At 62.6% G+C, this 56,751-nt stretch carries 55 protein-coding genes (1 of these 55 only partly in view); 24 read left to right on the plus strand and 31 right to left on the minus strand.

Annotated features, from left to right (window positions below):
• Positions 1 to 93: 93 nt before the first annotated feature.
• From BM269_RS21695 to BM269_RS21705, 4 genes are all read right to left on the minus strand, one after another.
• Positions 94 to 543 carry a hypothetical protein gene (locus BM269_RS21695; RefSeq protein ID WP_090441993.1) on the minus strand — a complete coding sequence of 150 codons (450 nt, stop codon included), beginning with the start codon at positions 541 to 543 and terminating at the stop codon, positions 94 to 96.
• Positions 544 to 557: 14 nt separating this feature from the next.
• A complete protein-coding gene (locus BM269_RS21700) occupies positions 558 to 1,373 on the minus strand; it encodes an APH(3')-I family aminoglycoside O-phosphotransferase (RefSeq protein ID WP_090441999.1) in 816 nt (271 codons plus the stop codon).
• A gap of 19 nt (positions 1,374 to 1,392) precedes the next feature.
• On the minus strand, positions 1,393 to 1,926 hold the full coding sequence (locus BM269_RS29165; RefSeq protein ID WP_139232820.1) for a hypothetical protein: 534 nt from the start codon (positions 1,924 to 1,926) through the stop codon (positions 1,393 to 1,395).
• Between the two features lie 63 nt (positions 1,927 to 1,989).
• Positions 1,990 to 3,183: a CaiB/BaiF CoA transferase family protein gene (locus BM269_RS21705; RefSeq protein ID WP_090442002.1), complete on the minus strand. Its 1,194-nt coding sequence runs from the start codon at positions 3,181 to 3,183 to the stop codon at positions 1,990 to 1,992.
• Between the two features lie 68 nt (positions 3,184 to 3,251).
• Here BM269_RS21705 and BM269_RS21710 point away from each other — a divergent pair, with 68 nt between their 5' ends.
• Positions 3,252 to 3,599 carry a GFA family protein gene (locus BM269_RS21710; protein WP_090442005.1) on the plus strand — a complete coding sequence of 116 codons (348 nt, stop codon included), beginning with the start codon at positions 3,252 to 3,254 and terminating at the stop codon, positions 3,597 to 3,599.
• 9 nt (positions 3,600 to 3,608) lie between these two features.
• Positions 3,609 to 3,974: a DUF4870 family protein gene (locus BM269_RS21715; RefSeq protein WP_090442008.1), complete on the plus strand. Its 366-nt coding sequence runs from the start codon at positions 3,609 to 3,611 to the stop codon at positions 3,972 to 3,974.
• Here BM269_RS21715 and BM269_RS21720 read toward each other — a convergent pair.
• The 5 genes from BM269_RS21720 to phaC form a co-directional block, all read right to left on the minus strand.
• Positions 3,969 to 5,342: a cytochrome B6 gene (locus BM269_RS21720; RefSeq protein WP_090442011.1), complete on the minus strand. Its 1,374-nt coding sequence runs from the start codon at positions 5,340 to 5,342 to the stop codon at positions 3,969 to 3,971. The two genes, BM269_RS21715 and BM269_RS21720, sit on opposite strands and share 6 nt — an antisense overlap.
• Positions 5,343 to 5,445: 103 nt before the next feature.
• A complete protein-coding gene (locus BM269_RS21725) occupies positions 5,446 to 6,609 on the minus strand; it encodes a cystathionine beta-lyase (RefSeq protein ID WP_090442013.1) in 1,164 nt (387 codons plus the stop codon).
• Positions 6,610 to 6,677: 68 nt separating this feature from the next.
• Entirely contained in the window at positions 6,678 to 8,069 is a 1,392-nt protein-coding gene (rimO, locus tag BM269_RS21730; protein ID WP_090442016.1) for a 30S ribosomal protein S12 methylthiotransferase RimO, read from the minus strand.
• A 131-nt stretch (positions 8,070 to 8,200) separates the two neighbouring features.
• On the minus strand, positions 8,201 to 8,755 hold the full coding sequence (gene phaR / locus BM269_RS21735) for a polyhydroxyalkanoate synthesis repressor PhaR (RefSeq protein WP_090442019.1): 555 nt from the start codon (positions 8,753 to 8,755) through the stop codon (positions 8,201 to 8,203).
• Between the two features lie 97 nt (positions 8,756 to 8,852).
• Positions 8,853 to 10,574: a class I poly(R)-hydroxyalkanoic acid synthase gene (gene phaC / locus BM269_RS21740; RefSeq protein WP_090442022.1), complete on the minus strand. Its 1,722-nt coding sequence runs from the start codon at positions 10,572 to 10,574 to the stop codon at positions 8,853 to 8,855.
• A 36-nt stretch (positions 10,575 to 10,610) separates the two neighbouring features.
• On the opposite strand from phaC, the gene BM269_RS21745 reads away from it, so the two are divergent.
• On the plus strand, positions 10,611 to 10,811 hold the full coding sequence (locus BM269_RS21745; RefSeq protein ID WP_090442024.1) for a hypothetical protein: 201 nt from the start codon (positions 10,611 to 10,613) through the stop codon (positions 10,809 to 10,811).
• Here the strand turns inward: BM269_RS21745 and pgeF are convergent.
• On the minus strand, positions 10,801 to 11,643 hold the full coding sequence (gene pgeF / locus BM269_RS21750; RefSeq protein WP_090442027.1) for a peptidoglycan editing factor PgeF: 843 nt from the start codon (positions 11,641 to 11,643) through the stop codon (positions 10,801 to 10,803). The genes BM269_RS21745 and pgeF overlap by 11 nt on opposite strands.
• Positions 11,644 to 12,726 (minus strand): RluA family pseudouridine synthase, encoded by a 1,083-nt coding sequence (locus BM269_RS21755; protein ID WP_090442030.1) that lies wholly within the window; start codon positions 12,724 to 12,726, stop codon positions 11,644 to 11,646.
• Positions 12,727 to 12,809: 83 nt separating this feature from the next.
• On the opposite strand from BM269_RS21755, the gene BM269_RS21760 reads away from it, so the two are divergent.
• Complete coding sequence (locus BM269_RS21760; protein WP_090442033.1) at positions 12,810 to 13,607, plus strand: outer membrane protein assembly factor BamD; 798 nt, start codon at positions 12,810 to 12,812, stop codon at positions 13,605 to 13,607.
• 39 nt (positions 13,608 to 13,646) lie between these two features.
• Here the strand turns inward: BM269_RS21760 and yaaA are convergent, their stop codons facing one another.
• Positions 13,647 to 14,405: a peroxide stress protein YaaA gene (yaaA, locus tag BM269_RS21765; protein WP_090442035.1), complete on the minus strand. Its 759-nt coding sequence runs from the start codon at positions 14,403 to 14,405 to the stop codon at positions 13,647 to 13,649.
• A gap of 32 nt (positions 14,406 to 14,437) precedes the next feature.
• Here yaaA and BM269_RS21770 point away from each other — a divergent pair, with 32 nt between their 5' ends.
• The 4 genes from BM269_RS21770 (at position 14,438) to BM269_RS21785 (ending at position 17,752) form a co-directional block, all read left to right on the plus strand.
• Positions 14,438 to 14,887: a putative toxin-antitoxin system toxin component, PIN family gene (locus BM269_RS21770; RefSeq protein WP_090442038.1), complete on the plus strand. Its 450-nt coding sequence runs from the start codon at positions 14,438 to 14,440 to the stop codon at positions 14,885 to 14,887.
• 80 nt (positions 14,888 to 14,967) lie between these two features.
• Complete coding sequence (locus BM269_RS21775) at positions 14,968 to 16,122, plus strand: pyridoxal phosphate-dependent aminotransferase (protein WP_090442041.1); 1,155 nt, start codon at positions 14,968 to 14,970, stop codon at positions 16,120 to 16,122.
• Positions 16,123 to 16,140: 18 nt separating this feature from the next.
• The gene (locus BM269_RS21780) at positions 16,141 to 17,130 is read left to right on the plus strand and encodes an HD-GYP domain-containing protein (protein WP_090442043.1); all 990 of its coding nucleotides are present in this window, start codon (positions 16,141 to 16,143) and stop codon (positions 17,128 to 17,130) included.
• 61 nt (positions 17,131 to 17,191) lie between these two features.
• A complete protein-coding gene (locus tag BM269_RS21785) occupies positions 17,192 to 17,752 on the plus strand; it encodes a dihydrofolate reductase family protein (RefSeq protein ID WP_090442046.1) in 561 nt (186 codons plus the stop codon).
• A gap of 10 nt (positions 17,753 to 17,762) precedes the next feature.
• Here BM269_RS21785 and BM269_RS21790 read toward each other — a convergent pair whose 3' ends face one another.
• The 16 genes from BM269_RS21790 to BM269_RS21865 form a co-directional block, all read right to left on the minus strand.
• Positions 17,763 to 18,830: a tetratricopeptide repeat protein gene (locus BM269_RS21790; protein WP_090442049.1), complete on the minus strand. Its 1,068-nt coding sequence runs from the start codon at positions 18,828 to 18,830 to the stop codon at positions 17,763 to 17,765.
• Positions 18,827 to 19,726: an ExeA family protein gene (locus BM269_RS21795; protein WP_090442052.1), complete on the minus strand. Its 900-nt coding sequence runs from the start codon at positions 19,724 to 19,726 to the stop codon at positions 18,827 to 18,829. The genes BM269_RS21790 and BM269_RS21795 overlap by 4 nt, the downstream gene beginning before the upstream one ends.
• A 1-nt stretch (position 19,727) precedes the next feature.
• A complete protein-coding gene (gene mshL / locus BM269_RS21800) occupies positions 19,728 to 21,515 on the minus strand; it encodes a pilus (MSHA type) biogenesis protein MshL (protein ID WP_090442056.1) in 1,788 nt (595 codons plus the stop codon).
• A complete protein-coding gene (locus BM269_RS21805) occupies positions 21,512 to 21,847 on the minus strand; it encodes an MSHA biogenesis protein MshK (RefSeq protein WP_229204739.1) in 336 nt (111 codons plus the stop codon). The genes mshL (BM269_RS21800) and BM269_RS21805 overlap by 4 nt, the downstream gene beginning before the upstream one ends.
• Before the next feature lie 14 nt (positions 21,848 to 21,861).
• Positions 21,862 to 22,569, minus strand: a complete 708-nt coding sequence (locus BM269_RS21810; protein ID WP_090442059.1) for a type II secretion system protein M — start codon at positions 22,567 to 22,569, stop codon at positions 21,862 to 21,864.
• A complete protein-coding gene (locus BM269_RS21815; RefSeq protein ID WP_090442062.1) occupies positions 22,566 to 23,282 on the minus strand; it encodes a hypothetical protein in 717 nt (238 codons plus the stop codon). Before BM269_RS21815 ends, BM269_RS21810 begins: the two co-directional genes overlap by 4 nt.
• The gene (gene pilM / locus BM269_RS21820; protein ID WP_090442065.1) at positions 23,279 to 24,220 is read right to left on the minus strand and encodes a type IV pilus biogenesis protein PilM; all 942 of its coding nucleotides are present in this window, start codon (positions 24,218 to 24,220) and stop codon (positions 23,279 to 23,281) included. Before pilM ends, BM269_RS21815 begins: the two co-directional genes overlap by 4 nt.
• Positions 24,221 to 24,308: 88 nt before the next feature.
• Positions 24,309 to 27,452, minus strand: coding sequence for a DUF6701 domain-containing protein (locus tag BM269_RS21825; protein ID WP_090442067.1), 3,144 nt, complete (start codon positions 27,450 to 27,452; stop codon positions 24,309 to 24,311).
• On the minus strand, positions 27,442 to 27,891 hold the full coding sequence (locus BM269_RS21830) for a hypothetical protein (protein ID WP_090442069.1): 450 nt from the start codon (positions 27,889 to 27,891) through the stop codon (positions 27,442 to 27,444). The genes BM269_RS21825 and BM269_RS21830 overlap by 11 nt, the downstream gene beginning before the upstream one ends.
• Positions 27,888 to 28,703, minus strand: a complete 816-nt coding sequence (locus BM269_RS29510; RefSeq protein ID WP_090442072.1) for a type II secretion system protein — start codon at positions 28,701 to 28,703, stop codon at positions 27,888 to 27,890. Before BM269_RS29510 ends, BM269_RS21830 begins: the two co-directional genes overlap by 4 nt.
• The gene (locus BM269_RS21840) at positions 28,700 to 29,284 is read right to left on the minus strand and encodes a prepilin-type N-terminal cleavage/methylation domain-containing protein (protein WP_090442075.1); all 585 of its coding nucleotides are present in this window, start codon (positions 29,282 to 29,284) and stop codon (positions 28,700 to 28,702) included. The genes BM269_RS29510 and BM269_RS21840 overlap by 4 nt, the downstream gene beginning before the upstream one ends.
• On the minus strand, positions 29,274 to 29,807 hold the full coding sequence (locus tag BM269_RS21845) for a prepilin-type N-terminal cleavage/methylation domain-containing protein (RefSeq protein WP_090442079.1): 534 nt from the start codon (positions 29,805 to 29,807) through the stop codon (positions 29,274 to 29,276). The genes BM269_RS21840 and BM269_RS21845 overlap by 11 nt, the downstream gene beginning before the upstream one ends.
• A gap of 24 nt (positions 29,808 to 29,831) precedes the next feature.
• Complete coding sequence (locus tag BM269_RS30065) at positions 29,832 to 30,350, minus strand: type II secretion system protein (protein WP_304443173.1); 519 nt, start codon at positions 30,348 to 30,350, stop codon at positions 29,832 to 29,834.
• Between the two features lie 45 nt (positions 30,351 to 30,395).
• Positions 30,396 to 30,860 (minus strand): hypothetical protein, encoded by a 465-nt coding sequence (locus tag BM269_RS21855; protein WP_139232822.1) that lies wholly within the window; start codon positions 30,858 to 30,860, stop codon positions 30,396 to 30,398.
• A gap of 23 nt (positions 30,861 to 30,883) precedes the next feature.
• Positions 30,884 to 32,119, minus strand: coding sequence for a type II secretion system F family protein (locus tag BM269_RS21860; protein WP_090442090.1), 1,236 nt, complete (start codon positions 32,117 to 32,119; stop codon positions 30,884 to 30,886).
• Position 32,120: 1 nt separating this feature from the next.
• On the minus strand, positions 32,121 to 33,827 hold the full coding sequence (locus BM269_RS21865) for a GspE/PulE family protein (protein WP_090442093.1): 1,707 nt from the start codon (positions 33,825 to 33,827) through the stop codon (positions 32,121 to 32,123).
• A 178-nt stretch (positions 33,828 to 34,005) separates the two neighbouring features.
• Between BM269_RS21865 and BM269_RS21870 the strand changes: the two genes are divergently transcribed.
• The 16 genes from BM269_RS21870 to BM269_RS21950 are packed head-to-tail and all read left to right on the plus strand — an operon-like array spanning position 34,006 to position 54,341.
• Positions 34,006 to 34,890 (plus strand): ExeA family protein, encoded by an 885-nt coding sequence (locus BM269_RS21870; RefSeq protein WP_090442420.1) that lies wholly within the window; start codon positions 34,006 to 34,008, stop codon positions 34,888 to 34,890.
• Positions 34,887 to 36,713 (plus strand): pilus (MSHA type) biogenesis protein MshL, encoded by a 1,827-nt coding sequence (gene mshL, locus BM269_RS21875; protein WP_090442096.1) that lies wholly within the window; start codon positions 34,887 to 34,889, stop codon positions 36,711 to 36,713. The genes BM269_RS21870 and mshL (BM269_RS21875) overlap by 4 nt, the downstream gene beginning before the upstream one ends.
• Positions 36,710 to 38,314, plus strand: coding sequence for a tetratricopeptide repeat protein (locus BM269_RS29515; protein ID WP_170860451.1), 1,605 nt, complete (start codon positions 36,710 to 36,712; stop codon positions 38,312 to 38,314). Before mshL (BM269_RS21875) ends, BM269_RS29515 begins: the two co-directional genes overlap by 4 nt.
• Positions 38,315 to 38,320: 6 nt before the next feature.
• Positions 38,321 to 40,015, plus strand: a complete 1,695-nt coding sequence (locus BM269_RS21890) for a GspE/PulE family protein (RefSeq protein WP_090442101.1) — start codon at positions 38,321 to 38,323, stop codon at positions 40,013 to 40,015.
• 1 nt (position 40,016) lies between these two features.
• The gene (locus BM269_RS21895) at positions 40,017 to 41,213 is read left to right on the plus strand and encodes a type II secretion system F family protein (RefSeq protein WP_090442104.1); all 1,197 of its coding nucleotides are present in this window, start codon (positions 40,017 to 40,019) and stop codon (positions 41,211 to 41,213) included.
• 3 nt (positions 41,214 to 41,216) lie between these two features.
• Positions 41,217 to 42,764, plus strand: a complete 1,548-nt coding sequence (locus tag BM269_RS21900; RefSeq protein WP_090442107.1) for a hypothetical protein — start codon at positions 41,217 to 41,219, stop codon at positions 42,762 to 42,764.
• Positions 42,761 to 43,387, plus strand: coding sequence for a hypothetical protein (locus BM269_RS21905; RefSeq protein ID WP_139232824.1), 627 nt, complete (start codon positions 42,761 to 42,763; stop codon positions 43,385 to 43,387). The genes BM269_RS21900 and BM269_RS21905 overlap by 4 nt, the downstream gene beginning before the upstream one ends.
• A gap of 8 nt (positions 43,388 to 43,395) precedes the next feature.
• Entirely contained in the window at positions 43,396 to 43,941 is a 546-nt protein-coding gene (locus BM269_RS29520) for a hypothetical protein (protein ID WP_170860452.1), read from the plus strand.
• Positions 43,925 to 44,605, plus strand: a complete 681-nt coding sequence (locus BM269_RS21915; protein ID WP_090442119.1) for a hypothetical protein — start codon at positions 43,925 to 43,927, stop codon at positions 44,603 to 44,605. The genes BM269_RS29520 and BM269_RS21915 overlap by 17 nt, the downstream gene beginning before the upstream one ends.
• Positions 44,602 to 45,303: a type II secretion system protein gene (locus BM269_RS21920; RefSeq protein ID WP_090442122.1), complete on the plus strand. Its 702-nt coding sequence runs from the start codon at positions 44,602 to 44,604 to the stop codon at positions 45,301 to 45,303. The genes BM269_RS21915 and BM269_RS21920 overlap by 4 nt, the downstream gene beginning before the upstream one ends.
• A gap of 22 nt (positions 45,304 to 45,325) precedes the next feature.
• Complete coding sequence (locus tag BM269_RS21925; RefSeq protein WP_229204740.1) at positions 45,326 to 45,874, plus strand: prepilin-type N-terminal cleavage/methylation domain-containing protein; 549 nt, start codon at positions 45,326 to 45,328, stop codon at positions 45,872 to 45,874.
• A gap of 6 nt (positions 45,875 to 45,880) precedes the next feature.
• Positions 45,881 to 46,606 carry a histidine phosphatase family protein gene (locus BM269_RS21930; protein ID WP_229204741.1) on the plus strand — a complete coding sequence of 242 codons (726 nt, stop codon included), beginning with the start codon at positions 45,881 to 45,883 and terminating at the stop codon, positions 46,604 to 46,606.
• Between the two features lie 24 nt (positions 46,607 to 46,630).
• The gene (locus BM269_RS21935; RefSeq protein WP_090442128.1) at positions 46,631 to 47,701 is read left to right on the plus strand and encodes a phosphotransferase; all 1,071 of its coding nucleotides are present in this window, start codon (positions 46,631 to 46,633) and stop codon (positions 47,699 to 47,701) included.
• Positions 47,702 to 47,710: 9 nt separating this feature from the next.
• The gene (locus tag BM269_RS21940) at positions 47,711 to 48,943 is read left to right on the plus strand and encodes an acyl-CoA dehydrogenase family protein (protein WP_090442131.1); all 1,233 of its coding nucleotides are present in this window, start codon (positions 47,711 to 47,713) and stop codon (positions 48,941 to 48,943) included.
• Between the two features lie 41 nt (positions 48,944 to 48,984).
• Positions 48,985 to 53,415: a PAS domain-containing protein gene (locus tag BM269_RS21945; RefSeq protein ID WP_090442135.1), complete on the plus strand. Its 4,431-nt coding sequence runs from the start codon at positions 48,985 to 48,987 to the stop codon at positions 53,413 to 53,415.
• On the plus strand, positions 53,412 to 54,341 hold the full coding sequence (locus BM269_RS21950) for a diguanylate cyclase domain-containing protein (protein WP_090442138.1): 930 nt from the start codon (positions 53,412 to 53,414) through the stop codon (positions 54,339 to 54,341). The genes BM269_RS21945 and BM269_RS21950 overlap by 4 nt, the downstream gene beginning before the upstream one ends.
• On the opposite strand, the gene BM269_RS21955 is transcribed toward BM269_RS21950, so the two are convergent.
• The 3 genes in view from BM269_RS21955 to BM269_RS21965 are tightly spaced (at most 10 nt apart) and all read right to left on the minus strand, a layout consistent with a single transcriptional unit that may run on beyond the window.
• Complete coding sequence (locus tag BM269_RS21955; protein WP_170860456.1) at positions 54,332 to 54,790, minus strand: MaoC family dehydratase; 459 nt, start codon at positions 54,788 to 54,790, stop codon at positions 54,332 to 54,334. The genes BM269_RS21950 and BM269_RS21955 overlap by 10 nt on opposite strands.
• Positions 54,790 to 55,950, minus strand: a complete 1,161-nt coding sequence (locus BM269_RS21960; RefSeq protein WP_090442146.1) for an acyl-CoA dehydrogenase family protein — start codon at positions 55,948 to 55,950, stop codon at positions 54,790 to 54,792. Before BM269_RS21960 ends, BM269_RS21955 begins: the two co-directional genes overlap by 1 nt.
• Before the next feature lie 10 nt (positions 55,951 to 55,960).
• Positions 55,961 to 56,751, minus strand: partial view of an acyl-CoA dehydrogenase family protein gene (locus BM269_RS21965; protein ID WP_090442149.1) — the 3' portion only. 400 nt of this gene lie beyond the right edge of the window; only the last 791 of its 1,191 coding nucleotides appear in the window; its start codon lies beyond the right edge, outside the window; its stop codon occupies positions 55,961 to 55,963.

A 56,751-nucleotide genomic window follows, 5' to 3' on the forward strand; every position in this document is an offset into this window, starting at 1 on the left:
TTTTTGGCTTTTTAGTGGTCATTACGTCGGTCATGGACAATCCCTTTCGGTATTATTTCATGACCCCGGATTCACACTAAAATTCTGACAGGCTCAAGCGCTGCGATGGACAAGAACGTCCTTGCCTTCCACACGAATAAAGCAAGCGCTGAAAGGGACCGTCTCTTCGTAATAGTCGCCGCCATCGAGATGCATTGTTGTCGCACCGGACGACGTGTCGACGACAAGCCCCTCTCGCCCCTTGTCAACGACGATGGCGCAATGACTTCCACTTACGTTCGAGTGCAAGCGCCACGCGGGCGCTCCAAAATAACCGTGCCCTTCCTCACTTGACAACGCGGGCAGTTCGACCGAGCAAAGACTCGTAATCATCCCGTCATCCAAGTTCACGCCACATAGTTCTCCATCAGACTTCAATACCAGCAAATGGCCGTAGCTCGCCTGAACAGCGCAAACGTCCACGATCCTGGCGCCAGGCATTTCCAACGAGTGCATTGGGCACTCGCGATTATCAGTTGTGAGCAAACCGCTTGCGTTGATCATTTTCCCTCATTCGTTTAGAACAGTTCATCCAACATCAAATGGAACTGCAGCTTTCTTCGGTCCAGGTCATGGACGCCGTACTGCGCAAGGAATCGCTCCTGAAGTGATGCACCGAACTCGCCGAGGCAATTCCAGGCAATCGCAAGGTCCTGGTAGCGATCCGCGATGCCGACTCTCCCCGCATCGATACAGCCCGCAACTTGCCCATCGAGGATAAGAACGTTATCCAGCGAATAATCGCCATGGGAGACCACCGCATCCGACGCCAGCGGCAGTAGCTCTTGCATCGCCGCCCAAACCTGTTCGGCGGTCCAACCTTGGCGATCCTCGTCAAAGTCGTCTTCGTCCACCAGATTTGCATCGATGCGCGCTCGTGCACGAAGCAGGCGACGGTCATGATTGCTGTTGAAAGGGCAATCACTGACTGGGATCGCGTGTATCCGGCGCAGGAACGTTGCGATGGCGTCCACGACAACGGTACGACGGTCGGGACACTCCTCCATAATCCGGTACGCGGTTTGCCCAGCCACCTCCGTCATCAACAACCAAGCCTCACTGGACGTACGGACGAAATGCACAACCATCGGCATAGGCACATGTCTTCCCAGCCAACGCAGCCTTGCCATTTCATCGCTGACGTCGTCGGCGCATATACCTTCGCCATACTTCAAGAACAAATTGGGAGCCCCTGCTTTCCCATGAAGCCGGTAGACCGCACCTCCCGATTGGCCAACAGTATTACGAACCCATTCATACCCGGCCAACTCGGCCGCAATGGCTGGAGGAAGACGGAATGTGCCGCAAGGCTCATCGGATTCTAATTTGAGCATTCGTTCAACCTACGCGGTGTTATGGCACTGGCGGAGATTTAAGCCCAGCCAAAACTTCTGGTGAGCAACGTGAACTGAGGTCTACCGCAACATGTCGGAGAGCTCGACCCTTGTCGCCATCGACTAACGCCTTTACTTCGATCAGTTGGCCGGTACGCAGATTAATCAGTAATTCAACGCCAGGATTGGCCCATCGATTGGCGGAATATCCGGGTTCAAAGAAGCTGAGATTCAAGTAATACGGCAGAATGGATTCGTCGTGGTACCAGGAACCAGTCACCTGCACCTCTTTCATTTCCCTGGATCGTAGTAGGCTCGTAATGCATGCCGGCACCTCGATCCGCTTGTCCCCTAGTGCCAAAACCAAGGAGCTAATTGGCTGCGACGCACGTAGGGGTGCTGAAAATCCGACCTGCAAATTGGCCGGGCCAAATTCCAGCGGAACATCGGGCATCGCACCGCCTGGGCCGATCGGAAGAATGCGGTCTGCGTGGGCGATCGCATTGCTACTTGCGAGGATACCGACAAGTACCCACATAAAAGCTGGCTTCATAGATTTTGACTGTTGGCCTATATCGGCTCAAACGCTGGGTTTCGCAACCTTACGCCGAAGGGATTAGGCTACCACGCCGCGCTCACGCAGCGCGGTGATCGCGGCCGCAGGCACACCCAATGCCAACAACACGCTGTCGGTGTGCTGGCCCAACGTCGGCCCTTGCCAGCGTACTTCACCCGGCGTTTCCGACAGCTTGGGCACGATGCCCGGCATCTTCACATGTACGCCATCTGGCAGCTCCGTATCCAGCAGCATGCCGCGCGCCTGGTAATGCGGGTCGGCGACGATGTCCTTGACCGAATAGATCCGGCCCGCAGGAACTTCGGCGCGCTCCAGCACTGCCAGCACTTCGTCGATGGTATGCGCCGAAGTCCAGCCTGCGATCGCAGCATCGATCAGCTTTTCCTGCGCCGCACGGCCGTCATTTTGCGCGAACTGCGGGTCTTCCGCCATGTCGGCGCGGCCGATCGCATGCATCAGGCGCTTGTATATGGGATTGCTGTTGCCGGCGATGACCACGTACGAGCCGTCGCGCGTCGGATAGGTGTTGGAAGGTGCGATGCCCGGCAGTGCGCCGCCACTGCGTTCGCGTACGTGACCCAGCAAGTCGTACTCCGGCACCAGCGATTCCATCAGGTTGAATACGCTCTCGACCAGCGACACGTCAACCACCTGGCCATCGCCATTCCCCATTTTCACGCGCAGCACCGACATCAGTGCGCCCATCACGGCATGCAGCGAGGCCAGCGAATCGCCAAGGCTCACCCCAACCCGGGCCGGCACACCGCCGGCTTCGCCCGTGGTGTAGCGGATACCGCCCATCGCCTCGCCAATCGCACCGAAGCCCGGACGGTCTTTGTAAGGGCCAGTCTGGCCGTAGCCCGAAATGCGCACCATCGTCAGTTTGGGGTTTAGCGCATGCAGCACATCCCAGCCCAGTCCCAGCTTCTCCAGCGCGCCCGGCTTCATGTTCTCGATCAGCACATCGGCGTCGGCACACAACTGCTTGACCAGTGCAATCCCCTCAGGCGCTTTCAGGTTGATGGAGATGGACTTCTTGTTACGCGACTGCAGGTACCACCATAGCGAAGTCCCCTTGTGGAGCTTACGCCATTTGCGGATTGGATCGCCCTCGCCCGGCGCTTCGATCTTGATCACCTCCGCCCCGAATTCCGCCATCAACCGCGCCGCGAACGGTGCCGCGATCAGCGTGCCGATTTCGATAACTTTAATTCCCTGCAACGGACCCGCCATTTTGCCCACTCCTCTTGCAATTACATTATCATTAGCGCCAAGCCAATCATTCTAACCGGAGGCGAAAAATGCTGTACAAGGGAAGCTGCCATTGCGGCAATGTGAAGTTTGAAGCAGAAGGCAATATCGAAGGCCTGGTAGCCTGCAACTGCTCCATCTGCCAGCGCAAAGGCGCTTTGATGTGGTTCATTCCGCGCAGCAGCCTGACACTGCTGACGCCAGAAGAAGACCAGGCTAGCTACGTTTTCAACAAGCACGTGATCAAGCACCGCTTCTGCCCGAAGTGCGGCATCCACACCTACGGCGAGGGCACCGACCCGAAAGGCAATGCCATGGCAGCCGTGAACGCGCGAGTGCTGGAAGACATTGAGTTGGACAGCTACCCTGTCCAGCATTACGACGGACGCAAACTGTAAGGAGCCGATATGGCACAAGAACTCGTATTCGACAACCAGACCCGCTCGGCCAAAGACTGGGCTTTCTGGCTTTACCTCGGCCACGGCCTGAGCGTGTTTTTCACGCTCGGCGCCGCATCCTTCATTCCACTGATCCTGAACTACATCAAACGCGACGACAGCGCCGGCACCTTCGTCCACAGCCACCACGGCTGGATGATCCGCTCGTTCTGGTGGTACCTGGTATGGATCGCCGTCGGCTGGATGCTGTTCATTACCATTTTCGGTATTCCGCTTGCTTGGCTGGTCTGGGTCGGAGCATGGTTGTGGAAAATCTACCGCCTGATTCGCGGAATTACAGCGCTCAACAACAACGCCCCGGTCGGCAACTCATAAAGTGCGCAGGAAGGCCACCAGTTCGGCCTTCTCTGTCGCCGACAGCCTCGTCTCGAGGATCAGGTTGAAGAATTCCACGGTGTCCTCGAGCGTCAGCAGCCGCCCATCATGCAGATAGGGCGGCGATTCCTTGATGCCCCTTAACGGGAAAGTCTTGATCGGGCCATCGCCCACCATCATTGCGCCCTTCGCTTGGTGTGGCTTGAAGAAGCGCTCCGTGCGCAGGTTGTGCATCATGTTGTCGCTGTAGTGCGGCGGCGTGTGGCACGTTGCGCATTGAGCCTTGCCGAAGAAGAGCGCCTGGCCGCGCAATTCCTGCTCATTGGCTTTGCGCGGATCGAGCTTTCCGGTGACGCCGAGTTTGGGTGCCGGCGGGAAGTCCAGTATGTTCTGGAACTCGCCCATGAAGTGCACCTGGCTGCCGCGCTCCAGCACATTCACCCCCTTCTTGGTTGCGATGACAGGGTCGCCATCAAAGTAAGCCGCCCGCTGTTCGAACTCAGTGAAATCCTCCACCGACTTCAGCGCACGCTGCGACCCGAACAGCCGCTGCAGGTTCACGCCCCGCAGCGAAGGCGTATCAATACGATGACGGAATTCCTGCGGCCGCGCATCGCCTGCGAGGTGGGTTGAGGCATTGGTGTGGCCGTTCGCATGGCAGTCGAAGCAGGTCACGCCACGGCTTGGACGTTCCGAGCGACGGTCCTCGGTCTGATTGAATTGCTGCTGCGGGAAAGGTGTCAGCAACAGCCGCAAGCCCTCCAGCTGCTTCGGATTGAGGATGCCGTTGAACATCTGGTGGAAGTTATCGATGGTCAGCAGCTTGCCCTTTGATACGTCGCCCAGGTCCGGGCGCGTGGTCAGGAAGATCGGCGCCGGGAATTCCGGCAGCAGGTGGTCGGGGAAGTCGAAGGCGAGGTCGAAGCGGTTAAGGTCGCGCTGTTCCTGCTTCTTGATTTCGTCGATGTGGAATTGCGGGAACAACATGCCGCCTTCCGGATGATTCGGATGCGGCAGCGGCAGGAAGCCTTGGGGATACAGGCCTTTTTCGCGGATTTCGTCCGGGTTCATTGCACCCAGCTTGTCCCAGCTCGTCCCGCGCGGCAGCTTGACCCGCACGCCCTCCTGCACTGGCTTGCCGCGGAACATGGCCACGCCATTCGCCGGCCGGTTCGCCAGGTCATACCGGCTTTCCAGGAAGGCTGCCTGCTCGCGCATCAGTCCCGCCCGCGCTGCCTTCATGCGCTCGAAGGTGGTCTGGAAGTCTTCCTTTGCCACAACGGGCATATAGCTTGTCGGCGGCGCCGCGGAAATCAAACAAGTAGCGCCGCACAGCACGGCGCCTGCTGCAATCCTTAGAATTTGCATGACGGTCTCCCCTGCTGAACGTCCGTCCAATGTAAGCAAGTAGAGGGGATCGATCAATACGCGCACGCCATAGTATTGATCAATCGCTTGGATAGCTAACTAGCTACATGGTTGCCAAGGCGCGTTCGATGTCGGCGATCAGGTCGTCGGGATCTTCGAGGCCGATGTTGAAACGGACCAACGTGCCCTTCTCTTTCCAGTTCCTGCGCATGGCTTGCATTCGGTATGGAATGCACAAGCTGTGCGCGCCGCCCCAGCTATATCCGATGCCAAACAGCTTGAGCGAGTCGACGAAGCGGTCGGTTTGCTCTTCGGTGAATTTCTCGTCGAACAGCACAGAGAACAGGCCGCCGGCGCCGGTGAAATCACGCTTCCAGTTGTCGTGCCCAGGACAATCTTCGAATGCGGGGTGCAGGATTTTGCGGATTTCCGGACGAGCCTTCAGCCACGCCGCCACCTTGCGGGCGGCAGCATCGTGCGTTTCAAAACGGATCTTAAGCGTGGGCAGGTTGCGCAGCACGAGGTAGGTGTCATCGGCGCTCACCCCCATGCCAAGACGCATGTGGGCCATGCTGAGGCGCTCGTGCAGCAAGGGATCGCGCGTGACCAGGGCGCCCATCAGCACGTCGGAGCCGCCGGACTGGTATTTGGTCAGCGCCTGCATCACGATGTCGACACCGAGGTCGAAGCCGCGCAGGGCCAGGCCGGCAGACCAGGTGTTGTCGAGGGCGACCAGCACGCCTTTCTGTTTTGCGGCGTCGCAGATTGCGCGCAGGTCGGGGACTTCCATCGACACTGAGCCTGGCGCCTCGGTCCAGATCAGTTTTGTGTTGGGCTGGATCAGTCCTGCGATGCCGGCGCCGATCATCGGATCGTACAGGCGCGCGGTGATGCCGAAATCGGCGGTCAGCCACTTGCCGAGATCGCGATTGGGACTGTAGACGTTATCGGGCAGCAGCACGTCGTCGCCGGATTTCAGCAGCGCGAAATCGCACATGGCGATAGCAGCGAGGCCGCTGGGAGCCAGCAGGCAATGGCTGCCGCCCTCGATTTCGGCCAGGCGGGCTTCGAGCGTGAAGGTGGTGGGGGTGCCGTGCAGGCCGTAGGTGTAGGCGTTCTTTTCTTTCCAGTCGCCAGAGCGCATGGCGGCGACGTTCTTGAACAGGACGGTGGACGCGTGGTGAATCGCGCTGGGAAAGGCGGCAAAACCTTCGGGCGGCACGTAGTCCGTGTGGATGATCTGGGTTTGCAGGTGCTTTTTGGTCATGGCACCTATTCTATCTAAAACCGGTGGATCGGGGTCTGGCCCTGCGGGTCGGACCCCGGCTTACCGTTTTACTGCGCTTCGCCCCACAAATCGTGCGCATCGGCAGTGGTAATCTCAACGTCGTAGAACTGCCCCACGGCCAGCTTTTTCTTCGGATCGAACGGGCGCTTGACGTGAACCACACCATCAATCTCCGGCGCATCCGCAGCCGAGCGGCCGATCGCGCCGCTTGGCGTCAGCTCGTCGATCAGCACCTTCACGGTGGTGCCGATCTTCGCCTTCAGGCGATTACGCGAAATCTCTTCCTGCAGCAGCATCACACGGCCGCGACGCTCTTCGCGCACTTCTTCCGGCACCGGATTGGCCAGTTCGTTGGCAGTCGCACCTTCCACCGGCGAATAGGCGAAGCAACCCAGGCGGTCGATCTGTGCTTCCTTCAGGAAGTCCAGCAGGTATTCGAACTCCGCTTCGGTCTCACCTGGGAAGCCGGCGATAAAGGTCGAACGGATCGTCAGGTTCGGATTCATTTCGCGCCATTTCAGGATGCGCTCCAGGTTCTTCTCACCGGAGGCCGGGCGCTTCATGCGCTTCAGCACGTCCGGGTGGGCGTGCTGCATCGGAATGTCCAGGTAAGGCAGGACATGGCCGTCACCCATCATCGGGATGATTTCATCCACGTGCGGGTAAGGATAAACATAATGCAGGCGCACCCAAGCGCCATACTGCTTGGCCAACTCGCCCAGGGCCTGGGTCAGCTGGGTCATATGGGTCTTCACCGGACGGCCGTTCCAGAAACCGGAACGGAACTTCACGTCCACGCCGTAAGCGGAAGTATCCTGCGAGATCACCAGCAGTTCCTTCACGCCGGCCTTGAACAGGTTCTCGGCTTCGAGCATCAGTTCCGCGATCGGGCGCGACACCAGGTCGCCGCGCATCGAAGGAATGATGCAGAACGAGCAGCGGTGATTGCAGCCTTCGGAAATCTTCAGGTAAGCGTAGTGCTTAGGGGTCAGCTTGATGCCCTGCGGCGGCAGCAGGTCGATGAACGGCTCGTGCGGCTTGGGCAGGTGGGTGTGCACCTGGGCCATCACTTCCCCCACGGCGTGCGGGCCGGTTACGGCCAACACTTTCGGGTGCACCTTCTGGATGATGTCGTCGCCGTCTTTATCTTTCTTGGCGCCCAGGCAGCCGGTCACAATCACCTTGCCGTTTTCCGCCAACGCTTCGCCGATGGCATCCAGCGATTCCTGCACTGCAGCATCGATGAAGCCGCAGGTATTCACGATCACCAGGTCGGCGCCGTCGTAGGACTTGGCGGTCTCGTAGCCTTCAGCGCGGAGCTGGGTCAGGATCTGTTCGGAGTCGACCAGCGCTTTCGGGCAGCCGAGGGAAACAAAACCTACTTTTGGGGCTGGAGTGCCGTCGGTGGGAGTGAGGCGAATGATTTGCTTGGATTGCATGGCAGAGAGCTGATGATTCAGGGCAATCCACCATTATAGCAAAAATGGGGCCGGAAAAAATGGGGACGTACCCCATTTTCCGCAATGCGGAAAAATGGGGTACGTCCCCATTTTTTTCGCCCCTGTTTTTCTTACTTTTTATCGGCCGGAGGTGGCGCGAACGGGAAGGTGCCGAAGATATTCTTGCTCTGGTTCTGCATTTGCTCCTGCATTTGCACAAACAGGCTCTTCGACTGGTCGATGTAGTTATTCATCATGCCTTGCATGATAGGCGCTTGCACATTCATGAACTGGGTCCACATTTCGGGGCTAAAAGACTTGCCGTCGAACGTGGCGGCCCCTTGCGTGAATTTACGCTGGATATCGGTAAATGCCTGGATATTCTTTTCCAGGTAAGAACCCATCATGCCCTGCATTGCATGACCGTAGAAACGGATGATTTGTGCCAGTACGTCGGTAGAGAACATCGGTACGCCACTCGCTTCCTCTTCCAGGATGATCTGGAGCAGGATGCTGCGAGTCAGGTCTTCATTTGTCTTGGCGTCAACGACAGTGAACTCCTCGGCGTCGAGCACGAGTTGTTTCACGTCCGTCAGGGTAATGTAGGAACTGGTCTGGGTATCGTAAAGACGGCGATTGGGGTATTTCTTAATCAAACGTTCAGTACTTTTCTTTGCACTACTCATCGCTGTGTCCCGTTGATATTATTTGCAACCCCATTATAGGGCGAAAAAAAAGCTTTTGGCACGACAATATTGCATTGCAACTTAACGTTACCAAAAATCAATCGGCCTTAGCCTTAACATAACGTCCAGGTGCTGCTTCGATCGGTTCGTATTTGGCGTTGCCCAGCTTACTGCGCGCCTTCACATCCTTGCCGCCATGGCTTGCCAGGAATTCCGACCATTCGCTCCACCAGCTACCCGGATGCTCGGCGGCACCGCTGAACCACTCGTCATGCGAGGCCGGACGGGCGTCATTGGTCCAGTAGCTGCGCTTTTTCTTGGCGGCGGGGTTGATCACGCCGGCGATATGGCCGGAGGCGCCCAGGATGAACTTGTTCAGTTCGGGGTGCTTGTTGTTCAGTAGCTTGGTCGATTGGTAAGCCGAATTCCACGGCACGATATGGTCTTCGCGCGAAGCATAGATGAAGGCTGGCGCGTGGATCTTCGACAAATCGATTTTTTCTCCCGCCACGGTCAGCTTGCCCGGCACTTTCAGGCTGTTTTCCAGGTAAGTGTTGCGCAGGTACCAGCAGAACATCGGGCCTGGCAGGTTGGTCGAATCGGAATTCCAGTACAGCAGGTCGAATGGCGGCGGCTCGTTGCCCTTCAGGTAGTTCGACTGCACGTAATTCCACACCAGGTCGTTCGGGCGCAGGCTGGAGAACGTGCTGGCCAGGTCGCGGCCCGGCATCAGGCCGCCGGATTTCAGCGTCTGCTCGCGCAACTGCACCTGCGGCTCGTCGACAAACACGTTCAGCACGCCGGTATCGCTGAAGTCCAGGAAGGTGGTCAGCAGCGTGATGCCGGCCGCCGGCTGCTCGCCGCGCGCGGCCAGCACGGCCAAGGCGGTCGACAGCAAGGTGCCGCCAACGCAGAAGCCCAGCACATTCAGCTTGTCCTGCCTGGTGATTTCGCGGGCGATGTTGATCGCGGTGATCGTGCCCTTTTCGATGTAATCGTCCCAGGTGGTGCCGGCCAGCGACTGGTCCGGATTGCGCCAGGAGACCAGGAACACGGTGTTGCCCTGCTCCACCGCATAACGCACCAGCGAGTTCTCAGGCTGCAGGTCAAGGATGTAGTACTTGTTGATGCAGGGCGGCACCATCAGCAGGGGGCGCTCGCGCACGGTCTTGGTCAACGGCGTGTACTGGATCAACTGGAACAGCTCGTTCTCGTACACCACCTGGCCTTCGGTGGTGGCCAGGTTGCGGCCCACTTCGAATGCCTTCTCATCGGACAGGGAAATATGGCCCTTCTGGATATCGCCCAGCAGGTTGGCCAGTCCCTTGGTCAGGCTTTCGCCCTTGGTTTCGATCAGCTTCTGGTGCGCTTCCGGGTTCGTAGCCAGGAAGTTGGCCGGCGACATGGCATCGACCACCTGTTGCACCGCAAAGCGGATTTTCTGTTTCTGGTGAGGGCTGGCGTCAACGGCTTCCGCCATTTGCATGAGGAATTTGCTGTTTAGCAGGTATGATGCCGCATTGAACGCGGACACCGGATTGGCCTGCCAGGCTTCGGACGAAAAGCGGCGGTCCTTCAGGGACGGCGCTTTGCCCGTGGTCAGGAATTCCTGCCACAGCGCACCGAACTCGCCCATGTATTCGTTTCGCATCTGCTCCATCGCCTCCGGGCGAACGGTAGCACCTGCATCGCGCAGCAGTGCGGCGCCTGGGACAGCATCCATTTCCGGCATCATCTTGAACCAGGATTGCCATTGGTTGGGATCGCTGATTTGCGCCATCCATGCGTTTGCGAAGGCTTGCGGGTCGGGCATGTTCATTTTCTAAGTCCGTTAAAAATACAATTTGGAAGAAAAATGTTGATTGTTGCTATTGCCTGGCTCTACGTCACAATCCTGATGGCGTTCACGGAACCAACTGTGGTCGCCGGCATTATGACCTTCCTGCTGTATGGCCTGTTGCCATTAGGAATACTATTTTATCTAACAGGCGGCAAACGCCGCAAACGCAAACGGGCAGCCGAAGCCGCCCGTCGTAATGATCCACCTACTCCTTGATCCAGATCAAACTCGCCTGCCTTCCGGTGACCTTATCCCTGCGGTAGGAATAGAAGCGGCTGGCGTCGGTGACCGTACATAAGTCACCGCCGGCCACGTCGCTCACACCGACCCGGCGCAGCGCCAGGCGCGCCAGCGCGTAAATGTCCGCCAGGTATTTGCCGGGCTTTCCGGGCCGGGCAACGAAGGTTGCGCGCACTGCCGTTTCGCCAGCCTCACCCTCGCCCGCAGCAACCGCGCCGGCCAGGAAGGCCGCCAAGACATCTTCGCCAACTTCGAATTCCTGCGGGCCGATCGCCGGACCAAGCCAGGCGATGATTTCGCCGCCACCCTCGCTGGTGCCGGCCTCGGCGCGCATGCCGTCGACTGTCGCCTCCAGTATGCCCCCGGCCAGGCTGCGCCAGCCCGCGTGGGCCGCGCCGACCACGCTGCCGGCGCGATTCGTCAGCAGGACTGGCAGGCAATCCGCCGTCTGGATGGCACACACGGCACCCGGCATGGCTGCAAAGCTGGCATCCGCTTCCGGCACTTCGCCCCGTCCAAGCCGGTCGGCGCGCACTACCGCCGTACCGTGGACTTGCGACAGCCAGGCCGGCTCGGTCGGCAAGCGCCCGCGCAGGATGGCGCGGTTGAATGCCACATTCGAAGGATCGTCGCCAACGTGCACGCCGAGGTTCAGGCCGCCGCCAGCCGTAGCGATGGCCTGCGGGCCCGGCCCGTAAGGCTCCGGGCTCACGCCGCCGCGCCGCGTGGTGCAGACAAAACCGATATTGGCCGGCGCGCCGGGCCAGTCAGGCACCAGCCATTGCGCCCCTTGGAAAGATTGCTGCATTTATTCGTCGTCGAATTCGTCGTCGTAGATATCGTAGTCTTCGTACTCGCCATGCTCGGCTGCAGCGGCGGTCAGGACCGATTCATCAGGCTCCTCGATGCCGGCCCGCTCCATCAGTTCCTTGAAGTCATCGGCCAGCGGCACTACCCACTCCATTGGCTCGCTGCTCATCGGGTGAACCAGGCCGAGGCGGCGCGCCTGCAGCGCCTGGCGCGGGAATACGCTGGCCATATGCTGCTTGCCGTAGACCTGGTCGCCGATCAGCGAAAAACCCAGGTGCGCCATGTGCACGCGGATCTGGTGCGTGCGGCCGGTCTCCAGGCGGCACTGCACCAGCGATACCGGACGACCATCCAGCACACCTTCCGCCAGGCGCTGGTAATGGGTAATCGCCGGCTTGGAGCCCATGCTGGTCGACACCGCCATCTTCACACGGTCCTTCTGGTCGCGGCCCATGGATGCGTCGATCGTGCCGCTCATGCGCGGGGTACCCCACACGATGCACCAATAGACGCGCTTCACGGTACGGGCTTGCAGCTGGCGTACCAGGTCGGTCTGGGTCGGCAGGTCCTTGCCTACCACCATCAGGCCGCTGGTGTCCTTGTCCAGGCGATGGACGATGCCGGCGCGCGGCACGCCGCCCAGTTGCGGCCAGCGGTGCAACAGGCCATTCAGCATGGTGCCGGACCAGTTGCCGGCGCCCGGATGCACGACCAGGCCGGCCGGCTTGTTAATGACCAACAGGTTATCGTCCTCGAACACGATATCGAGCGGCACGTCTTCCGGGGTGAACGCCACGTCTTCCGGCGCCGGCTGCGGGATTACCAGGATTTTTTCATCGCCATACACGGTGGCGCGGACCTTGGCCGGCTTGCCATCGACCGTCACATGGCCTTCTTCGATCCAGGATTGCAGGCGGCCGCGCGAAAACTGTGGCACCAGGCGGGCCACCACTTTGTCCAGGCGCTCGCCGCAGTCGGATTTGCTCAGTTCGAGCTCGATCGGCGCGAGGGGATCGGCCAGGGTATCACCTTCAAAATCGGCGTCAAAATCGTTATCAGGCACTTGTTCTGCCGAATTCATCTCAGGTTTCAATATCACAGCATTCCCATCGGCTATAATCAGCCAAGTTTAGTATTTTGGTTAACGATTCCTTGCACATCAACATGCAAAAAAAATTATCAGTAGTTGCAGCAACAGTCGTACTGTTTAGTTTGTCAGCTTGTGGCCTGTTACCAGAACGCGCGGACGAGACTCGAGGCTGGTCCGCAACGAAATTATACTCGGAGGCCAAGGATGAACAGGCTAGCGGCAACTATGAACGTGCCGTCCAGCTCTTCGAACGCCTCGAATCGAGCTACCCGTTCGGCACTTATGCGCAACAGGCGCAGATGGAAATCGCCTATTCCCACTACAAGGCCCAAGACCAGGCCCAGGCCTTGGCTGCCGTGGAGCGCTTCATCAAGCTGCATCCGAACCATCAAAGCGTTGACTATATGTACTACCTGCGCGGCCTGGTGAACTTCAACGACTCGATCGGCCTGCTGAACTTCCTGTACGAGCAAGACCCGGCGGAACGTGACCCGAAAGCCACCCGCGAAGCTTTTGCCGCCTTCAAGGCTTTGGTCGAAAAGTTTCCTGAAAGCAAATATACGCCGGACGCGATCGATCGCATGAAGTACCTGATCAATGCAATGGCGAAGTATGAAGTCTATGTGGCGCGTTATTACTACCGCCGCGGGGCCTACCTGGCAGCGGTCAACCGCGCCCAGGGCGTGCTGACCGATTACGCGGATTCGCCATCCATCGAGGAAGCGCTGGCGATCATGTACCGCGGCTACGACAAGATGGGTAACCCGACGCTGCGCGACGATACCAAGCGCGTCTTCGTGAAAAACTTCCCTGACAGCAAGATGCTGGAAGACGACGGCATCAAGAAGAAGGCCTGGTACAACGTCTGGTGATGAAGCGAGCGCCTGCCCCACTGGGCGGGCGCTTCAGCATCAGGCTGCGATCTTGCGGCGGAACACCCAGGTAGTGTCATTCGAGGCGTCGGCTTCGAATTTGTAGCCATCCATATCGAACTTCTTCAGCTTGCCCGGCTCGGTGATGTTATGCACCGCCGCATAACGCGCCAGCATGCCGCGCGCCCGTTTGGCGAAGAAGGAAATGATCTTGTATTTGCCGCCCTTCCAGTCCTCGAAGACTGGCGTGATCACCGGCATATCCAGTTTCTTCGGCTTGACCGACTTGAAATACTCGTCCGAAGCCAGGTTGACCAGCACCGGCGAGCCTTCCTTGTTCAGCGCCTCGGTAATCATGTCGCCCCAGAATTCGTAAAGGTTCTTGCCGCGCGGGTTCTGCAGGCGGGTGCCCATTTCCAGGCGGTGCGGGTGGATCAGGTCCAGCGGCTTCAGCATCCCGTACAGGCCGGACAGGATGCGGATGCGCGACTGCGTGTAATCGAGCTGCTTGGCCGACATGGAGCGCGCATCGAGGCCGTCATAGACGTCGCCGTTGAAGGTCATGACAGCCTGCCGCGCCTCGCTGGTGTCCTTGGTCCAGGTGGCGTAGCGCGCCACGTTCAGGGTCGACAAGGCATCGGACAGGTCCATCAGTTCGCCCAATTGATTCGGCGAGAAGTCGCGCAGGCGCTCGATCAACTGCTCCGAATGATCAAGGAACGCAGGCTGCGTTGCGAGTTTGGTGGTTGACGGGGTTTCCAGGTCAAGACTTTTTGCAGGCGACAGCACAATCAGCATAAGATTCAAAATTCAAAACGAAAAACCTCGACATGATACCCGTTCCACCGCATATTTCACCTAAGCGCATCGTCATCGACACCAATGTATGCCTCGACCTGTTCGTTTTCCAGGACCCGCGCTGGGCATCCCTGCTGGTGGCGATTGAAAGCGGCGCGGTCGAAGCGATCACGCGTGCCGACTGCCGGGCCGAATACCTGTTCGTCCTGAACTACCCTCACCTGCCGCTCGATGAACACACGCGCCCTGCCAGCGCAGCTCGATTCGACCGGTACATCAAGGTGGTGCAGCCGCCGGAATCGGGCGCGCGGCTACCGGTGTGCACCGACCGCGACGACCAAAAGTTCCTGGAACTGGCGCGCGACGCGCAGGCCGACATCCTGATCACCAAGGACAAGGCCCTGCTCAAGCTGGCCAAGCGCCTCGCGAAAGCCGGCATGTTCAAAGTCATGCAGCCGGAAAAATGGAGCCTGGAGGCTTGACTTTCTGGTTTTACCCTCGGGGCAACACTTGTTTTATTCGGCTGCGCTAGAATGGAAAAAATGTCCATTTCGTAAGCACGATGAAACAACTGACCTCCCGCCTGCCGCACATCGGCACCACCATTTTCTCGCGCATGTCGGCCCTGGCCGGGCAGCATGGCGCGGTCAACCTGGGCCAGGGCTTCCCTGATTTTGCCTGCGATCCGAAGCTGGTCGACATGGTCACCGTCGCCATGCGCGAAGGTTATAACCAATATCCCACCGGCGTCGGCGCGCTCGAACTGCGCCAGGCTATCGCCGACAAGATCGACCGCATTTACGGCCACCGTTACGACGTCAACACCGAGATCACCGTCACGCCCGGCGCAACGGAGGCGCTGACCACCGCCATCCTGTGCAGCGTGCACCCCGGCGATGAAGTGATCGTGATCGAACCGGCTTACGACAGCTACCTGCCCGCCATCGAACTGGCTGGCGGCGTGCCGGTCCTGGTGCAGATGGAAGTGTCGCCGCACGGCGGATTCAGCGTGCCATGGGCGCGCGTGGAAGCAGCCGTTTCGCCGCGCACGCGCATGATCATCATCAATACGCCGCACAATCCGACCGGCAGCGTGCTGCGCGCGGCCGATATGGAGGCGCTGCGCCAGATCGTGCGCGACACCAACATCCTGATCCTGTCCGACGAAGTCTACGAACACATGGTCTACGACGGCCATCGGCATGAATCGATGTGCCGCTATCCGGACCTAGCCGAGCGCTCCTTTGTGGTATCCAGCTTCGGCAAGACCTATCACGTAACAGGTTGGAAAGTCGGCTACGTCGCCGCACCGGCAATGATGTCGCTCGAGTTCCGCAAGGTCCACCAGTACAACGTGTTCTCGGTGAACACGCCTATGCAGCATGGCATCGCCAGCTATATGGCCGATCCCGCGCCATACGTCGGGCTGCCGGCTTTTTACCAGCGCAAGCGGGACCTGTTCCGCAAAGGCCTGGAGGGCAGCCGTTTTGAATTGCTGCCGGCCGACGGAACCTATTTCCAGTGCGTGCGCTATGACCGCATCTCCTCCCATCCGGAGGCGGATTTTGCGGAATGGCTGACCAGCGAAATCAAGGTAGCCGCCATTCCCGTCTCGGCTTTCTATCGCGACGGCAAAGATTCCGGCATCGTGCGCTTCTGCTTTGCAAAAAAAGACGAGACGCTGGGGCTCGCACTGGAGCGACTGGCGCGCGTATAACAACATCGGGGACAGATCATGAACCAGTACCTCAACAGCCTGCAGGACCTCGGCATGGAAGGCGGATCGCGGTTCGAGCCGCCGCCGTCCGTGCTGCATGAACTCAACCTGGCTAACAAGCGCCTGGAAAAGCTGCTGGGAGACTTGCGCAACGAGCGCAATGCCGACGCCGATTTGCGCAACATCGCGCGCGAAGTGGTGCGCGCGGTCGAACTCAATCCCGATATCGCCCTGGCCTGCCTGTTCCTCAACCAGATCGCCGGCACCTATGCGGTGCGTCACTGCATCGAGACGGCCATCGTGGTGGTGCTGGTGGCGCGCGGCATGGGGAGGGCTGCCGACGAAGTGGTTTCACTGACGGCAGCGGCGCTGACCATGAACGTCGGCATGCTGCGCCACCACGACAACTTCCAGAGCAAGCCCGGTTCGCTGAACAGCGAAGAAATGGCGATCGTGCGGCGCCATCCGGAACACAGTGCGGAATTGCTGAAGTATGCGGGCGTCGAAGACGACGAATGGATCTCCTGTGTGTTGATGCACCACGAGAACGACGACGGCTCCGGGTACCCGGCCGGCATGACCCGCGAACAGATCACCCACAACGCACGCTTGCTAAGCCTGGCCGATCGCTATTGTGCACGTGTCTCGGCACGCAACTACCGCTGCTCGATGCTGCCGGATGAGGCGCTCGAAAAGCTGTTGCACGATCCATTGCATCCCGCCGATCCGGCGCTGCAGGAACAATTCCACCGCCAGGTCGGCAAGTACCCGCCCGGGGTGCTGGTGCGCCTGGCGAACGGCGAGCTCGGTGTCGTGATCGGGCGCGACTGCGGCGACGGCGTGCTTGAAGTGCACTGCATGCGCGACGCGGCGGGCAAGACCTTGGCAACCTCGGTGCAGCGCCGCACCGACCAGGCCGAATGCGCCATCCTCGAAGCCCTCAGCGAAGACCAGGCGGAGCTGCGCTTCAGCATGAAGCAGATCTGGGGCGCCCAGGCCGCGCTTTAGTTTCCCGGCGACGCAGCCCATAGCTGCCAATGCCGGCCCGCCGTTATTCGTGGAGACACGCATGGGACTTCTAACCTTCAGCATCAACGTCACCCTGGACGGCTGCGTCGACCACCAGGAGGGAATTGCCGACGACGAAACGCATGCCTTCTTCACCCGCCTCATGGACGAAGCCGGGGCAATGCTGTGGGGCCGCGTTACCTACGAGATGATGGAGAGCTATTGGCCGACAGTCGCCCGCGGCGAAGTCGAGGCAGCGCCGATGATGCGCGAATGGGCGATCAAGCTGGAGAGCAAGCCGAAGTACGTCGTGTCGTCGACGCGAACGGACTTCCCGTGGACCAATAGCCACCACATCGCTGCCGACCTGCGCTCGGGCATACAACGACTCAAGGACGCGACCCCGGCCGGCGTGCTGCTCGGTAGCGGCAAGCTCGCGACCGGGCTGGATCGCCTGGATCTGATCGACGAGTACAAATTCCTCGTTCACCCCAGGATCGCCGGTCACGGCCCCACCTTGTACCAAGGTGGGCTGCCCGCCACACGACGGCTCGATCTGATCTCGGCCAAGCCGCTTGGCAACGGCACGGTCGCCATGCACTACCGGCGCGCGCGCAGCTAGTTCACTACCTCTAATTCAACTGCTGCAGCCGGCGCTCGACGAAAGCTTGCAGCTCCGGCGCCAGGCGGCCGGTTTCGAGGGCACGCTGGAAGGCCGCTTTCGCTTCGGCATTGCGCTGCTCCGCCTGCAACGCAATCCCCAGCCCCATCCACCATACGCCATTGGCGGGCTGGAGCTGCACTGCCGCGCGGTAATGCTCTGCTGCCTCGCGATGCCGGTTGATCCGCTCCAGCACACCAGCCATCATGGCGCGATAGTCCGCGTTCGATTGAGCGTATGGCAAACTGCGCTCCAGGGTGCCGATTGCATCGCTGCCGGATTCCAGCTGCAGCCTGGCCAATAGCATGGCCATCTGGCTTTGCTCGGGATTGCTTGCTAATGCGCGCTGCAAATGAGCCATTGCATTGCGTTGACGCCCATTTTCCAACAACACGGCAATCAGGGTTTCCCGCGCCGCCAGGTAACGCGGATCGATCTCCAAGGCGTGCTCAAGGTCGGCAATTGCCTCGGTCACCCGCGCCTCCATGAGCTTTTGCTGCGCACGCTGGAACAACGCAGTCGCGGATGCCTGCGCTCCGGGCTCGCGCGAAGCTGGCGACACGGTGCCGCCAGCCGCCAAGGCCGGCCGCGCAGCCGGCTGCATCCTGGGGCTCGAAGGGGATGCGGACGAACGCGCTCGTGCTGGGCGCCGCGCTTCGGCCGATGTGGCCACCGGCGCAACGCTTTCGACCTTGGGGGGGGCAACCGCAGGGACATTTTCAGGCGCCGGCGGCGGCAATCCGTCAACCATTTGCTCGGGCGGCGTGGCTTGCGGCTTCTCCACGGCAGGCGCCTGATTCACAATAGCCTGCGGCCGCACGGGCTTGTCTGCGGTCCGCAGCGCGCTCCAATACCGCCAGCCGGCAAACAGCGCGGCCACCGTCAGCAGCACTGCGCCAAACACGACCAGGATCAGGACCAGGCTGCGATGGCGCGTGCCTTCCTGCGAAACCGCCTGCACCGAACTGGAGAGCCCCGACGTTTGCGGCGTTCCGCCCCGTGCATCCAGGTCTTGCAGCATTTTGTTAATCAGGCTCATAGAATCGACCGGTAAGACAACAATGTGCCCGTAGCGACAAACGCCGCCAGGAGCAGCCCCGTCGCCAGCCAGGGCCAGCGGTGATGCCGCTCCACGGCGGTGTCGCGAACGGCCAACTTCACATGGCGCGTGTCGATCCTTTGCCGTCCTTCGCCATAGGCGGCCAGCATCGATTTATGCGCAATGATGTTGATCAGGCGCGGAACGCCCTTGCTGGCGGCGAACAAGCCACGCACTGCGCCTTTGCTGAACAGGCGCGCGCCGGCAAAGCCGGCCACCCGCAGGCGGTGCGCAAGGTAGTATTCCAGATCGTCGCGCGACAAGCCGCCAAGGTCATGCTGGAAGGTGATCCGCTGCGCCAGCTGGCGTACCGACTTCGCTTGCAGATGTTCATTGAGCTCCGGCTGGCCAAACAGCACGATTTGCAAGAGCTTGCGTTTCTCCGTCTCCAGGTTGGTGAGCAGCCGCAGCGCTTCCAGGCTCTCGCCTGGAATGGTCTGCGCTTCATCCACGCACAGGACGACCCGCCTGCCCTGGCTTGCCAGCTCCATCAGGCGCGCCATCAGGGATTTCAGCAACTGGTGCTGGTCGACATCGCGTTCGAACGCCACCTCAAGCTCGTCCGCCAATGCCAGCAGCAGCGATCGTGGCTCCAGCATCGGATTGGGCAGGTAGGCCGTCACGAAATCTTCGCCCAGCGTTTTCATGAACTGACGGCACAACAGCGTCTTTCCCGTTCCCACTTCGCCGGTAATCTTGATGAATCCTTCGCCGCCGCGCGCAGCCACCAGCAGGGTATTCAGCGCCTCCTGCGAATGCGGGCTGCTGAAGAAATAGCTGGTGTCCGGCGTGATGCCGAACGGCGCTTCCCGCAAGCCGAAGTGGCTCTCGTACATATCAGCGGCGCCCCGTGGTTTTGCTTGGGTCCAGGTCCTCGATGCGGCGCTTGCTCTCCATCAGGTCCTGGCTCCAGTCGCTGGCGGTTTCAACGATGGTCGGTTTGATCAGCACCACCAGCTCGCGTTTTTGGATCGTGTCGGCGGTGCTGCGAAATAGTCCGCCCAGGACGGGAATGCGCCCGGCGACCGGTATCTGCGAGCGATCGGCACTGGTCGATTGGCGCATCAGGCCACCGATGGCGACCACGCTGCCGTTCTCTCCCCGCACCATGCTGTCCATTTCGGAGGTGGCCGAAGCGGCCAGCGGCAGGTTCAGGCTGCCCGCATTCCCCAGGTTGATATTCTTGTTAACAGTCGACACCTGGCTCACGGACGGGTGCACGTGCAGGATGATATTGCCCTTCTCATCGATCTGCGGCGTCACGTCCAGCACCACGCCAGAGAAGAACGGCTGCAGCGTCACGTTCGGCGAGACGGTACCGTTTCCCGTCGCGTTGGTATTGGTCGTAGTACTGACGCCGGTAACGAAGAACTCATCGGTACCGATCTTCAGCACGGCTTTCTGGTTGTTGAGCGTTGCAATCCGCGGGCTGGACAGCACGTGCACCGTGCCCTGCGATTCAAGGAAGGAAATCAAGGCCGCAAAATTCGAGCTCTGGAACGCCAGGCCGAACAGGGAACCTGGAGCGCCGGTGGCGGCGGCCAGTGCGCTGCCCGGCGTGGCCAGCAGGCCGTTTGGTTGCCCCATCAGCGAGGTAACGCCGTTGATACGCGGTGCCAGCGCCGTGCCGGGTCCGACCATCCCGGCTGAAATACGCGATCCGAAAGCGGCCCAGTTGATGCCCGACTGCGCTTTTTCGCTCAACTCCACTTCAAGGATCTTTGCCTCCAGGATGACCTGGCGCGCGACGGCCAATTGCGTGGCCTTCAGGTAGCGGTCGACATTCCTCAAGTCTTCCGGCATGCCGCGAATCACCACCAGCCCGGACTGCGGGCTGACCACCACCGTGCGCCCGTCCTTGCCGCTGCCGACAATCGCTTCCAGCGACAGCTTCAGTTCCGCCCAGAAGTCCGATTCGGAGCGTGTGGTCACGTTGGCCGCTTCGTCCAGCACGTTGGCGTTGGGAGAATTCGGATCGCCGCTATTGTTGTTGCGGTTCTGGCGGTTGTTGTTATTGTTGTTATCGGCGCCATTGTTGTTGCCGCCGCTATTGTTTGCAACGTTCTGCACCGAGGTCGACGTCACGCGCAGGTTCGACGATCCGCGCCGCGCCGCGGTCAGGTAATTCACCTGGAACATCCTGCTTTGCATGGTCAGCGGCCTGATCGAGATCCGCGTACCTTCGACGCGATAATCGTAGCCGTACATCTCGCGCACCGCTTCCAGCGCCTCGGGAATGGTGACGTCCTTCAGGTTGGCCGTGATGTTTCCGCCCACTTCCGGATGCACCAGCATGTTGTAGCGCGTGCCCGCGACCAGCGAATGGAAAAACTGCTGGGCCGGCACGTCGTTAAAGGCGACATTGAAGCGCTCCTCCAGCACCGGCCGCGCCTTCGGCAGTTGCGCCGCCAATTGTTCGGCCGAGGGCAGCAAGGCGTCGGACACCGGGCCAGGGACCGCTGCGCCGGCCGCGGCCTGTGCGGCCGACTTCATTTCGCTGCTGATGGTGTTGTAAGTGTCGCGCATTGGCGTCTGGGTGCATGCCGCCAGCAATGCCAGCACGCCGCTTCCAGCCATGAGCCGGCATCTGCGCGGGGCTTTCGAGAGGATCGTGTTCTTTGTCATGGCTGTTGCGCCTTTTCGTGTCCCGATGATACCAATTTAAGCACCTGCTTTCGTTTGCCGCGTTGCAGGACCACAGCGCTCTCGCGTACCTCCACCAGGATTGCCCCATCCACCTTGCCCCCCAGCGGCACGATCGCACCGTCGATGACCGCCAGCCTGCGCCCCCCCGGCCGCCTGGCCAGCAACACCGACTGCAACTGCGGGCCGGTTGCCGCCGGTACCGCAGGTAGCGCTTTATCGGCCGGTGGCAGCAGCACTTCCGGCGGTGGGCGCGTAGGATCCGGCAGCGCTTGCTGCGCCATCGCCGTCTGCCAGGCCAACATGGCCAACATGGCCAACCTGCTCCTCATAACTGCACCCATGTATCGTCAAGACTCAGCGTATAGACTGTCAGCGTCAAATTCGCCTCGGGATGTTTGATCACGTTTAAACGTGCGCTGCCCCAGATCATGCGTGGCGAGACTTTCTCCAGCGCTTCCATGTAGCCCAGCAAATCGGCGTAGCTGCCCTGGACCACCAGTTCGACACCATGGCGGTACATGAGTGCCGCCGCCGGACGAACGGGCTGGGCTGCCGCAGCCGGCGTGGGGCCCGCCGTGCTGGTTCCCAGCGCCTCGAACTGCCCATCATGCAAGCCGCTCACCGGCAGCGTTTTCAAGGCAAGGACTTTCAGCCCCGGCCGTGCGGCCAGGATTTGCTGCAGCAGCGGCACGATCCGCTGCGGCTGCACCAATCCCTGCCTGCGGTTCAACAAGTCCTCGCTGGTGCTGCGGATCTGCTCCTGGACCGTCGCCAGGCGCCGCTGCAGCGCGGCATTGGGGTCGGATTCGAAGGCTTTCAACGCCGACTCGATACTCTTGTCCACCGCATCAAGCTGGGCCTGCTGCTGTGCGATGACGCCACGCAGAGACTGGCGCTCGGCCAGCATCGGGCCGAACTGCCCGAACCAGGCAATGGCAGCCAGCGTAACTATGGCCCCGGCGAACAGGGCCATGCGCTGCCGCAAGGGCATGGCATCGACACGCTGCTCCAGTTTCAGCAAGGCCGCTTTCATGGCTGCCCCCCGGAAGGCCCAGCTGGGGCAGCTGCGCTGCTGCGCAGGCGAAACTCCAGGAAACGCGTCTCCGGCAAGGGCGGCGACTGGACAGCTCCGCTGGTTCCCGGCGCCGTCGTCAGCGGCAAGGATGGTGGAACTACCGCCTCAACCGGCGCCGGCTGGGCCGCAGGCGCCATGTCCAGCGCCTGGAACGATTTGCCGCGCAACACCGGCTCACTGCCCAGCCGGGACAGGTAGGCCGGAACCAGTGCTGCCTGCAGCACGCGTCCATGCAGGCTGACCTCGCGTTTTTCACCCTGCACCGCAACTTCGGTCAGCCACAAGCCGCTGACACTTTGGCGCGCGAATGCCCGGAAATAATCCGCGAAGCCTTGCGCGCCCTCGCCTTCCGCCTGGCGCAGCATCTGCGTTGCCTGCTGTAGCGACTTCAGCCGCGCATCCTTGGCCTCCAGCTGCCCTTTCAGGGCGGGATCGGCGGCGCGCGGCGCAAACTGCACGCTGACCTCGGCGAGGCGGGCCTGGTGCTCTTGCAACATGCTTGCCTGGCGTGCGGACTGGCTACGCAATGGCACCAACTGCCACTGTGCAAAGACCACCATGGCAATCACCCCCACCAGCATCAAGGCCAAGGCCAGTGCCATGCCGCGCGCGCCAAAGCTGTGGCGCTGCCGCATGAAGATTGGATTGAACAGGTTGATCTGCTGGCTCATGGGCCGCCCACCTCCTGGCGCAAGGCGGCCCCGACGGCGAAGAAATAATGCGCCTGTTGCGCACAGTCGAGCAATTCGGGCACGCCCGTCAGGTCAATCACGTCGGCCAGGTTGCATTGGACGACCGGCATGTACATATTCGACGCCAGGTAGTTCAACAGCGACTCGCTGCACCCGGGTGCCAGGACCATCCTGGCGATGGACACAAAGCTGAACTGACGTTCGAAATGGTCGAGTGAACGCTGCACTTCAAGCATCATGCGGTCCAGCGCCGCGTGCCGCCGGTCCGGGTCGGCGTCCTCGATCTGCTCAGGCGTCAAGTCGATACGGCGCGCCAGGTACAGCTCGCCCATATAGGTGACCGTCAGCAGCCCGCCCTGCGGGCCAAGCGACAGCATGGCCAGGCCGCGTCCATCCTGCTCCATCAAGGCGGAAACATTGCGCTGGGCTGTTTCGGGAATATCGATCACTTCCAGCGTGATGCCCGCACCGAAAAACAATTCCTGGCGCTCGCGGATCACACTGTTGCGGGCCGCGACCACAAAGATGCTCGGCGTGCGGCCGCTTGAGCGTTCCACCGGAATCGCCATGACATCGAACGTCGCGTCGTCCACATGGAAATCCAGCATGTCCTTCATGCGCCAGCGCACGGCGGTCTTCAATTCATCCTGCGGCACGTTGGGCGCTTCGACCGTCAACAATTGATATTCATTGGGCGACAGCAGCGTACTGCAACGGAAGCGCGCGGCCTGGCGCGCCTTGGCGGTACGCGCCAGGGCGTCCGGCGTGCCGCTTGCGGGCGCGGCCTCGCCGCACGCAAGCAAGACCGGGGTGCCCGCGCCCTGCCGGCGCATCGTCGCCAGGGCCATGCCCTCGGCTGTCGGCGCAAACACCAGCCAGGCGTCTTTTTCTTTTTTCGCTTTCGAGAAAAATTGCATGGGCGCCCTGTCTTCAAACTTTTGGATGAAGAAACAATCGTAATTCTTTGATTAATCTGTTATATCTTGCCATTGTTCGGATGCACTGTCAGTACAATTCCCTGAGGTAAGTGACGGGGGTGTTGCGATAAATGCCAAAAGTCGCCCTGCCTACCGTACTCGGCAACCACTCCGGCGCCAGCAAAGGGTCCAGGTAATAATCCGTGGTGCCGTTATTGCCTGCACCGGGTGCCTTCAGCAAGAAACGCACGAGTCCCATATTGATCGACCGCAGGGTGGTCGCCGTGGCGCCGAGGGCTGTCTTGCAGGCGCCGCCCGCCAGCAGGTTCTTCTTGCAATTCGTGAAGCGCAGCAGGCCCGGGTTGACCACATCGGCCATCGCATCGCCGGCACTGGTGGCCCAGCGCGTGCCGTTCCAATATTGGGCCAGCGCGTTGACCGGCAGGTATTGCAATTCGGAGCCGAAGACATTGGGCAGGAACAGGCGCGCATTGGCCACGACCACTTTCCCCTCGACCAGTTCGCGCGCCGCATTGTAGCCATATAATGAATTGACGCCATCGGCGTCGGTCGCCCTCACGTGTATCAGCGACGGCGCCTGGCGCCCGGAGTTCGCCGGACCGTTGATCGAATAGGGATTCGCCAGCTTATAGTCCAGGGCCAGCGCCAGTGTGCCGTCGTCGTTGTCGAAATCGAGGTCGCCGCTATCCTTCACCATGGCGGCTTTCTTGTCGCGCCGCAGCGCATTGTCCGGCGTGGCGGCGCCGAAAGTGAGCGCCGGGCAAACACCGCCGCTGGGCGGCGCCAATACCTGGTTGCCGGCGCCGCACAGGTAAACTGCCTTGGAAAAAGCACCGCGGTAATTCTTGAGCAGGTTGCCGTCGACATCATGGGCGCTTACGGTAGTGGCAAACGGCAGACCGGAATACACCATGCCACTGCTGCCCGAGCAAGGCACGTCCGCCGGGCAAGGCAGGATCGGCCCCAGCGAATCCGAAGCTTCCAGCACGGTATTGAAATGATCGGGCACAAAGCGGCCGATATTGGTGGTCGCCGGGTCGATGCCGCCACTGCCGAGATAGTCGTTGCCAGCCAGCGTCGCCTTCACGGTGATGATGCCGACTTCGGGATAATTGAAGGTGCCGGATGAGCGCCCCAGCGAAAATGGATTCAGGCTGCCTTCCAGTTCCGGCCGCGCCACCATGTCGGCAAAGCTCAGGCCATCGCTTGGATTCGGATTGAAGTAGACGCTGCGCGGCGAAATCTCATTACCAAAATTCTGGGCGAAGTATTTGGTTCCGCTGGTTTTGTCACGCGTCCGCACGCCCACGCGCAAGGTAAACGGTTCGCCGGCGGCGGCGAATTTCGCGCCGGCGGCCGTGGTGGCACCGGGGTTATCGGTCCGGGTTCCGTCGGCGGCGGTCTTGAAGACTTCCATCTCCAGCATATAAGGCCGCATGACCACCGGCCCGCTGGCGCCGGTCTTGCCGCTCGAGTCCTGCATGAACAGCTTGATGCGGCCGACATCGAAATAATTGAAGGTCAGCGGGCTGCTGATACTGGCCTGGTTGGCATCGACCGCCAGGACGCGGTATGCCGACCATTGCGTCCCGCTTGGCGTGGCGCTGTTTTCGGCGCATTTGGGCAGCAGCGAAGCCCGGTCCGGGAAGGAAGCAAACTCCGCCGACGCCTTGGCGGGATTCTGGCAGGACATGCCGAAGCGCATGGTGACGATGGTCGGCAAGGTCGTGCTCTGCGCGGTGGGGACACCCGATGCATTGACCAGGGTGACGAACACCGGTATGTCGTCGCCCGCGACCACGCTCTTCCAGTCGATGAACAGGCATTGGCCCGCACTGCCGAAGGCCACGCCTTTCGTGCATTTCGACTGGGTGAACACATAAGGCGCCACCTCCACCGCCGCCGTGTCGGTGGCGCTGTTGTTGGACATCTGGTTGTCGAACTCGCTGCCGCTGACGGTCACCGTGTTGCTCAGGGAATTGGTGACCGTATTGACCATGACCGTCAACTGCAGTGGCGGCGCGCTGGCCCCGACGTCCAGCGGCGTGTTGTAGTTGCATGTGACCTTCTGGCCCGCTTGCGCGCAAGTCCAGCCATCGCCACCGGCATACACCAGGCTGACCTGCGACGGCAGGTTGTCAACCACCTGCACCGTCCCCGGCTCGGCCGCAGGCCCGTAGTTGGTGACGTTGACCGTGTACACCATGGTCTGGCCAAGCGTCGGCGCCTGGTCGCGGGAGATCGTGATGCCAAGGTCGGTGACCGGCGTATTCGGCACTGCAATGACTTCAGCGCTGAGCAAGACCAGATCCTGTTCCGAGCGGTACACCGTGGTCGCGCTGGTTTGACCGGACTGGATGATGGGGCTGCTGACGGTGTAGGAATCATAGTCGATCCCATACGATGCCGAGTCGGTGCCTGCGATGGTACTGACCGAGTTGAACTGGTTGCCTGGCGGATTGACCGTGTTCGACATCGAATAGCCGTTAAACGTCAGGAACTCCCCGTTCGAGGTACTACTCAGCGTGGCGTCGCCTTCCCAGGTGATATGCGCCACGCGCCCGGTCTGGGTCGTCAGGGGCGGAATCTTGAAATTAGACAGCGACAATGAAACGCTGCTGTACTGGATGTACTGGAAGCCTTCGTAAATATTCAGGACCCGGAACGTTTCGCTTGGCAGCGAATACACCACAACCATCGCCCAACCGCCCACGACGGCCTGTACATCGCACCACTTGGCGGCGTTGTTGATGGTCAGGCCCGAAAACGTGTATTTCCCGTTGCGCTTCGCAGTCACCTCAGCCGTTATATCGTAGGCGCCGCTGAAAAAATCATAGCCTACGGTAGCGCTCTTGTACTGGCGCGAAGATGGTGCGCTGACCGTCTTGCCTTCGAACGCCACCGAGTAGTCGGTAGTACTTCCCGATGCGGCCCAATACAACTGGGCACTCAGGATTTTGGCGCTGGCCGGAATGCCGCTGATGGTGGCATCGGTCGTTTCGTTGGCAGCATAAATCGTGCAAGGATTGGTGGTGTTGGATGCCTTGCGCAGCGTGCGCTGGGCGCCGACGAAATTGACGTTGCCGGCGTAACTCTTGAACAGCGAAATCGTGGTGTCGGCCCGAACCGGGCCGGCCTGTCCGAGGCAGAGGACCGCAAGCAGCAAGAGTCGGCAAAGGCGCATCACGGAATTCACCTTGTCAGTCTCCAAAGTCGACCTGCATTATGCGCTGCACGTAATCCGCACTATTGTTCGCATTCGGGCAAGCGCCCGCCGCCGGCTGGTTGCACGCGACCACGCGCATGCGATAGCGCTTGAGCGCCCCGAGCACAGTCGTGGTGCACGTCACCGTGACAGTATACGGGCTGAGGGTGGTGTTGGCCGGCATCGCAAAGTTCGACGTCGACGAAGCCCCGCTGGCTGCCGGGCACAGCGCGTTGCTGCGCAACTGGCGGTGCATGCCCCATTCGATACCGGAGCGCGCCGCCAGATAGGCCCTGGTGCCCTGCACGTCCAGCGCGAAGCCAGCCTGCTGGGTCGAAGTGACGGTGACGATTGCGACCGCCAGGAAAGCCAGCACGACGACCAGGAAAATGGCCGCCACCAGGCTGACGCCGCGCTCGCGCGAATATGTGCGGATGGCCTTCATATCGGATTGTCCACATGAACCTGGTGGAACAGCTGCACCGATTCGGCCGCTGCGTCCGGCCGCGTCAAGGTCAGGCTGATGCCGAGCAGTCCGGAGCGGGTGTTGGCGATGCTGGCTTCGTAGCTGAAACGGCAGGCCGTCACATTACTGGCCAGTACCGCAACGCTTGGCGTGATGGACGGCGCCGCATAGTTCCACTGGCGGAGCAGTTGCCGGTTCGGCAGGTCGCATACGAAACTGACAGGCCCGGAGACCACCTGGAAGCGGCGCGCCGGCGAACTCAGGACCGCCGCCGTCGTCCCGGTGCTGGCGAAAGGGTTGCTGGCCAGTGTGACGGTATTGCCCGCCACCGCTGTCACCAGCGCGATATTGTCGCCCGCGTAGGCGTCCGCCCGGTCGATGCCGGGGCCGAGGTTGTAGACCACAATGGAGTCGGCGCCGGGCACGATGGCGGGCGACGGCATTTGTCCGACCACGGTGAAAGTCCGGTCCGTGCTGTCGGTAAAACTCAGGTAGCCGTTCCCTTCGTCGTCCTCTTCCGCAAGATACCGCCCGCCGGATTTGGTCAGAAAGAATTCAACGGTAGACCCGCCGCCGCCGACCCTGACGCTGTTTGGCAGGGCGCGCCGCACCTCGCGCGCCACACGCCGGACGGCGATGTCGGCGCTATCGCTCAGCTCGGCGCGCGCCGCGCTATCGACATAGGCTTGCACCGGCGCGCGCAGGAACACGGCAACCATGCCGGTGACAACGCCGGTCAGGACAATCACAACGATCATCTCGACCAGCGTGAAGCCGCCATCGCGTCTCATTGCGCCACCTGCGGTGCGTGGCGGGTGCGGTAGGCATCGAGTTCGACAAAGTCGCCGGCCTGGGCGCCATGCGTCACGCGCACCGTCAGCCGCAGCACTTCCTGGGTGGCGACGGCGGCAGTAGAAGGAATGCCGTTCAACGGTTCGGCCCGCAACGTGAGCGTCGCGGCATAACCGCTCACGCCCAGCTGGTTGCCGGCCGCGTCCACCAGCTTGCCGGCGGCATTATTGAAGGCCGCGTACGAAACACCGAGGTTTGGCGCGTAGTCATTGATATTGTCATAGGGGCGTGCGTTGCCTGCTTCCGGCCCAAGCACCTCGGGCGTGGCACAGTTGGCCGGCGCTGCCGGATTTTCCGTCGTATCGGCCGGATCGCAGAAGGTGAATGCCGCCAACTGTACTTCCTCCAGCAGGCCCTCCGCAATCAGCAAGGCCTGCTTGCGCCGCACCGGATCGGCGCTGGCAACATTGGTGTTGGCCAGCGTTCGCAAAATGGCGGCAGCCGCGATGCCGACGATAATGATGAACAGGATCAGCTCGATAAAAGTCAGGCCGGATTGACGATGCCAATTAATAGACATAGCCGGTTTCCCATTGCACCCGCACCGCCTGTTGATCGCTGCCGGCCCTCACCTGCAGGTTCAGCGAGGCAAACTCGGCGCCCGATTGCAGCTGCGGCTTGCCGCCCGCGTCAAAATAGAAATGGTTGTTCGCGGCATTCGCCGGTGACATCACGAGTGCCACGTTGGCCGGCGGTGCGACACAAGCCCAGGTCCGGTCGCTGCTGCATTGCGCCGTCCCGTTGTAGCCATTGCCACCGCCGGGATCCCGGACATGGTTGGCCGCGCTGCAGGATGCGGCAAAGCACAGGGCTACGCTGGTGCTATCGAGATAGACATAGATCGGGCGATTCTGCGCAATGGCCAGCTTTTGCCCGTATCGCAAGGTTGCCTTGACCTGGGCCGCGAAGCCGGCCGCAGTGTAACCACCACGGTCAAAGAAGCGGTTAAAGGCGACAGCAGACAGAATGCCGATGACAACCAGCACAACGATCAATTCGACCATTGTGAAGCCGCGTCCACGCGAGACTGCGCGGGTTGCCATCGCTCCCTGGTGGCTGCGAACGGCTTAGCAGCCGGTCGTAACCGTCGTGATGCTCGGCGGCGTAATCGGATTGGACGTCAGGACGGCCGCAGTGTACATCGCGTAGCACGTCGCGCCCTTGGTCGAGCTGGCGACACTGTTCGGCACGAATGCAACCTGGGTGGCCGTGGTCGCAGGTCCATTGCCCACCGCCGAACCAGGCGCCACAGTCTTATAGTCCGCAGCGCTGATATTGGCCATGTCGGCAATCTGGGTACCGGTAACGGTCGGATAGCCGGCTGCGTCAACGGCGACGTTCAACCCCTCCATGGCCACCGGGCTGCTCTGTGCAATCAGCCAGCGGCTGTGCACCAGCGACGTGGCAGCGTTCAGCGAACCTCGCACCGCTGCGACGCTGGCTGCGCGCGCTTCGTTGCCGACATCAATGAAGCGCGGCAGAGCGGTGGCGGCCAGGATGCCGAGGATCACGATCACGACAATCAATTCAATCAAGGTAAAGCCGGCTTGCTTAGCGGAACGCATCGTATTAGATACTTTTTTCATCACATCTCCCATCGGTTCAAAAATCAAATTGGACTGGCAATCTGGCTAGTCGTCGAGTTGATTCAGAACAACTCCGGCATTGTCTGCGGGTGGCTCTGAAGGCCTGGCGGATGTTTTGGGCAAGCGCCGCAATTCTAACTTGAAATGCAGCATCTTTTGTTGCCGTGGTGTCGCTTTTTCAGCCGCTTTTTCAGCATTAAGCAACACATAAACCAATTTCTTTGACTGCCTGTCATAAAACCAGGTGCCCGGTTCGGCTGGGGCGCTGGCAATGCTGGCAAACTCACCCGCATAGTTGCCTGGCGGCACTGCTAACAAGCGCATCGGATTTGTACCCTCAAGAGCAATACCTGTTGCTGATCTTAGGCGATGCAATTCGATGGCGGCGCGCAGTTGTGACAGCGTGATTTCAATCGCGCGCAGCTCAGCGCTCTCAGTGTAAAACGAAATCCTGCCAAGAAACACCGCTAGCACCACGCAGGTGACGATCAGCCACAGAAGGGCTTCCAACCGCCGGTACCTGTGCTGGGCCGTCATTTCCTCAAGGCAACCTTCCCCAGATCCCAGATCGGCAGGAAGACACCAAGCGCCAGGATCAGCACCATGATCCCCAGGAACGTGATCAGGATCGGCTCGATCTGGGCCGACAAAGTCTTTAACTCGTAATCGACTTCACGCTCGTACATGGAGGCGATCTCCTCCATCAGATCATCCAGCGAACCGGTTTCCTCGCCGACCGCGATCATCTGCAGTACGACCGGCGTGAACACGTTCGCGGCCACAGCAGTACGCAGGATGCTTTCGCCGCGCTCGACCCCGTCGCGCATTTGCTCGACCCGGGCGGCGAGGTAGGCATTGTCCACCGTCTGCGACACGACTGTCAGCGCCTGTACGATGGGCACACCGCTGCGTGCAGACAAGGAAAAGCTCCGCGCAAAGCGGGACATCGTCCCTTTATGGATGATCTTGCCGGCGATCGGCAAGCGCAGCTTCCAGCGATCCCATTGGTAGCGTCCCGCTTCTGTCGCAATCCACGAGCGAAAGCCGAAGCCGCCGGCTACCAGCAAGACGGCAAACAAGGGCCAGTACGCCACCGTGAACCGCGAGGTGGCGAGCAGGATGCGTGTCATCAAAGGCAGGTCGGCGTGAAGATTGCGGAACACGCTCTCGAAAGCGGGGATCACCCACATATTGATCACGATGATTGCCACCACCATCGCGAAGACGACGAAGGTCGGATAGCGCAGCGCGGCGCGCACCCGCTCTTTCATGTCGCGCTCGAATTCAAGGTGATCGAACAGGCGCAGGAACACCTCGTCCAGGCGCCCGGTCATTTCCCCGACCCGGATCATCGACAGGTAAAACGCCGAGAAGGCACTCGGGTGGCGCCGCATCGACGCCGAGAGTTCGCGCCCCGCATCGAGCGATTCGCGCAGGTCGGCAATCACGCGGCCGAAGGCTTTGCTGATGGCCGATTCCTGAAGACCGGCCAGGCCGCGCATGATCGGCACGCCCGACTTCAGCAAGGTGTGCATTTGCCGGCTGAACAACTGCACGTCCATTGAATTGACGCCCTTCTCGGTCAGCCGTTCCCACCATTGCCGCCAGCCGGACTTGCCCGGCGTACGTTGCGAGGTCTCGCTGATTTCAACCGGCGTCACCCCGGTCGCAAACAATTGGTCGGCAACCGCCCCGCTGTCCGCCCCTTCCAGCACGCCTGCCAGCATTTCACCTCGGCCATTACGGCCTTTGTAAGCGTAGTAAGGCACTTCAATCCTCTAACTGGTTACTGATGCGCATCGCTTCAGCGACTGTCGTCCTTCCTTGCACCACCAGCTGGACTGCCTGGCGGCGCAAGGTCTGGCCGGCCATCTGCTGGGTGGCAGCCTTGAGGAAAGTGGCCGGGTCGGGATCGTTTGCCGCGTCGACAACGGTCTGGGTCATTTCCAGCAATTCATAAATGCCGGTCCGGCCGCGATAGCCAAGCCCATTGCAATGCGAGCAGCCCTTGCCGTAGAAATACTGCCCCATGTCCACCTTGTCCTGCAGTTCCAGGCGCAACCATTCATGTTCGGCCGGCGACAGCGTATAAGGGGTGGTGCAGGACTCGCAGATGACGCGCAGCAGCCGCTGCGCCAGCACGGCTTGCAGCGAGCTGCCTACCATGTAGCGCGGCACACCCATGTCCATCAGGCGTAAAGGGGTGCTGGCGGCATCGTTGGTGTGCAGGGTCGACAGCACCAGGTGGCCGGTCATGGCGGCACGCAGGCCGATCTGTGCGGTTTCCTGGTCGCGCATCTCGCCGACCAGTACGATGTCCGGGTCCTGGCGCAGCGCGGAGCGCAGCACGCGCGCAAAATCCAGTTCGATCTTTTCGTTGACCTGCACCTGGTTGATGCCGGCCAGGCGGTATTCGACCGGGTCCTCGACAGTGATCAGCTTCTTCTCCATCGAATTCAGTTCGGCCAGCGCGCAGTACAGCGTGGTGGTCTTGCCGCTACCGGTCGGGCCGGTGACCAGCACCAGGCCATTCGGGCGCGCCACGATAGCACGGAAGCGCTCCAGCAGCGTCTTGGGCATGCCGATGGCATCCAGCCGCAAGGTCATGCCGCTCTGGTTCAACAAGCGCATCACGATCGATTCGCCGTACTGCGTCGGCATGCTGGAGATACGAACGTCGATGCGGGCATTCTTGACGCGCACTGCGAAGCGGCCGTCCTGCGGCAGGCGCTTTTCCGAAATGTCCAGGTCGGACATCAGCTTGAGGCGCAGCGCCAGGGCCGGTGCGATCTTGATATCGGCTTCCGTCTGCAGGTGCAGCACGCCGTCGATACGGAAGCGGATCTGCAAGCGCGCTTCCTGTGGCTCGATGTGGATGTCCGATGCGCGCACCTGGGCCGCGTCGTCGAACAAGGATTGCAGCAGCTTGACCACCGGTGCCTCTTCCAGGCCCGGATTGGCGGCGGCCAGTGCGCCAAAGTCCACCGAACCTTCGCCCATCTCCTGTTCCAGCTCGCGGGCCAGGCCGGAGATGTCCTCCGTGCGGCGATAGATGCGGTCGATGGCGGCCAGCACCTCGGTCTCGTTGACCACGGCCAGCTCGATCGTCTGCTTCAGCAGGCGGGAGATTTCGTCGTAGGCAAACAGGTCGGTCGGATCGGACAGGCCGACCAGCATGGTTCCCTTGCGGTCTTCCAGCACCAGGGCGCGGAAGCGGCGCGCCTGGGTCTCCGGCAGCAGCCGTACCAGGTCGGAACTGATCTGGTAGAACTTGAGGTTGATGTAGGGGATGTTGAGCTGCCGCGCCAGCGCGCCGGAAATCTGTTCTTCGGTGACAAAGCCGTGTTCGACAAACACCCGCCCCAATTTGCGGCCGCTGCGCTTCTGCTCCGCGAGCGCCAGGCCCAGCTGTTCTTCAGACAGCAGCTTTTGCTGCACCAGGATTTCACCTAAACGAACCTTCTCCGGTCTCGTCATGCCGCTTCCCCGATCCACTATTTGCTTGGAATTGTATGCGAACGAATCGTGCAAGCATAGCAAAACTCATTGATAGATTCACCACAGTTCATGCGCGTGGCTGGAGGGCGACGAATTCTCGCGATACGTGCTCCAATTGCAGGGCCCATTCCAACCCACCCAATGCCTGCACGCCGCCATGTACCAGCAACATTTTGGCCTGCACCAGGCCCCTTTCGGCATTACGCCGAACCCGGCTTTTTTCTATAGCGGGAATACGCGCGGCGAGATCCTGTCCGCCCTGCTCTACGCTGTCACCCAAGGCGAAGGCATCGTCAAAGTGACCGGCGAAGTTGGCTGCGGCAAGACCATGCTGTGCCGTATGCTCGCGGCGCGCCTGCCGCGCGGCGTGGATGTCCTGTACCTGGTCAATCCTACCCTTGGCCCGCAGGAAGTGCTGCATGCCATTGCGGCCGAACTGGGGCTGGATACCAACGGGCGCCGCTCCGATGAAGTGTTGCGCGCTTTGCACGCGGAGCTGATCGCGCGCCATGCCGCCGCCCACCGCGTGGTGCTGCTGGTTGAAGAAGCGCAGGCCATGCCGCTCGAGACGCTGGAAGCGATACGGCTCCTGACCAACCTCGAAACCGCCAGCAGCAAGCTGCTGCAGATCGTGCTGTTCGGCCAACCGGAACTGGATGAGCACCTGGCGCTGCCGCGCATGCGACAACTGCGCGAACGCATCACGCATAGCTTCAAGGTGCCGCCGATGCCGCGCGACCAGATTCCCTATTTCCTGTCGCACCGCCTGCGCGCCGCCGGCTATCAAGGCCCGGAACTGTTCAGCCGTGGTGCAGTGAAGCTGATCGCCCGCGGCTCGCAGGGCATCGTCAGGCGCATCAATGTGCTGGCCGACAAATCGCTGATGGCGGCTTACGCCGAGGATTTACCCTATGTAAATTCTTACCACGTGCGCCAGGCGATTGAAGATAGCCGTTATTCGTGCGCGGCAATTCCGGGCAATCGCAGTATGATCGTTTTCGATAAACTCCTGGCAACTTGCTTCAGGCGACGAACGACATGAAGAACCTTGCGGCTTCCCTGTTATGCGTCCTGCTTGCGGCTTGCGCAGCGCCGAAACTTCCCCTGTCGCCAAACCACGTGGCCGAACCTGAGGCAGTGGCTGGTGCGATTCCGGAACCGGTGCAGCAGAGCGCCGCATTGCCGCCGCCCCGCCCCGCCGCGCGGCAGGAAACCTATAGCGTATCGGTGCACCGCGTGCCGGTGCAATCGGTATTGTTCGCGCTGGCGCGCGATGCCGGGCTGAATGTCGACGTGCATCCCGCGTTGGAAGGAACGGTGACGCTGAATGCGCTCGACCAGACCTTGCCGCAGTTGTTGGCGCGCATCGGCAAGCAGGTTGATATGCGCTACGAGCTGCAGGGCAAGAACCTCGTCGTACTGCCGGACCTGCCCTACTGGAATCACTACAAGGTCGATTACGTCAATATCGCGCGCAGCACCAATAGCAGCGTCAACATCGCGACGCAGATCTCCACCACTGGCGGCTCCGCGTACAACAGCGGCGGAACACCGGCCAATCCGGTGCCGGCGGCCGGCAGCGCGCTTGGCAACGGCGGCAACAATAATTCGACGACTTCCGTCGCCAATCGCTCGGATAATAATTTCTGGTACAGCCTGGAGAAAAACGTCCGCGACATGCTGCGGCCCACCACCTTGAATGACCAGCTCACCGATCCACTGGCGCAGATGCGCGAGCAGGCCAGTGCGATGGTGCAGCAGATGCAGGCTGGCAGCGGGGCCGGCGCGGCGCCCGAGGCCAACTATCCCGGCGCGCAGGCCGCCGCGGCGCAAGCTCGCGCACCGGTTGGCGGACTCGCGGCGAATACGGCGTTCGGATCCGGCGGCGCTGCGCAAGCGCGCAACTCCCCTTCCGTGATCGCCAATCCGGAAGGCGGCCTGCTGTCGGTGCGCGCCACAAGCCGGCAGCATGAGAAGGTGCAGGAATTCCTCGACATCATCATGTCTACCGCCAAGCGGCAAGTGCTGATCGAAGCGACCATCATTGAAGTCAAACTGAGCGACCAGTACCAGCAAGGCATCAACTGGGCGCGCATCAACGGCAACGGCAAGCTGGGACAAGGACAGGTCGGCACCACGCCACTGCCTTCCGGTGTGGCGCCGAAAGGTTCGGCCGGAATGTTCATCTTCGACTATGCCAACCCGACCACACGCTTCGGCAACATCACCGCCACCATCCAGCTGCTGGAATCGTTCGGCAAAGTGAAGGTGCTGAGCAGCCCCAAGATCAGCGTGCTGAATAACCAGACAGCCTTGCTGAAGGTGGTCGACAACAGCATCTTTTTTACGCTGAAGGTCACGCCTGCGGTGCTGACATCGACCGGCACCATTGCCACACCGGCGACCTATGAGTCCAAGGTGGAGACCGTGCCCGTCGGCTTCGTCATGAGCGTGACGCCGCAGATCTCGGCGGAGGATGAAGTGACGCTGAACGTGCGGCCCACCATCACCCGGATCGTCGACTACGTTGAGGACCCCAATCCCGAGCTGAGCAAACAGAACGTCAAGAGCCGCGTGCCGGTCATCCAGGCGCGCGAAATGGAGTCCATCCTGAAGGTCCAGAGCGGCCAGGTCGCTGTCATGGGCGGCTTGATGCAGGATTCGGTCGACAACAAAAAGGACAGCATTCCATTGATTGGCTCGGTGCCGGTGCTTGGCCAACTGTTCTCATACCGGAATGAGACGGCCAGCAAAACGGAGCTCGTGATCTTCCTGCGGCCGGTGGTGGTGAAGGACGCCAGCCTGGCCGGCGATTATCGCAACTATCGCTATCTCATGCCCACGCGGCCGGCGGGGGAACTATGAGCTTGCTCATGCAGGCCTTGCGCAAGGCCGAACGCGCCCGTGCGCAAAATGGAAACGATGCGGAGCATGAATACACGCCGGAGCAGCCGCCTTTTGGCGCCGAGGCCGTGCCCTCGCCTCCGCCAATGGAAGGCGGCCCGGCGTTTGCCGGCATGCCGGATGCCTGGCGGCTCGAACCACTCGCTGCGGAACCGCCGGTCGTCGCTGCGCAGGAGGCCGCGCATGATCCGGTGCCGCCGCAGGCGCGCCATGAACCGGCGCGCTCGCCACCGCCTGTATCAGGGACTTACAAGCAGACTGGCGCTGCACCGGTTGCCGACACCGCGCGGCGTCCGGGACTGCAACGGGCACTCGCCTCGTCACAACGTCGGCTTGTGATATTGGCGGGAACGCTGGCTGCCTTGCTCGCGGTGTTTGCTTTTATCTATTGGCGTGCCGTGTCGGCTCCCGGGGCCGGTGCGCAGCTGCCCATGGTTCCGATGCCCGCGCCCGGATCGCATCAGGTGGCGCAAGCCGGCACGCAACAAGGAGCACCGATACCGGTGACGCCTTATGTCACGCCGCTTGGCGCCGACCCGGGCCTGCCGGCAGCGGCGGAAGGCGGCGCGGCCGGCGCAGCTGACGCCGGCGTCGGCGCCCCTGCCGCGGGTGCGGCGGGCTTCGCCGGGGCCAACGGTACGGCGGGAACATTCGGTGCGGGAGCTGCTCCGGCGGCCGCCGCGGTGGGCGCAAGAGCCCCGGCATCGCAGCCACATGTCGACGTGACGATCCCCACCCCCGAGCAACTGGCCGCCATCACCGATCCGGCAATCCGCGCAGAAGCCATGCGCGACGCTGCGGAACGTGCGGCAAGGCAGGTGCGCGCGGAGGGCGCGGCGCAAACTCACGCGCCAGCACTACAGCCATCGCCGCCCCCTGCGCCGGCCCCTGTCGTTCCGCATGCCAAGCGCGAAGAAGGCGCGCCTGCGCTGAAAACCGCAATGGGGGAAACAGGTAACATCCAGTTTGTGCGCAGCACGGCGTCACTCCAGGTCGCGCCGGCCGTACAGAATGGCTACGCCGCCCTGAAGTCCGGCGACCTGGCCACCGCACAGCAACAATACGAGCTCGCCCTGCTGCAAGACCCCAACAACCGCGACGCCCTGCTTGGCGCCGCCGCCGTAGCACTACGCGAGCAGGACACCCGGCAGGCATCCAGCAACTACCTGCGTCTGCTGGAACTTGACCCGAACGATCCCGATGCCCTGGCCGGCCTGGCCGAGCTACGCCCAGGCGACCCGCAGGCCAGCGAAGTCAGGCTGCGCGGCCTGGCGCGCCAGCACCCCGACTCCGGGCCCGTGCAATTCGCGCTCGGCAACCTGTTCGCCCGCCAGGGCCGCTGGCCGGAAGCCCAGCAAAGCTACTTCCGCGCCTTCAGCGCCATGCCGGACAATGCCGATTACGCCTTCAACCTGGGCGTCGGGCTTGACCGCATGAACCAGCCGCGCCTGGCGCAAACCTATTACCGCCGCGCGCTGGAACTGGCGCAAGCCGGCCCGCCGACTTTCGATATCGACGCCGTCCGCAAGCGATTACAAGTCCTCGAAACGCCGCCCCGATAAAGCACAATGGCCGACACGCAGAAAATCCCGCTCGGCAAACTGCTGATCCAGAAAGGCGTCATCAGCCAAGACCAGCTCCGGATCGCACTGACCGAGCAAACCCGCAACAGCGAGCCCTTGGGCAAGTTGTTGATTGCGCTCGGTTTCGTGACGGAAGCGACGATGCGCGAGGCGCTCAGCGAAAAACTCAATACCCGCTCGGCCGACCTGAAAAGCCTGGTGGTCGATGCCATCGCGCTCAAGTTGATTCCCAAGGAGGTGGCCAAGCGCTATCGCGTCTTCCCCATCGTGTACGAGCGCGCCACCGATGAACTGGTGCTGGCCATGTCCGACACCACCAATATTGTGGCGATGGACCAGATCAGCGCCATGCTGGTCAAAGGCATTGCATTGGTGCCGCTGCTGGTCAACGATTCCGACATTGCCTATGCGATTGACCATTATTACGGTTTCGAGCTGTCGATCGACGGCATCCTGCACGAAATCGAAACCGGCGAGGTGACGCTGGACGCCGCCTCCGACGAGTACAGCCAGCCCATGGTGCGCCTGATCGACGCCCTGCTGGCCGATGCGGTGCAAAACAGTGCATCCGACATCCACTTCGAGCCTGAGCACAGCTTCCTGCGCGTGCGCTACCGCATCGACGGCATCCTGCGCCAGATCCGCAGCCTGCACCGCTCGTACTGGCCCGCCATGGCGGTGCGGCTCAAGGTGATCAGCCAGATGAACATCGCCGAGACCCGCGCGCCGCAGGATGGGCGCATCTCGATCCAGTTTTCCGGCCGCCAGATCGATTTCCGCGCCAGCAGCCAGCCCACCACCCACGGCGAGAACATCGTGCTGCGCGTGCTGGACCGGCAGAAAGGCATCGTCCCACTGGAGAAGCTTGGACTGGCCGAACATGAACTCGACGTACTGAAGCTGATGATCGCCCGGCCGGATGGACTGATCCTGGTCACCGGCCCCACCGGCAGCGGCAAGACCACGACCCTGTATTCGATCCTGAACCACATCAACACCGAGTCCGTGAACATCATGACGATGGAGGACCCGGTCGAATACCCGATGCACCAGATCCGCCAGACTTCCGTCAACGAATCGGCCAAGCTGGGATTCGCGGACGGTATCCGCTCCATGATGCGGCAAGACCCGGATGTGATCCTGGTCGGCGAGATCCGCGACAAGGAGACCGCCGACATGGCGCTGGCAGCGGCCATGACCGGGCACCAGGTCTATTCCACGCTGCACACCAACTCCGCGGTCGGCGCCATCCCGCGCCTGCTCGATCTCGGCGTGGTGGCCGACGTGCTGGCCGGGAACATCATCGGCATCATCGCCCAGCGGCTGGTACGAAAGCTATGCCCCCACTGCCGGCAAGCCGTCGAGGCCGACGAACTGGAACGGCGCCTGCTTGGACTTCCAGCCGAGCACCCGCCAGCGACAATTTTCCGCGCCGGCGCTTGCGACCGCTGCGCGCACCAGGGCTACAAGGGACGCATGGCCATCATGGAACTGCTGCGCATGACCGGCGAGTTCGACGAAATGGTGGCGCGCCGCGCACCGGCGAGGGAATTGCGCAATGCCGCCCGCGCCGCCGGCTTGCGCTCCCTGGTCGACGACGGCGTACGCCGCGTGATGGAAGGCATGACCACGCTGGACGAGGTTTCGCGCGTGGTCGACCTCACCGACAGGTTGAGCTGACATGCCACAGTTCATCTACCGCGCCATGGACGCCAACGGGGCCATCGTACCGGGAAATATGGACGCGCATAACGTGCCCGACCTCGAACTGCGGCTGCAGCGCATGGCACTGGACCTGATCGACTACCGCGAAACGCGCCAGCGCAAGCTGCGCATCGGCGGCCAGCGCGTCACACGGCGCGACCTGATCAACTTCTGCTTCCACCTGGAGCAAATGAGCAGCGCCGGCGTGCCGATGCTGGACGGCTTGCGCGACCTGCGCGACGGGGCAGACAACCTGCGGCTGCGCGAGATCATCACGGACCTGGTGGAAAAGATCGAAGGCGGGCTGCAGCTTTCCAGCGCGCTGGCCTCCTATCCGGAAGTTTTCGACCAAAGCTTTACCAGCCTGGTTCGCGCGGGGGAACAAAGCGGCAAGGTCAACGAGGTTTTCCGCGATCTTGCCGAGAACCTCAAATGGCAGGACGAACTGGCAGCACAGGCGCGCAAGGCCGTCACCTACCCCGCCTTCGTGCTGGTGATCGTGGGTGGGGTGATGTTCTTCCTGATGATCTACCTGGTGCCGCAGCTCACCGCCTTCATCAAGAACATGGGCCAGGAATTGCCGCTCCATACGCGCGCCCTGATCGCGCTGTCGGATATCTTCATCCACTACTGGTATCTGCTGCTGGCCGCGCCCGTGCTGGCGTGGCAGCTCCTGCGCTGGCAGCTGCGGCGCAACGAACGTACCGCTTTCGCCTTCGACCGCCTGATGCTGCGCGCCGTGCCGGTGCTGCATAAGCTGATCATGGCCCGCTTCGCGACCTATTTCGCGCTGATGTATGCCGCCGGCATTCCAGTCCTCGATTGCATCCGCCTGTCGGAAGGCATTGCCGGCAACCGCGTGGTGGCCGCGGCCATGCGCCGCGCCCGTGAGCTGATTTCGGAAGGCCATACCGTTGCCGCGGCCTTCAAGCAGGTCGAGCTGTTTCCACCGCTGGTCGTGCGCATGCTGCGGGTTGGCGAATCGACCGGGGCGCTCGATGCCACGCTGCGCAACGTGGCCTACTTCTACAACCGCGAAGTGCGCGAAAGGATCGAGCGCATGCAATCGATGATCGAGCCGGCGATGACCGTGATCCTTGGCATCGTACTGGGATGGATCATGTTGTCCGTGCTCGGGCCGATTTACGACACCATCAGTTCAATCAGGATCTGAGCCATGACCCGCAAACTCCTCCTGCACCTGACCGGCGAGCGGCTTTGCTGCTGGCTTTGGGAGCGCGGCAGCCTCGGAACGGGACCATGTTTCGACCACACGCCGCATGGCCTGGCGCAATTTGCCGGCTGGCTGGACGGCCGCGAAGACGTACCGGCCCTGATGCTGGCCGACCTCGTGGAAGAGGACTTCCAGCGCCTTTTGCTGCCCCATGTGGCCGGGCGTGCCGGCTTGGCAATGCGCGACCGGCGCCTGGCGCAAACATGGCGCGATACGGCACTCCGCTGCGCGCACTTGCAGGGCCGCGAAGACGAGGGCCGGCGCGACGATATCGTGCTGTTCTCGGCCTTGACCAATCCGGCCGTCCTGGCGCCCTGGCTCGATACGCTGGAAAGCCAGCGCATGCCTCTCGCGGCGCTGTACACGCCCGCCCTTCTCAGCGGCGCCTTGCTGCCGGAAGAGGCGCGACGCGAGCCGCATCTGCTACTGGTGACACAACACAGCAGCGGCATCCGGCAGACCTATTTCCAGCACGGCAAGGTGCGCTTTTCGCGGCTGGCGCAGGCGGCGGCCAGTGCCGAACAGGAGGCCGAACGCACCCGCCAGTTCCTGGTCGGCGCACACCTGCTCACGCGCGACCTTCCGCTACAGGTGCTGGCATTGCTGCCGCTGGCGCGCATTGCCTCGCCGGCGGCGGCGGCCAACATCGCGCCGCTGCTCGACTGGCGTGTCATGCCATTGGAGGAAGCCGCGGCACGGCAAAGGCTGGCGGCATCCGACAATCCGGATCAATTGTTCCTGGGACTGGCGGCGCGCACCGCCCCGGCCAGCCATTATCCGCTCGGAGCGCGCCAGCGCTATTACAGCCTATGGCGCGCACGCAAATCGTTGTATGCGTCAAGCGCGGTCATTGCGGCTTGCTGCCTGTTGTGGGCCGGTTCGAATATTGTCGGTTTCTCGCTGGCGCGCAGCCATACCGGGCAATTGCGGCAGGAGACGCATGGATACTCGGCCGAGTACAAGAGCAGCATGTCGAGCATGCCGCCGGCCGTCGACAAGACCTCCAATATGAAGGCCGCCGTGCAGATCGCGCAGATGGTGGCGCGCCAGGGTCCGTGGCCGCAGACGGTCCTGTCCATCCTGAGCGAAGCACTGGAGCGCTCGCCGCAAATCCGCCTTACGCAACTCGATTGGCGGGCCAATGCGCCGGGGGCGGTGCCGGTGGCAGCCAGCACTGCCTTTCCCGGCGCCGCGCCCACGCCGGCGCTGGTAGCGCCGCAATCGTCGATGCTGATCGGGATTCCCAAGGCGCCGCCACAGCAGATGCGGCTGCAGGCGGAAGTCCTGGTGGAGCAGGATGACTACCGCAGCGTGCTGCTTAGCATGAACCGCTTTGCGCAGGAGCTGGCGCGCACCCCGGGCATGGTGGTGGAGATCGAACAGCTGCCCTTCGATATCAGGCCCAACGTCAAGCTCAGCGGCAAGGCCGGTTCGCCCGCCGGCTTGGGCGAGCGGTCGAAATTCACTTTGAATCTCAGGTGGACGCCATGATACTGTTCCGCGAGTTTTCGCTCCTGCGCAATGCGCTGTTGGTGTTCCTCGCCACCTTGGCGGTGTCGCTGGCCGCCGTGTTTGCCAGCTCGTGGCATTTGAAGCGGGCGCATTTCGAGGAGGCTGCAGCCTTGCTTGAGCGCGATGGTGCGCGCTTGCGGCTGGCCCACGCCGAGACGGAGAAGGAAGAGATCCGGCGATACCAGCCGCAGTTCGTCGAGTTGCGCCGCCGTGGGATGGTGGGGCCTGAGCGGCGGCTGGATTGGGTGGAGGCGATCCGGCAGATACAGGAGCAGCGGCGCTTGCTGCCTTTGACTTACGAGATCGAGGTCCAGCAGCCATACCGGCTGGAGACCGCTTTGCCGACGGGCGATTACGCCCTGCTTGGCAGCCGGATGGCCTTGCATATGGACTTGCTGCACGAACTGGATTTGCTGAACTTCCTTGCCGACCTGAGGGTGGCAGGGACTTTTGCGGTGCAGGATTGCGTGATCCGGCGTGCCGGCGGTGCCACCCCGGTGGCTGGTGTGCCGGCGCCGACCTTGAATGCCGACTGCACCTTGAACTGGCTCACCTTGACGCCGGTTGCCGCGCCGGCCGGGCCGATGCGAGGGGCGCTATGAGGTTCGCTGTGAGGGGCAGCCTGCCAGCGCTGCTGTTGCTGCTGGCGTCCCAGGCTGGCGCGCAGGGTTTCGTCAGCATGGGGAGGCTGTTCACCACCCAGGACGAACGGGCGCGTCTCGATGCGGCGCGTAACCTGGCCCAGCCGGCCGGCAGTGCGGCGCAGGGCGCTGGTGCGCATGGCGCAGTGCCGGGCCTTGTCGGCACCGGCGGTGCGCAGTCGCCGGGGATGGATGGTTCGGCGGGCTGTGCTCCCGGCGCAGCGCCGGGGTGTCCGCCGGCGGGAGCGCCGGCAGCGAGCGGCACGGTGGGCGGGGGCCGGGCGGAGGCGGAGGCGGCGGAGGCGGCGGCGAAGGAGGGACTTCGGCTAGGAGGCTTTATCCGCCGCAGCACTGGGCAGACGACGATCATCTTGAACGGCGAGGCGCAAGCCGCGCCGCCCGGCGGCGTGATGCGCGGCACGGTCACCGTGCAGGCCGACGGCCGCTCGGTGGTCCTCAAGCCGGGCCAACGCTACGATCCGGCCACTGGAGAAGTGCATGAAGCGGCACGTTAGACAGCGCGGCGCCGCGCTGTTGACGCTCCTGCTGATCGCCACAGTGGCGATGGCGGCAGTCCTGCTCTCCGCGTTCGGCGGCAGCGGCGTGGAACGGGCACGCGAGCAACGCACCTATGCCCTGCTGGCGCAAGCCAGCGAGGCCCTGGTCGGCTTTGCAGCGACCCACGGGCGCCTGCCGCGCCCCACAGCGGCGGCCGAGCCGTCCGGGCGCGAACGCACCACACCCTGCGCCACAGAGGCCGACTGCACCGGGCTCCTGCCCTGGATGGACCTGGGCCTGCCGGCGCTAGACAACTGGGGTCACCCATTGCGTTACAGCGTAACACCTGGCTTTACCGTCGCGCCGCTGGCACGGACCGCGCTCATTGCCGGCAAACGGGTGCTGTCGCGCGATGCGAACGGCATCCTGTTCTTCGTCGCCGGCCAGGAAGCATGCTCGCTGGCCGCGCAATGCGCGCCAGCCATCGTCCTCTCGCGCGGGCGCAGCGACGCGGCGGACAGCCAGGACGAAACGGGCAACCTGCTGGCCGATGCCAACTTCATGCAACGTCCGCGCAGCGCCGAATCGAACGCCCCGGGCGGCGCTTTCGACGACCTGCTCGTCATCGTGCCGCTGAACACGCTCTACGAAAGGATGGCCGCCGCCAAGACCCTGCCATGAGAAAGCATGCAGCCTTCACCCTGGTTGAAATGGCGATTGTGCTGGTCATCGTCGGGCTGCTGCTGGGCGGTATGCTGGCACCGCTGTCGGCGCAGATGGAGCAGCGCCGGGCCGCCGACACGGCCAAGGCACTGGAAGAGGCGCGCGACGCGCTGGCAGGATTCGCCGCCCGCAACGGCTACCTGCCCTGCCCCGCGATCTCCGCCTGGAACGGCCTGGAGGACCGCAGCGGGACCCGCTGCGGCAATGAACGCCGCCTCGGCTTCCTGCCATGGGCCACCCTGGGCCTGCCCAAACTCGACGCCTGGCAGCATCTCTACGTGTACAGCGTCACCCCGGCCTTCAGCGACAGTGGCGTGCCCTTCCGCCTCAGCACACCGCGCGACATCACCATCGCCAGCCGCGATGCCGGCGGCGCGCTGGTGCCTGCCAGCGCCGAAAACGACATCCCGGCCGTTGTGCTGTCGCAAGGGCGCAACGGCTTCGGCGCGTTCAGCGACGCCGGGGTGCAGGCCGCCGACATGGGCCAGGCGAATGTCGACGAAAAGACCAACTTCCAGGCGGACGGCCGCATGTTCATTGCGCGCGACCGGGCCGACAACCCGGCCGCCGCGGGCGGCGCCTACGACGACATCGTGGTCTGGTTGTCGCCCAATATCCTGTTCAACCGAATGCTCGCAGCCCAAAGGCTGCCGTGACATGCAAACCAAGGAGAGCGCCATGAGACACCGCGGCTTTACCCTCGTTGAAATCGCCATCGTCCTGGTCATCATCGGCCTGCTGCTCGGGGGCGTGCTGAAAGGACAGGCCCTGATCGACAGCGCCAAGGTGAAAAGCATCATCCAGCAGGCCACCGCCTTGCAGGCCGCCGTCAACGCCTACCAGGACCGTTTCCGCGCCCTGCCCGGCGACGATGTCCTGGCCAGCACCCACGTCCCCGGAGCGGCCGGCAACGGCAATGGCGACGGCCAGATCACGGAGTACCAGCTGGCGCCGCAGCACCTGGCCATGGCCGGACTGATCACCGGTTCCTACAACGGCACCACGGACTTCATGACCAGCGCCCAGGGCGGCGCCGTGTACATCTACAACGACGTAGTGGGCGGCCGGGGCGGCAACGGCATCCGCTTCGACAACCTGCCGGACACCTTCGCGGAGCAGATCGACGCCAAGCTGGATGATGGCAAACCCGATTCCGGCAACGTGCGCGCGACTGGGCCTTATACTAATAACGGAACCATCATTACGCGCCTCGCAATCTTCTTCTGAAAGCCTATGACAGCAAACCCTGAACGGCGCCGCGTCTTCCTGATGCGGCATGGCAGCGTCACATACTTCGACGAAGCCGGCAAACCCCATCTGCCGGAAACCGTGCCCCTGAACGAAGCGGGCCGTGCGCAGGCCGCCGCCGCCGGCCAGGCCTTTGCCGCCGATGGCATCCGGTTCGACCGGGTCATCGTCTCCGGCCTGCCGCGCACCGTTGAAACCGCGCTGCGCGTGCTGGCCCAAACCGGGCAGCAGATCGAGCTTGAATCCTGGCCCGAGCTGGCCGAAATCCGGGGCGGCAAGCTGTCCGGCATCCCGGACGACCAGTTGCGCGAAGCCTTCACCGGCGCCTTCGAAGGCGTGGTGCCGGAACAGCGCCGCTTCCTGGGCGGCGAGTCGGTGGGGGAACTGATGGACCGCATCCACCCCGCCATCGCCAGGCTGCTTGCCGACGAAAGCTGGGACACGGTGCTGCTGGTGCTGCACGGCGGCGTCAATCGCGCCATCCTGTCCTACGCCCTGACCGGCGGCCAGCGCCTGTTCCTCGGCAACCTGTCGCAGGCCGCCGGCTGCATCAATGCGCTGGACGTGGGCCAGGCGCGACACGACTGGATCGTGCGCTTTTCGAACTACGCCCCGGCCGCGCCCCTGCACAGCGCGACCCGCAGCACGACGATGGAACAGCTGTTCAACGAATACGCCAAATCGCGCTTGCCTTCCCGCCCACAAAAATAGTACGATCGTTCGAAAGGAGGCAATATGTTCGAAGAATTCATGGGCACCAAGGAAGTGTCGGAGCGCCACCGTTTCGATAGCGCCGCACTGGACGCATACCTGCGCCGGAACGTGGCAGGCTATCCGCAAGGCGAATTGAAGGTCGAGCAATTCAAGGGCGGCCAATCGAATCCCACCTTCAAGCTGTCGATCGGCGGCCAGGACTATGTGTTGCGCACCAAGCCCGCGCCGGCTGCCAAGCTGCTGCCCTCCGCCCATGCGATCGAACGTGAATTCCGCGTGATGGATGCGCTGCACAAGGCCGGCTTCCCGGCCGCGCGCCAATATTGCCTGTGCATGGACGAAGACGTGATCGGCCGTGCCTTCTACGTGATGCAATTCGTCGAAGGCCGCGTGCTGTGGGACCAGGCCCTGCCTGGCATGATCCCATCCGAACGCGCGGCGATCTACGACGAACTGAATCGCGTCATTGCGCAGCTGCACACCATCGACTACAACGCCATCGGGCTTGGCGATTACGGCAAGCCGGGCAACTACTTCCAGCGCCAGATCGAGCGCTGGACCAGGCAATACAAGGCATCGGAAACCGAGACCATTGAAGCGATGGACCAGCTGATCGCCTGGCTGCCGGCCAATATCCCGCCTGGTGAAGACACCGCCATCGTGCACGGCGACTATCGCCTGGACAACATGATCTTCCATCCGACCGAGCCGCGCATCCTGGCGGTATTGGACTGGGAGCTGTCCACGCTGGGGCACCCGTTTGCGGACTTCAGCTACCACTGCATGAGCTGGCACATCGAGCCGGGAAAATTCCGCGGCATCGCCGGCCTGGACCTGAAGGCGCTGGGCATTCCATCGCAGCGCGAATACATTGCGCGCTACGCCGAGCGCACCGGCAAGGCGATCCGCCTGGAGGACTTCAACTTCTACCTGGCCTTCAATATGTTCCGCCTGGCCAGCATCATGCAGGGCATCATGAAACGCTACGTGGACGGCACCGCTGCCAGCGCGCAGGCGCTGGAATCCGGCAAACTGGCGCGCCCGATGGCAACCATGGGTTGGGCTTACGCCCAGGGCAAGGCAATCGATTAAGGAACCGGCATGGACTTCGACTATTCCCCGCGCACCAAGCAATTGCAGGCGCGCCTGCTGGCCTTCATGGACCAGCATATCTACCCGAACGAACAAGCTTTCCACCAGGAGGTGGACCGCAACGGCCGCGAACAAGGCAACCGCTGGATGCCCACCGAGCTGATCGAGCGCCTCAAGCCGCTGGCCCGCGATGAGGGTCTGTGGAACCTGTTCCTGCCCCGTTCCAGCCGCGCGCCGGAAGGCTTGTCCAACCTCGATTACGCGCCGCTGTGCGAGATCATGGGCCGCGTGTCCTGGGCGGCAGAGGTGTTCAACTGCTCGGCCCCCGACACCGGCAATATGGAAACGCTGGAGCGCTACGGCACGGAAGAACACAAGCAACGCTGGCTCGAACCGCTGCTGCGCGGCGAGATCCGCTCCGCCTTCGCCATGACCGAACCGGCGGTGGCCTCGTCCGATGCGACCAATATCGAAACCCGCATCGAACGCGATGGCGAGCAGTATGTGATCAACGGCCGCAAATGGTGGATTTCCGGCGCCGGCGATCCGCGCTGCCAGGTCTACATCACCATGGGCAAAACCGATTTCGACGCGCCGCGCCATGCGCAGCAGTCGATGATCCTGGTGCCGGCCGACACGCCGGGCCTGACTGTGTTGCGTCCTTTGCCGGTGTTCGGCTATGACGACGCGCCGCACGGGCATTGCGAAATGGTGTTCGAAAACGTGCGCGTGCCGGCCTCGAACATCCTGCTGGGCGAAGGCCGCGGCTTCGAAATCGCCCAGGGCCGCCTGGGTCCGGGCCGTATCCACCACTGCATGCGCGCCATCGGCGTCGCCGAGCGCGCGCTGGAACTGATGGTGCAACGCCTGACGTCGAGGATTGCATTTGGCAAGCGGCTGTCCGACCAGGGCGTGTGGCGCGAACGCATCGCCGAATCGCGCATCAGGATCGACACCGCGCGGCTGCTAACCCTGAAAGCGGCCTATATGATGGACACGGCCGGCAACAAGGTGGCCCAGTCCGAAATCGCCATGATCAAGGTGTTGGCGCCCAACGTCGCGCAACAGGTGCTGGATTGGGCCATCCAGGCCCACGGGGCGGCCGGTGTGTCGGACGATTTCCCGCTGGCCTACCAGTGGGCCGGCAACCGCACCCTGCGCCTGGCCGACGGCCCGGACGAAGTGCATCGCAACGCCATTGCCAAACTGGAAATTGCGCGCTTCTCGTCTACGACAAGCTAAGCTATCATCATCCTGCAGTCACTCTTCCGAAAGGATGTGCCGTGCAGGACGAATCGAGCAAGCCCTTGCCGCCGTTGCGGTCGCAGATCGCGCTGCTGGCTGCGGCCTGCGCCGCGCCTACGCTACTGGCGGTGGCCCTGCTGCTGGTGTACTTCCAGCAGCGCGACCTGGGCCGCGCGGAGTTGCAACTCCAGCGCATTGCGCGCGCGACGGCGGCCATCCTGGACCGCCAGTTGCTGGCAGCGGAAGCGGCCGCCATTTCACTGGCTAGCGGCCCCAGTGCCCGCAACGGCGACCTGGTGGCACTGCGCAGCCAGGCTACCGGCGCCCTGCCATCGACCTTGCCCTACCAGTCGCACGTCGTTTTCACGGATAGCGGCGCAGCGCAGCTCATTGCCGGCAATGCCATGCCCATCGACCGCGCCGCCAACGCGGCCCGCATCAAGTTCGCGCCCAACGCGCGATCCGCCGTCAGCCTGTTGCGCGCGAACGGCAAGGAGCCGGCCCACCTGGCAGTCGACGTGCCGGTCCAGCGCCCGGGCAAGCCCGCCGCCCTCAGTGTGCTGCTGCCGGCCGATGCGCTGGACAAGGTCGCCGAGGAGATGCAGCTGCCATCGGGCGCCGTGATCGCCGTGCTGGCGCCCAACGGGAATGTGGTGGCGCGCAGCCACGACGATGGCCGGGCAAGCGGGCAAGCTGCGGCCGATGCCTTGCATGGCCTGCCGCTGCAGGTCGGCTACCTGCGCGGCGCCGACAGCCCATGGAGTGTGTCCGTTGCCGCTCCGGCGCCAGGTGCGCTGGTCGCATTCGATGGCTTGGCTTTCGGGCTGACGGCCTTGCTGGCGGCACTGATATTGGCCGGCTTTGCCGCGGCGGCTTTGGCCGCACGCCGCATCGCAAGCTCGATCGAAGCGCTACACGCGCCGGCCCAAGCCCTGGCCAGCGGCGCGCCTATCGTCGCACCGCGCGTGTCCTTCCAGGAGGCGCGGCAGATCGGCGACACCCTGCTCCGCCTCGATCGCGACCTGACCCGTCACCGGCAGGACCTGGAGCGCGTGGTCGAAGAACGTACCCAGCAACTGGAAAATTCCAACGCCCTGCTGGAAACGATCTACGCCACCGCGCCGGTCGGCCTGAGTTTTGTCGATACCCGCTTGCGCATCCTGATGATCAACGACTACCTGGCCTCGATGAACGGCTTGGCGGTCAACGACCATATCGGGCGCCGCTTCGATGAAGTGATCAGCGACCGCGACCTGGCGGCACAGGTGAACCAGGCCTACCGCCGGGTGCTGGCCTCCGGCGAGGCGGTGTCCAACACCGAAATCACCGGTAGCACTGCGGCCAAGCCCGGCCGCAGCAGCCACTTCATCACCGGGTATTACCCTGTCTTCGGCGCCGACGGCGCGATGGTCGGGATTACCACCGTGCTGATGGATATCACCCAGCAGAAGGACACGGAAGCAGCCCTGCGCCAATCCAAGGCCCTGATCAAATCGGTGCTGGAGAACATGCCGGCCATGGTATTCGTCAAGGACGCCCAGCACCTGCGCTTCGAACTGCTCAACCGTCAAGGCGAACTGCTGCTCGGCCGACCGCGCGAAGACCTGCTCGGCAAAAGCGATCGCGATTTCTTCCCGCCCGAGCAGGCGGCTGCCTTCCAGGCGGCGGATCGCAAGGTGCTGGCATCCGAGCAGGAAATGGAGATCGCCGAAGAAGCGGTACGTATCGGCGCCGGGGAAATGCGCTACCTGACCACCCGCAAGGTGGCGCTGCGCGACGAACGGGGCATTGCCACCCACCTGCTGGGCATTTCGCTCGACATCACGGACCGCAAGCGCGCCGACGAAGCGTTGCAGCAAACCTCCCTCAGCCTGGCCCGCAGCACCAACTTCCTGCATACGGTGACGGAAAACCTGCCAGGGCTGGTGGCGTACTGGGACGCGCAATTACGCTGCCATTTCGCCAACAAGTACTTCCTGGCCTGGTTTGGCAAGACGCTGGAACAAGCCATGGGCGAACCGATCGAACACGTGCTGCCGGCCGCCCTGCTGGACCAGATCCGGCCGCACATCAATGCCGTGCTGAACGGCAGCCCGCAGCACTTCCTGCGCGAGCTGGAACTGCCGTCCGGCGAGCCGCGCTATACCTGGATCAATTTCATTCCCGACCGTGGCGAATCGGGCGCCGTACGCGGCTTTTATGCCCTAGGCTCGGATGTTACTGAACTTAAGCGCGGCGAATTGAAATTGCAGGAGCTGAATGAACAACTGATGCGGGCACGCGACCGCGCCGAAGCCGCCAGCCGTGCCAAGAGCGAATTCGTGGCCAACATGAGCCATGAGATCCGCACCCCGATGAATGCCATCACCGGGCTGGCGCGTTTGCTGGAAGAAGCGCCGCTGGAGCGGCGCGAACGCAGCTATGTCAGCAAGATCCAGCTTGCGACGCAAAGCCTGCTTGGCGTGGTCAACGATGTACTGGACTTCTCCAAGATCGAGGCCGGCCAGCTCCAGCTCGAACAAACGCGCTTCAACCTTGAGCAAATGCTGGCCGGGACCGCCGTGCTGGTCGCCAACGGCGCCTGGGACAAGGGCGTGGAACCGGTGTTCGACATCGCTCCCACACTGCCGGCCGACATGGTAGGCGATGCGATGCGCCTGCAGCAGGTGCTGCTCAACCTCCTGAGCAATGCCATCAAGTTCACCGAGCGCGGCGAAGTCGTGCTGGCCGTTCGCGAGGCGGCCGGCAGCGCCAATTCCCTGACACTGGAATTCACCGTACGCGACACCGGGATCGGCATTCCGGCCGAACAGCAGCACCATATGTTCGACGCTTTCTCGCAAGGCGACAGCAGCACCAGCCGCCGCTATGGCGGCACGGGACTGGGGCTGGCCATCGCGCGCCGCCTGTCCGACCTGATGGGCGGCGTGATCACGGTGGAGAGCTCGCTGGGCCGCGGCTCGACCTTTCGCTTTACCTGCCCGCTGCAGCGCATTGCCGGCGGCGGAGCGCAGGAAGCGCCGGCCAGCCTGCGCGGGCTGACCGTGCTGGTGGTCGACGATAACGCCACCGTGCGCCAGGTGCTGCAGCGCACCGGCAAGGCGCTGCAATGGACCACCAGCGCCGTCTCCAATGCGCTCGAGGGCTTGCAAGCCCTGCGCGAGCGCCGCTATGACCTGCTGGTCCTGGACAGCGCGATGCCCGCCACCGACGGCATCGCCATGCTGGTGCAGGCGCGCGACGAGAACCTGCCGGTACCCAAGGTCGTCATGATGGCGTCGGAACGCTCCAGCGACGACCTGCAGCAATTGGCCGACAGCCTGCAGATCGACGCCGTGCTGGCCAAGCCATTCACGCCATCGCGCCTGCGCGATGCGTCCCTGGCCGCCCTCACCGGCGCCAACCAGCCGGAGCAGCGCAGCAGCCACGCCGCCCTTTCCGGCAGCCTGGCCGGCATGCACGTGCTGCTGGTGGAAGACAATGAGATCAACCAGGAGATGGCCCGCTATATCCTGCTGGCCTGCGGCGCGCTGGTGGAAGTGGCATCCAACGGTGAGATTGCGCTGGACATGCTGCGCGACGACCCGCAGCGCTTCGATGCCGTGCTGATGGACCTGCAGATGCCTGTCATGGACGGCTACCGCGCCACCGAATCGATCCGCTCCATGGGCCTGCGCAGCTTGCCCATCATCGCCATGACCGCCAATGTCATGCCGGAAGACCGCCTGCGCGCTATCGAGGCGGGAGTGGACGCGCATATTGCCAAGCCGATCGACGTCGACGAAATGATCGCCACGCTGACCCGTCTCGCGCCGCTGCATCCCGAGCTGGCCAGCACCAGCCAGCAAGGCCTGGCGCGCGGCGAACAGCGCAGCGACGGGTGTCCGGCCATGGTGCCGGGCATCGACCTGGAGGCCGCGCTGCGTCGCGTGGCAGGCAACTATGCCGCTTTTGCCGGACTGCTCAAACGCTTCGAAAATTCGCAGGGCGACGCCGTGCGGGAAGTGCGCGACTGCCTGGCGCAGGACAAGCGCTATGCCGCCACACGCGTGCTGCACCGGCTGAAAGGCGTGGCAGCCAACCTGGGCGCAACCGACGTGGCACGCCTCAGCGCGCAGGCGGAAGCGGCCGTCGCCGAGGGCCAGGACAGCTCCGCGGCCGCCCTGCTGCTGTCGCTGGAACAGGCGCTCGCGGTGGTGATCAACGCCGCGCGCGAGCTCCCGGTCCCGGTGCCTGCGGCCGCCGGCAGCGCCGCGGTTTCCAACCTGCCGCAAGCCCTGGGCGACCTGCAGATGCTGCTCAGGAACAGCAATATGCGCGCGCTGGCCGCTTTCAAGGCCCTCGGCCCGGCCCTTGAGCAACGCTGTCCCGACCTGCTGCCCGGCCTGGCCAATGCCATTGAAACACTCGACTTCACCGACGCCGAACAACGGCTGCAGGAAATCATGAAACGGGAGGAAACCGCATGACATGGACCGACCAGGCGCGCAATGGGCGCCTGCTGATTGTCGATGACGCCATGGAGAATATCCAGATCCTCAACCACGTGCTGGGTGGGGAGCATGAAGTCTTGTTTGCCATGAATGGGGAGAAAGCGCTGGAGTTGGCGCACCAGCACCAGCCCGACCTGATCCTGCTGGACGCCGTCATGCCGGGCATGGACGGCTACGAAGTCTGCGCCGCCCTGCGTGCCTCATCGGATGTGCGCGATATCCCAATCATTTTTGTCACCGCGCTGACTACGCCCGAGGACGAAACGCGGGCGCTGGAAGCGGGTGCGGTCGATTTCATCACCAAGCCGTTCAATGTGGCCGTGGTGCGCGCCCGCGTCCGCACACACCTCACCCTGAAGCGCCAATCCGACGCCATGCGCGAAATGTCGCTGACCGATGCCTTGACCGGCGTTGCCAACCGGCGCAGCTTCAATGAAGCGATCCAGAACGAATGGCGGCGCTGCGCGCGTTCGGGAACTCCGCTGTCGGTCATCATGATCGACATCGACCATTTCAAGCTCTACAACGACGCCTACGGCCACCAGGCCGGCGATGCCTGCCTGAAGCAAGTAGCCAGCACCATGCTGCAATGCGGCGGGCGGTCGCCGGACCTGTTGGCGCGCTATGGCGGAGAGGAGTTCGTCATCCTGCTGCCGCAGGTCGACGCGCCGGGTGCGGCGACGGTGGCAGAACGCATCCTGGCCAGCGTGCGCGACCTGGCCATCCCGCACCGCATGTCCTCGGCCGGCGATACCGTGACCGTGAGCCTTGGCGTGGCCACGCTCATGCCGGACCAGGGCGGCGCCCCGGAAACCCTGGTACGCTGCGCCGACGACGCCCTATACCGGGCCAAGAACGATGGCCGCAACCGATTCTGCGTTGAGGGTTGCGATCAGGTGTAGCGGCGCATCAGGAACTGCGCCACGCAGGCGGGCTTTTCGCTGCCCTCGCATTCGACTGTCACTTCCCAGGCCAACTGGTGGCCGCCGGCCACCGCAGCGATGCTGCGCAAGACCACGTGGCCACGCACACGGCTGCCGACCGGCACCGGCGCCGGAAAGCGCACCTTGTCCAGGCCGTAGTTCACGCCCATGCGCATGTCTTCCATGAAGACCGCGTCCTGCAACAGCCCTGGCAGCAGGGACAGGGTCAGGAAGCCATGGGCCACCGTGCCGCCGTAGGGCGATTCGGCGGCAGCGCGTGCCGGATCGGTGTGGATCCACTGTTCGTCGTTGGTCGAGGCGCCGAACGTGTTTACCCGCTCCTGCGTGATATCAACCCAGGCGGATACACCGACTTCCTGGCCGACCAAGGCTTCCAGTTCTGCTACGTTACGCACCAGGCGCGCCATCAAGCTGCCTCCTTGAATCCCGCCTGCGCGATAAAGCGCTCCAGGTGGTGATCCGCATCGCCCAACGTGATCTCGATCATCGCCAGTCGTTTGAAATAATGGGCGACCGGCAGTTCGTCCGTCACGCCCATGCCCCCATGCAGCTGTACCGCCTGCTGGCCAACGAAGCGCGCAGCCTGGCCGACCCGCGCCTTGGCGGCGGAAACCACGCGGCGCCGCTCCCCGTCGTCGCTCGACGCAACCTTGACCGCAGCCAGCATGGCCATCGAACGTGCCTGCTCGAGGTGAATGAACATGTCGGCCATGCGATGCTGAAGCGCCTGGAACTTTCCGATCGGCGCGCCGAACTGCTGGCGGGTCTTCAGGTATTCGAGGGTTGCGGCGAAGATGGCATCCATGGCGCCAATGGCTTCCGCGCAGAGAAGCGTCGCGCCGTAGTCGGCGCCTGCCTCAAGCAGTGTCCAGCCTTTGCCCTGCTCGCCGAGAAGCGTGCCATGAGCCTCGTTGAATTCAACCGTTGCGGCACGCTGGCCGTCGATGGTCCGGTAGTCGGTGACCTGCACGCCGGTTGAGTCGGACGGCACCACATACAGCGAAATACCGTCGGTATCGCGCTGGGCACCGCTGCTGCGTGCGGAAACAATGAAGGCGCCCGCCTGGCCGCCGTGCAGGACGACCGTCTTGCGGCCGGAAATGTGGCTGGAAACGAGGCTGGAAACGCGGCTGGAAGCCCGGCCGGCACCGGAACCGTCCGTCGCCAGCACGTCGTTCAACGCGTGGCGCGCTTGCTGCTCACCCAGCGCGCACGCCAGTTTCAGCTGGCCGGCGGCAACACGCTCCAGCAAAGCTTCCTGGCCTCCGGCCAGTTTGAGAAACTGGGCGCCGAGCACGGTGACGAAGTACGGTTCGACCACCAGGCCGCGCCCCAGTTCCTGCATCACAACCATCATATCGACCGCGCTGCCGTTGAAACCGCCCTGCTCCTCGGGTACCGGAAGCGCCAGCATCCCCAATTCCGCCAGCGTGGCCCAGGCCTGGTCCGAGACGCCAGACTCCGAATGAATGATCCTCCTGCGCACCTCGAAGGTGTAATCCTTGTCGACCCAGCGACGCAGCGCATCGGCGAATTGTTGTTGTTCTTCCTTGAATGTGAAGTCCATGCCGCCTCCCTTACAGTCCCAGGATCATCTGGGTGATGATGTTCTTCTGGATCTCGTTCGAACCGCCGTAGATCGAGGTCTTGCGGAAGTTGAAGTAATAGCCCGCCAACGGCGCCGCATCGTCGTCGCCGGCCAGGGCATGTTCCCGTTCGCCTTCCAGGTAAGGCGGATCGAACGGCAAGGCTTGCGGGCCAAGGGCGTCCACCATCAGTTCGGTCAGCATTTGCTGGATCTCGGAGCCGCGCACCTTCAACACCGAAGCCTGCGGACCGGGCCCGTGCGCCTCCTGGGCAATGGTACGCAAGACGGTCACCTCCAGCGCCATCAACTCAATCTCCAGGTTCGCCACGCGCGCTGCGAACAAGGGATCGTCCAGCAACGGCTTGCCATTCTTTTGCTGCCGGTTTGCGATCTTCTTCAGGAAGAGCAGTTCACGCTTGGATCGCCCGACCGCTGCAATGCCGGTGCGCTCGTGCCCGAGCAGGTACTTGGCATAGGTCCAGCCCTTGTTCTCCTTGCCGACCAGGTTCGCCACCGGCACGCGTACATTATCGAAGAAGACTTCATTCACTTCGTGGTCTTCGTCCAGCATGATGATCGGTCGCACGGTGATGCCAGGGGTCTTCATGTCGATCAACAGGAAGGAAATGCCCTCCTGCTTGCGCACGTTCTGGTCGGTGCGCACCAGGCAGAAGATCATGTCGGCGTGCTGGCCCAGCGTGGTCCAGGTCTTCTGGCCGTTGACGAGGTAATGGTCGCCCTCGCGCACGGCGGTGGTTTTCAAGGAAGCCAGGTCGGAAC

Origin of the sequence: Duganella sp. CF458, assembly GCF_900113115.1 — a bacterium.
Classification (GTDB): Bacteria; Pseudomonadota; Gammaproteobacteria; order Burkholderiales; family Burkholderiaceae_D; genus Rugamonas.

Bases quoted from the DNA above. Each gene is read 5' to 3' on its own strand.
- phaR (WP_090442019.1), bottom strand. From the start codon at position 8,755: ATGAGTAGTGCAAAGAAAAGTACTGAACGTTTGATTAAGAAATACCCC.
- BM269_RS21815 (WP_090442062.1), bottom strand. From the start codon at position 23,282: ATGAGCCAGCAGATCAACCTGTTCAATCCAATCTTCATGCGGCAGCGC.
- BM269_RS21770 (WP_090442038.1), top strand. From the start codon at position 14,438: ATGATACCCGTTCCACCGCATATTTCACCTAAGCGCATCGTCATCGAC.
- BM269_RS21785 (WP_090442046.1), top strand. From the start codon at position 17,192: ATGGGACTTCTAACCTTCAGCATCAACGTCACCCTGGACGGCTGCGTC.
- BM269_RS21950 (WP_090442138.1), top strand. From the start codon at position 53,412: ATGACATGGACCGACCAGGCGCGCAATGGGCGCCTGCTGATTGTCGAT.
- BM269_RS21720 (WP_090442011.1), bottom strand. From the start codon at position 5,342: ATGCAAATTCTAAGGATTGCAGCAGGCGCCGTGCTGTGCGGCGCTACT.
- BM269_RS21900 (WP_090442107.1), top strand. From the start codon at position 41,217: ATGACCCGCAAACTCCTCCTGCACCTGACCGGCGAGCGGCTTTGCTGC.
- mshL (WP_090442056.1), bottom strand. From the start codon at position 21,515: ATGACAAAGAACACGATCCTCTCGAAAGCCCCGCGCAGATGCCGGCTC.
- BM269_RS21795 (WP_090442052.1), bottom strand. From the start codon at position 19,726: ATGTACGAGAGCCACTTCGGCTTGCGGGAAGCGCCGTTCGGCATCACG.
- BM269_RS21810 (WP_090442059.1), bottom strand. From the start codon at position 22,569: ATGAAAGCGGCCTTGCTGAAACTGGAGCAGCGTGTCGATGCCATGCCC.
- BM269_RS21715 (WP_090442008.1), top strand. From the start codon at position 3,609: ATGGCACAAGAACTCGTATTCGACAACCAGACCCGCTCGGCCAAAGAC.
- BM269_RS21725 (WP_090442013.1), bottom strand. From the start codon at position 6,609: ATGACCAAAAAGCACCTGCAAACCCAGATCATCCACACGGACTACGTG.
- BM269_RS21935 (WP_090442128.1), top strand. From the start codon at position 46,631: ATGTTCGAAGAATTCATGGGCACCAAGGAAGTGTCGGAGCGCCACCGT.
- BM269_RS29510 (WP_090442072.1), bottom strand. From the start codon at position 28,703: ATGAGACGCGATGGCGGCTTCACGCTGGTCGAGATGATCGTTGTGATT.
- BM269_RS21710 (WP_090442005.1), top strand. From the start codon at position 3,252: ATGCTGTACAAGGGAAGCTGCCATTGCGGCAATGTGAAGTTTGAAGCA.
- pilM (WP_090442065.1), bottom strand. From the start codon at position 24,220: ATGCAATTTTTCTCGAAAGCGAAAAAAGAAAAAGACGCCTGGCTGGTG.
- BM269_RS21955 (WP_170860456.1), bottom strand. From the start codon at position 54,790: ATGGCGCGCCTGGTGCGTAACGTAGCAGAACTGGAAGCCTTGGTCGGC.
- BM269_RS21840 (WP_090442075.1), bottom strand. From the start codon at position 29,284: ATGTCTATTAATTGGCATCGTCAATCCGGCCTGACTTTTATCGAGCTG.
- BM269_RS21695 (WP_090441993.1), bottom strand. From the start codon at position 543: ATGATCAACGCAAGCGGTTTGCTCACAACTGATAATCGCGAGTGCCCA.
- BM269_RS21845 (WP_090442079.1), bottom strand. From the start codon at position 29,807: ATGGCAACCCGCGCAGTCTCGCGTGGACGCGGCTTCACAATGGTCGAA.
- rimO (WP_090442016.1), bottom strand. From the start codon at position 8,069: ATGCAATCCAAGCAAATCATTCGCCTCACTCCCACCGACGGCACTCCA.
- BM269_RS21870 (WP_090442420.1), top strand. From the start codon at position 34,006: ATGTACCAGCAACATTTTGGCCTGCACCAGGCCCCTTTCGGCATTACG.
- BM269_RS29165 (WP_139232820.1), bottom strand. From the start codon at position 1,926: ATGAAGCCAGCTTTTATGTGGGTACTTGTCGGTATCCTCGCAAGTAGC.
- BM269_RS21805 (WP_229204739.1), bottom strand. From the start codon at position 21,847: ATGTTGGCCATGTTGGCCTGGCAGACGGCGATGGCGCAGCAAGCGCTG.
- BM269_RS21960 (WP_090442146.1), bottom strand. From the start codon at position 55,950: ATGGACTTCACATTCAAGGAAGAACAACAACAATTCGCCGATGCGCTG.
- BM269_RS30065 (WP_304443173.1), bottom strand. From the start codon at position 30,350: ATGAAAAAAGTATCTAATACGATGCGTTCCGCTAAGCAAGCCGGCTTT.
- BM269_RS29515 (WP_170860451.1), top strand. From the start codon at position 36,710: ATGAGCTTGCTCATGCAGGCCTTGCGCAAGGCCGAACGCGCCCGTGCG.
- BM269_RS21700 (WP_090441999.1), bottom strand. From the start codon at position 1,373: ATGCTCAAATTAGAATCCGATGAGCCTTGCGGCACATTCCGTCTTCCT.
- yaaA (WP_090442035.1), bottom strand. From the start codon at position 14,405: ATGCTGATTGTGCTGTCGCCTGCAAAAAGTCTTGACCTGGAAACCCCG.
- BM269_RS21890 (WP_090442101.1), top strand. From the start codon at position 38,321: ATGGCCGACACGCAGAAAATCCCGCTCGGCAAACTGCTGATCCAGAAA.
- BM269_RS21760 (WP_090442033.1), top strand. From the start codon at position 12,810: ATGCAAAAAAAATTATCAGTAGTTGCAGCAACAGTCGTACTGTTTAGT.
- BM269_RS21895 (WP_090442104.1), top strand. From the start codon at position 40,017: ATGCCACAGTTCATCTACCGCGCCATGGACGCCAACGGGGCCATCGTA.
- BM269_RS21920 (WP_090442122.1), top strand. From the start codon at position 44,602: ATGAGAAAGCATGCAGCCTTCACCCTGGTTGAAATGGCGATTGTGCTG.
- BM269_RS21705 (WP_090442002.1), bottom strand. From the start codon at position 3,183: ATGGCGGGTCCGTTGCAGGGAATTAAAGTTATCGAAATCGGCACGCTG.
- pgeF (WP_090442027.1), bottom strand. From the start codon at position 11,643: ATGCAGCAATCTTTCCAAGGGGCGCAATGGCTGGTGCCTGACTGGCCC.
- BM269_RS21745 (WP_090442024.1), top strand. From the start codon at position 10,611: ATGTTGATTGTTGCTATTGCCTGGCTCTACGTCACAATCCTGATGGCG.
- BM269_RS21925 (WP_229204740.1), top strand. From the start codon at position 45,326: ATGAGACACCGCGGCTTTACCCTCGTTGAAATCGCCATCGTCCTGGTC.
- BM269_RS21780 (WP_090442043.1), top strand. From the start codon at position 16,141: ATGAACCAGTACCTCAACAGCCTGCAGGACCTCGGCATGGAAGGCGGA.
- BM269_RS21790 (WP_090442049.1), bottom strand. From the start codon at position 18,830: ATGAGCCTGATTAACAAAATGCTGCAAGACCTGGATGCACGGGGCGGA.
- BM269_RS21830 (WP_090442069.1), bottom strand. From the start codon at position 27,891: ATGAAGGCCATCCGCACATATTCGCGCGAGCGCGGCGTCAGCCTGGTG.
- BM269_RS21865 (WP_090442093.1), bottom strand. From the start codon at position 33,827: ATGACGAGACCGGAGAAGGTTCGTTTAGGTGAAATCCTGGTGCAGCAA.
- BM269_RS21755 (WP_090442030.1), bottom strand. From the start codon at position 12,726: ATGAATTCGGCAGAACAAGTGCCTGATAACGATTTTGACGCCGATTTT.
- BM269_RS21930 (WP_229204741.1), top strand. From the start codon at position 45,881: ATGACAGCAAACCCTGAACGGCGCCGCGTCTTCCTGATGCGGCATGGC.
- mshL (WP_090442096.1), top strand. From the start codon at position 34,887: ATGAAGAACCTTGCGGCTTCCCTGTTATGCGTCCTGCTTGCGGCTTGC.
- BM269_RS21905 (WP_139232824.1), top strand. From the start codon at position 42,761: ATGATACTGTTCCGCGAGTTTTCGCTCCTGCGCAATGCGCTGTTGGTG.
- phaC (WP_090442022.1), bottom strand. From the start codon at position 10,574: ATGAACATGCCCGACCCGCAAGCCTTCGCAAACGCATGGATGGCGCAA.
- BM269_RS21915 (WP_090442119.1), top strand. From the start codon at position 43,925: ATGAAGCGGCACGTTAGACAGCGCGGCGCCGCGCTGTTGACGCTCCTG.
- BM269_RS21940 (WP_090442131.1), top strand. From the start codon at position 47,711: ATGGACTTCGACTATTCCCCGCGCACCAAGCAATTGCAGGCGCGCCTG.
- BM269_RS21775 (WP_090442041.1), top strand. From the start codon at position 14,968: ATGAAACAACTGACCTCCCGCCTGCCGCACATCGGCACCACCATTTTC.